The sequence below is a fragment of the Stenotrophomonas sp. TWI1151 genome, assembly GCF_039673135.1.
In the GTDB taxonomy this organism is placed as follows: Bacteria; Pseudomonadota; Gammaproteobacteria; order Xanthomonadales; family Xanthomonadaceae; genus Stenotrophomonas.
In genome coordinates, this window is record NZ_JBDJLA010000005.1 from 115,344 (window position 1) to 173,014 (window position 57,671).

48 protein-coding genes and 1 tRNA gene (2 of these 49 cut by a window edge) are annotated in these 57,671 nt (G+C 66.5%); 21 read left to right on the forward strand and 28 right to left on the reverse strand.

Features of this window, described 5'->3' with window-relative positions:
* A protein-coding gene (gene ybaL / locus ABE422_RS08585) for a YbaL family putative K(+) efflux transporter (protein WP_346482807.1) crosses the window boundary here: on the forward strand, positions 1-157 show its 3' end. 1,547 nt of this gene lie to the left of the window's left edge; 157 of the gene's 1,704 nt are visible here — the last part of the coding sequence; its start codon lies off the left edge, out of view; its stop codon occupies positions 155-157.
* 6 nt (positions 158-163) lie between these two features.
* Here ybaL and ABE422_RS08590 read toward each other — a convergent pair whose 3' ends face one another.
* The 4 genes from ABE422_RS08590 to ABE422_RS08605 form a co-directional block, all read right to left on the reverse strand.
* Positions 164-1,045, reverse strand: a complete 882-nt coding sequence (locus ABE422_RS08590) for an AraC family transcriptional regulator (protein WP_346482808.1) — start codon at positions 1,043-1,045, stop codon at positions 164-166.
* Positions 1,046-1,298: 253 nt separating this feature from the next.
* Positions 1,299-2,600, reverse strand: coding sequence for an aminotransferase class I/II-fold pyridoxal phosphate-dependent enzyme (locus ABE422_RS08595; RefSeq protein ID WP_346466637.1), 1,302 nt, complete (start codon positions 2,598-2,600; stop codon positions 1,299-1,301).
* Positions 2,601-2,724: 124 nt separating this feature from the next.
* Positions 2,725-5,310, reverse strand: a complete 2,586-nt coding sequence (gene clpB / locus ABE422_RS08600) for an ATP-dependent chaperone ClpB (protein WP_346482809.1) — start codon at positions 5,308-5,310, stop codon at positions 2,725-2,727.
* A 105-nt stretch (positions 5,311-5,415) separates the two neighbouring features.
* Positions 5,416-6,732 (reverse strand): retropepsin-like aspartic protease, encoded by a 1,317-nt coding sequence (locus ABE422_RS08605; RefSeq protein ID WP_346482810.1) that lies wholly within the window; start codon positions 6,730-6,732, stop codon positions 5,416-5,418.
* Positions 6,733-6,846: 114 nt separating this feature from the next.
* Here ABE422_RS08605 and ABE422_RS08610 point away from each other — a divergent pair, with 114 nt between their 5' ends.
* Entirely contained in the window at positions 6,847-7,557 is a 711-nt protein-coding gene (locus tag ABE422_RS08610) for a glutathione S-transferase (protein WP_313212524.1), read from the forward strand.
* Positions 7,558-7,764: 207 nt separating this feature from the next.
* Here the strand turns inward: ABE422_RS08610 and ABE422_RS08615 are convergent, their stop codons facing one another.
* The 4 genes from ABE422_RS08615 to ABE422_RS08630 form a co-directional block, all read right to left on the reverse strand.
* Positions 7,765-9,363 (reverse strand): hypothetical protein, encoded by a 1,599-nt coding sequence (locus tag ABE422_RS08615; RefSeq protein ID WP_346482811.1) that lies wholly within the window; start codon positions 9,361-9,363, stop codon positions 7,765-7,767.
* A 203-nt stretch (positions 9,364-9,566) separates the two neighbouring features.
* On the reverse strand, positions 9,567-11,288 hold the full coding sequence (locus tag ABE422_RS08620; protein ID WP_313212526.1) for a thiamine pyrophosphate-dependent enzyme: 1,722 nt from the start codon (positions 11,286-11,288) through the stop codon (positions 9,567-9,569).
* 84 nt (positions 11,289-11,372) lie between these two features.
* Complete coding sequence (locus ABE422_RS08625) at positions 11,373-12,233, reverse strand: SH3 domain-containing protein (protein ID WP_346482812.1); 861 nt, start codon at positions 12,231-12,233, stop codon at positions 11,373-11,375.
* 35 nt (positions 12,234-12,268) lie between these two features.
* Positions 12,269-12,751, reverse strand: a complete 483-nt coding sequence (locus tag ABE422_RS08630) for a DUF3574 domain-containing protein (protein ID WP_313212528.1) — start codon at positions 12,749-12,751, stop codon at positions 12,269-12,271.
* A gap of 243 nt (positions 12,752-12,994) precedes the next feature.
* Here ABE422_RS08630 and ABE422_RS08635 point away from each other — a divergent pair, with 243 nt between their 5' ends.
* The 4 genes from ABE422_RS08635 to otsA all read left to right on the forward strand — a co-directional run bounded on the left by ABE422_RS08635 (position 12,995) and on the right by otsA (position 19,570).
* Positions 12,995-15,445 carry a TonB-dependent receptor gene (locus tag ABE422_RS08635; RefSeq protein WP_346482813.1) on the forward strand — a complete coding sequence of 817 codons (2,451 nt, stop codon included), beginning with the start codon at positions 12,995-12,997 and terminating at the stop codon, positions 15,443-15,445.
* Between the two features lie 137 nt (positions 15,446-15,582).
* Positions 15,583-16,341: a trehalose-phosphatase gene (otsB, locus tag ABE422_RS08640; protein WP_088433909.1), complete on the forward strand. Its 759-nt coding sequence runs from the start codon at positions 15,583-15,585 to the stop codon at positions 16,339-16,341.
* 86 nt (positions 16,342-16,427) lie between these two features.
* Positions 16,428-18,209 (forward strand): glycoside hydrolase family 15 protein, encoded by a 1,782-nt coding sequence (locus ABE422_RS08645; protein WP_313213013.1) that lies wholly within the window; start codon positions 16,428-16,430, stop codon positions 18,207-18,209.
* On the forward strand, positions 18,206-19,570 hold the full coding sequence (gene otsA / locus ABE422_RS08650) for an alpha,alpha-trehalose-phosphate synthase (UDP-forming) (protein ID WP_313213011.1): 1,365 nt from the start codon (positions 18,206-18,208) through the stop codon (positions 19,568-19,570). Before ABE422_RS08645 ends, otsA begins: the two co-directional genes overlap by 4 nt.
* 82 nt (positions 19,571-19,652) lie before the next feature.
* On the opposite strand, the gene ABE422_RS08655 is transcribed toward otsA, so the two are convergent.
* From ABE422_RS08655 to rluD, 3 genes are read right to left on the reverse strand one after another with little or no spacing between them, the layout of a single operon-like run.
* Positions 19,653-20,078 (reverse strand): thiol-disulfide oxidoreductase DCC family protein, encoded by a 426-nt coding sequence (locus ABE422_RS08655; protein ID WP_346464017.1) that lies wholly within the window; start codon positions 20,076-20,078, stop codon positions 19,653-19,655.
* Positions 20,075-20,854 (reverse strand): peptidoglycan editing factor PgeF, encoded by a 780-nt coding sequence (gene pgeF, locus ABE422_RS08660; RefSeq protein ID WP_346464010.1) that lies wholly within the window; start codon positions 20,852-20,854, stop codon positions 20,075-20,077. The genes ABE422_RS08655 and pgeF overlap by 4 nt, the downstream gene beginning before the upstream one ends.
* Positions 20,854-21,849 (reverse strand): 23S rRNA pseudouridine(1911/1915/1917) synthase RluD, encoded by a 996-nt coding sequence (gene rluD, locus ABE422_RS08665; protein WP_123730367.1) that lies wholly within the window; start codon positions 21,847-21,849, stop codon positions 20,854-20,856. Before rluD ends, pgeF begins: the two co-directional genes overlap by 1 nt.
* A 116-nt stretch (positions 21,850-21,965) precedes the next feature.
* Here rluD and ABE422_RS08670 point away from each other — a divergent pair, with 116 nt between their 5' ends.
* Positions 21,966-22,850, forward strand: coding sequence for an outer membrane protein assembly factor BamD (locus ABE422_RS08670; protein WP_088433876.1), 885 nt, complete (start codon positions 21,966-21,968; stop codon positions 22,848-22,850).
* Positions 22,851-23,007: 157 nt separating this feature from the next.
* Here the strand turns inward: ABE422_RS08670 and ABE422_RS08675 are convergent, their stop codons facing one another.
* The 3 genes from ABE422_RS08675 to sucC form a co-directional block, all read right to left on the reverse strand.
* Positions 23,008-24,642 (reverse strand): NAD+ synthase, encoded by a 1,635-nt coding sequence (locus tag ABE422_RS08675; RefSeq protein ID WP_313213006.1) that lies wholly within the window; start codon positions 24,640-24,642, stop codon positions 23,008-23,010.
* Positions 24,643-24,953: 311 nt separating this feature from the next.
* Complete coding sequence (gene sucD / locus ABE422_RS08680; RefSeq protein ID WP_137190155.1) at positions 24,954-25,829, reverse strand: succinate--CoA ligase subunit alpha; 876 nt, start codon at positions 25,827-25,829, stop codon at positions 24,954-24,956.
* A 21-nt stretch (positions 25,830-25,850) separates the two neighbouring features.
* A complete protein-coding gene (gene sucC, locus ABE422_RS08685) occupies positions 25,851-27,020 on the reverse strand; it encodes an ADP-forming succinate--CoA ligase subunit beta (protein ID WP_166923844.1) in 1,170 nt (389 codons plus the stop codon).
* 333 nt (positions 27,021-27,353) lie between these two features.
* Between sucC and ABE422_RS08690 the strand changes: the two genes are divergently transcribed.
* Together ABE422_RS08690 and ABE422_RS08695 are read left to right on the forward strand one after the other, a co-directional pair.
* Positions 27,354-28,967, forward strand: coding sequence for an ATP-binding protein (locus ABE422_RS08690; protein ID WP_346482814.1), 1,614 nt, complete (start codon positions 27,354-27,356; stop codon positions 28,965-28,967).
* Between the two features lie 70 nt (positions 28,968-29,037).
* A complete protein-coding gene (locus ABE422_RS08695; RefSeq protein WP_121039246.1) occupies positions 29,038-30,423 on the forward strand; it encodes a sigma-54 dependent transcriptional regulator in 1,386 nt (461 codons plus the stop codon).
* 89 nt (positions 30,424-30,512) lie between these two features.
* On the opposite strand, the gene pilB is transcribed toward ABE422_RS08695, so the two are convergent.
* The 3 genes from pilB to ABE422_RS08710 all read right to left on the reverse strand — a co-directional run bounded on the left by pilB (position 30,513) and on the right by ABE422_RS08710 (position 33,301).
* Positions 30,513-32,237 carry a type IV-A pilus assembly ATPase PilB gene (pilB, locus tag ABE422_RS08700; RefSeq protein WP_346482815.1) on the reverse strand — a complete coding sequence of 575 codons (1,725 nt, stop codon included), beginning with the start codon at positions 32,235-32,237 and terminating at the stop codon, positions 30,513-30,515.
* Between the two features lie 87 nt (positions 32,238-32,324).
* Positions 32,325-32,744, reverse strand: coding sequence for a pilin (locus ABE422_RS08705; RefSeq protein ID WP_346482851.1), 420 nt, complete (start codon positions 32,742-32,744; stop codon positions 32,325-32,327).
* A gap of 107 nt (positions 32,745-32,851) precedes the next feature.
* Positions 32,852-33,301: a pilin gene (locus ABE422_RS08710; protein WP_346482816.1), complete on the reverse strand. Its 450-nt coding sequence runs from the start codon at positions 33,299-33,301 to the stop codon at positions 32,852-32,854.
* 360 nt (positions 33,302-33,661) lie between these two features.
* On the opposite strand from ABE422_RS08710, the gene ABE422_RS08715 reads away from it, so the two are divergent.
* From ABE422_RS08715 to coaE, 3 genes are read left to right on the forward strand one after another with little or no spacing between them, the layout of a single operon-like run.
* Positions 33,662-34,921, forward strand: coding sequence for a type II secretion system F family protein (locus ABE422_RS08715; RefSeq protein WP_346482817.1), 1,260 nt, complete (start codon positions 33,662-33,664; stop codon positions 34,919-34,921).
* A 7-nt stretch (positions 34,922-34,928) separates the two neighbouring features.
* Positions 34,929-35,792, forward strand: coding sequence for an A24 family peptidase (locus tag ABE422_RS08720; protein ID WP_346482818.1), 864 nt, complete (start codon positions 34,929-34,931; stop codon positions 35,790-35,792).
* A 10-nt stretch (positions 35,793-35,802) separates the two neighbouring features.
* The gene (gene coaE, locus ABE422_RS08725; protein ID WP_346482819.1) at positions 35,803-36,414 is read left to right on the forward strand and encodes a dephospho-CoA kinase; all 612 of its coding nucleotides are present in this window, start codon (positions 35,803-35,805) and stop codon (positions 36,412-36,414) included.
* A 102-nt stretch (positions 36,415-36,516) separates the two neighbouring features.
* Here coaE and ABE422_RS08730 read toward each other — a convergent pair whose 3' ends face one another.
* From ABE422_RS08730 to rimK, 4 genes are all read right to left on the reverse strand, one after another.
* On the reverse strand, positions 36,517-37,839 hold the full coding sequence (locus ABE422_RS08730) for a HAMP domain-containing sensor histidine kinase (protein WP_313210069.1): 1,323 nt from the start codon (positions 37,837-37,839) through the stop codon (positions 36,517-36,519).
* Between the two features lie 4 nt (positions 37,840-37,843).
* Complete coding sequence (locus ABE422_RS08735; RefSeq protein ID WP_019183933.1) at positions 37,844-38,521, reverse strand: response regulator transcription factor; 678 nt, start codon at positions 38,519-38,521, stop codon at positions 37,844-37,846.
* A 156-nt stretch (positions 38,522-38,677) separates the two neighbouring features.
* Entirely contained in the window at positions 38,678-39,166 is a 489-nt protein-coding gene (locus ABE422_RS08740) for a hypothetical protein (RefSeq protein ID WP_313210067.1), read from the reverse strand.
* A 250-nt stretch (positions 39,167-39,416) separates the two neighbouring features.
* Entirely contained in the window at positions 39,417-40,310 is an 894-nt protein-coding gene (gene rimK / locus ABE422_RS08745; RefSeq protein ID WP_346482820.1) for a 30S ribosomal protein S6--L-glutamate ligase, read from the reverse strand.
* Positions 40,311-40,452: 142 nt separating this feature from the next.
* Here rimK and ABE422_RS08750 point away from each other — a divergent pair, with 142 nt between their 5' ends.
* A complete protein-coding gene (locus tag ABE422_RS08750) occupies positions 40,453-41,199 on the forward strand; it encodes a hypothetical protein (protein WP_346482821.1) in 747 nt (248 codons plus the stop codon).
* A gap of 24 nt (positions 41,200-41,223) precedes the next feature.
* Here ABE422_RS08750 and ABE422_RS08755 read toward each other — a convergent pair.
* A tRNA-Gly gene (locus ABE422_RS08755) sits at positions 41,224-41,297 on the reverse strand.
* Positions 41,298-41,422: 125 nt separating this feature from the next.
* On the reverse strand, positions 41,423-43,243 hold the full coding sequence (locus tag ABE422_RS08760) for an autotransporter domain-containing protein (protein ID WP_346482822.1): 1,821 nt from the start codon (positions 43,241-43,243) through the stop codon (positions 41,423-41,425).
* 204 nt (positions 43,244-43,447) lie between these two features.
* On the opposite strand from ABE422_RS08760, the gene thiS reads away from it, so the two are divergent.
* The 4 genes from thiS to ABE422_RS08780 are packed head-to-tail and all read left to right on the forward strand — an operon-like array spanning position 43,448 to position 47,087.
* The gene (gene thiS / locus ABE422_RS08765; RefSeq protein ID WP_121039303.1) at positions 43,448-43,648 is read left to right on the forward strand and encodes a sulfur carrier protein ThiS; all 201 of its coding nucleotides are present in this window, start codon (positions 43,448-43,450) and stop codon (positions 43,646-43,648) included.
* Positions 43,649-43,686: 38 nt separating this feature from the next.
* Complete coding sequence (locus ABE422_RS08770) at positions 43,687-44,481, forward strand: thiazole synthase (protein WP_313210058.1); 795 nt, start codon at positions 43,687-43,689, stop codon at positions 44,479-44,481.
* Positions 44,481-45,215, forward strand: coding sequence for a tRNA (guanosine(46)-N7)-methyltransferase TrmB (gene trmB / locus ABE422_RS08775; protein ID WP_313210056.1), 735 nt, complete (start codon positions 44,481-44,483; stop codon positions 45,213-45,215). Before ABE422_RS08770 ends, trmB begins: the two co-directional genes overlap by 1 nt.
* Before the next feature lie 24 nt (positions 45,216-45,239).
* Complete coding sequence (locus ABE422_RS08780; RefSeq protein ID WP_121039313.1) at positions 45,240-47,087, forward strand: SLC13 family permease; 1,848 nt, start codon at positions 45,240-45,242, stop codon at positions 47,085-47,087.
* Between the two features lie 258 nt (positions 47,088-47,345).
* Here the strand turns inward: ABE422_RS08780 and ABE422_RS08785 are convergent, their stop codons facing one another.
* Positions 47,346-47,693: a Rieske (2Fe-2S) protein gene (locus tag ABE422_RS08785; protein WP_346482823.1), complete on the reverse strand. Its 348-nt coding sequence runs from the start codon at positions 47,691-47,693 to the stop codon at positions 47,346-47,348.
* Between the two features lie 177 nt (positions 47,694-47,870).
* Between ABE422_RS08785 and ABE422_RS08790 the strand changes: the two genes are divergently transcribed.
* From ABE422_RS08790 to ABE422_RS08805, 4 genes are all read left to right on the forward strand, one after another.
* Positions 47,871-48,146, forward strand: coding sequence for a hypothetical protein (locus tag ABE422_RS08790; RefSeq protein WP_346482824.1), 276 nt, complete (start codon positions 47,871-47,873; stop codon positions 48,144-48,146).
* 108 nt (positions 48,147-48,254) lie between these two features.
* The gene (locus tag ABE422_RS08795) at positions 48,255-48,962 is read left to right on the forward strand and encodes a fumarylacetoacetate hydrolase family protein (protein ID WP_019183922.1); all 708 of its coding nucleotides are present in this window, start codon (positions 48,255-48,257) and stop codon (positions 48,960-48,962) included.
* Positions 48,963-49,020: 58 nt separating this feature from the next.
* Positions 49,021-49,434, forward strand: a complete 414-nt coding sequence (mscL, locus tag ABE422_RS08800) for a large-conductance mechanosensitive channel protein MscL (protein WP_121039325.1) — start codon at positions 49,021-49,023, stop codon at positions 49,432-49,434.
* Between the two features lie 217 nt (positions 49,435-49,651).
* Complete coding sequence (locus ABE422_RS08805; protein ID WP_102788178.1) at positions 49,652-51,073, forward strand: M28 family peptidase; 1,422 nt, start codon at positions 49,652-49,654, stop codon at positions 51,071-51,073.
* Between the two features lie 323 nt (positions 51,074-51,396).
* On the opposite strand, the gene ABE422_RS08810 is transcribed toward ABE422_RS08805, so the two are convergent.
* The 4 genes from ABE422_RS08810 to ABE422_RS08825 all read right to left on the reverse strand — a co-directional run.
* Complete coding sequence (locus tag ABE422_RS08810) at positions 51,397-52,236, reverse strand: TrmH family RNA methyltransferase (protein ID WP_346482825.1); 840 nt, start codon at positions 52,234-52,236, stop codon at positions 51,397-51,399.
* Positions 52,229-53,746, reverse strand: a complete 1,518-nt coding sequence (locus tag ABE422_RS08815) for an alanine/glycine:cation symporter family protein (RefSeq protein WP_102788179.1) — start codon at positions 53,744-53,746, stop codon at positions 52,229-52,231. The genes ABE422_RS08810 and ABE422_RS08815 overlap by 8 nt, the downstream gene beginning before the upstream one ends.
* Before the next feature lie 129 nt (positions 53,747-53,875).
* Positions 53,876-57,001 (reverse strand): efflux RND transporter permease subunit, encoded by a 3,126-nt coding sequence (locus ABE422_RS08820; RefSeq protein ID WP_313210047.1) that lies wholly within the window; start codon positions 56,999-57,001, stop codon positions 53,876-53,878.
* Positions 56,998-57,671, reverse strand: the 3' portion of a protein-coding gene (locus tag ABE422_RS08825) for an efflux RND transporter periplasmic adaptor subunit (protein ID WP_313219693.1). Its footprint extends 415 nt past the window's final position; 674 of the gene's 1,089 nt are visible here — the last part of the coding sequence; its start codon lies beyond the right edge, outside the window; the stop codon is at positions 56,998-57,000. Before ABE422_RS08825 ends, ABE422_RS08820 begins: the two co-directional genes overlap by 4 nt.

Sequence of the window (57,671 nt, forward strand, 5' to 3'; positions counted from 1 at the left end):
TGCACACAGCGATGCCGAGGTGAAGCACCTGCTCGCCCACGGTGCCGATGGCACGGTGATGGCCGAGCGCGAACTGGCCTACTCGCTGGCCGAGATGGTGATGTCCACCCCGCCGTACCGCACGATGGGCCAGCAGCACAGCATCCCGGTGGTCTGAGGGCCGCTACGCGACCGGCACGCAGATATCCGCGCGGAGGATGGCCTCGGGCACTTCTTCCGGATCATCCAGGTAGTGGTAGTACAGCTCCGCCTCGCGCAGGGCGTGGCCACTCTCGGGCAGCCAGTCGCGTAGCAGGGCGTCAGTGGCCGCTTCCAGGCCCGCGTAGCTGCCCACATGGCGCAGCACGGCATACGTGCCGCCACCCAGCGTCAGCGCACGCAGCGGGGCCGGTAGCGCCTGCGGCGTGCGCCCGAAGCCCATGGCGCAATCGAACACGCATTCCTGCGCCGGCGCGTCGCGGTGGTCCGTCCGTGCGATGCCGATCAACTGCTGCAGCTGTTCGGCCCAGCCCTGCTCCGCGGCCCAGGTGAAGATCGCGCCGAAGGCCTGATCCAGATCATCGAAGGCCCCTTCCCTGCGCAGCGCCACCACATCGAAGGGTTCCAGCGTGGTCACCGTGACCTGCAACGGCACCGTCCCGTCCGCGTGATCGCCCGCCGGCAGCGACAGCCGCTGCTGCCAGTGGCTGCGCAGCCCGGCATCCTCACGCAACGTGCTCGGCGTGGCATGCAGCGCCTGGCGACAGGCACGGGCCAGCGCCTGCGGGCTTTCATAGCCGACGTTCAAGGCGACCTCGGTCACCCGGCTCTCGGCCTGGCCGAGCAGCGTCAGCGCCTGCAGCAAGCGCAGGCGCGCCACGGTACGTCCGGGCGTTTCACCGGTCAGCGCACGGTACAGGCGATGGAAGTGGAACGGCGACTGGTGCGCGATCGCGGACAGTGCCTCCAGATCGGGCAAGGGATCGCCAGCGCGCAGGCACGCCTGCAGATGGGCGATGACACGATCGATACCGTGGCGCTGGCGGACCTGGGCAATGCGGTGCATGGCGGGCTCCCTCTCGAGGTGACGCTCAGCGTGCGCCGTGCGGCGCCCCTGCGCGTGGCCGATCTTGCGCAGTTGGGGGATCGTCAGCCGATCCTAACCCTGCCGGTAGAGCCACGCCATGCGTGGCTGCGTCTTCTTCCGGCGCCGCGCAGCCACGCTTTGCGTGGCTCTACCCCCATGGCGGAGAATTCCATGGCGCCATGGCAAGACCCCCACGGCGGCCGGCCCGCACCGGCCGCCGTGGGGCCTGCCACTACGCCTTGGCCAACGCCTGCTCCAGATCCGCCAGCAGGTCGTCGATGTGCTCGATGCCCACCGACAAACGCACGGTGTCTTCGCTGACCCCCGCCTTCTCCAGTTCGGCCGCATCCAGCTGCCGGTGCGTGGTCGAGGCGGGATGCGTGGCCAGGGATTTGGCATCCCCGAGGTTCACCAGGCGGGTGAACAGCTGCAGTGCATCCAGGAAGCGCGCGCCGGCAGCGCGCCCACCGGGCAGGCCAAAGGTCAGCACGCCGGAGCCGTGGCCGCGCAGGTACTTCTGCACCAGCGCATGCTCGGGGTGGTCGGGCAGCGCGGCGTAGTTGACCCACGCCACCTTGGCATGGCCCTGCAGGTGCCTGGCAACCGCCAGGGTGTTGGCGTTGATACGGTCCAGCCGCAGTGCCAGCGTCTCGATGCCCTGCAGGATCAGGAAGGAATTGAACGGTGAGATCGCCGCGCCGGTATTGCGCAGCGGAACCACCCGCGCGCGGCCGATGTAGGCGGCCGGCCCGAGTGCGTCGGTGTAGACCACGCCGTGGTAGCTCACGTCCGGCTCGTTCAAGCGGCGGAAGCGCTGCTTGTGCTCCGCCCAGGGGAAGCGCCCGGAATCCACGATCGCCCCGCCCAGGCTGGTGCCATGGCCCCCGAGGTACTTGGTCAGCGAATGCACGACGATGTCCGCGCCAAAATCGAACGAGCGCTGCAGGTACGGTGTCGCCACCGTGTTGTCCACGATCAGCGGCACGCCATGTGCATGCGCGATCTTCGCCACCGCTTCGATGTCGGTGATGTTGCCACGCGGGTTGCCGATGGATTCGACGAACACGGCCTTGGTGCGGTCATCGATCAGCGCGCCGAACGCCTGCGGATCGCGGTAGTCGGCAAAGCGCGTGTCGATCCCGAACTGCGGCAGCGTGTGCGCGAACAGGTTGTAGGTGCCGCCGTACAGGGCACTGGCCGAGACGATGTTGTCGCCGGCCTCGGCGATGGTCTGGATCGCGTAGGTGATCGCGGCCTGGCCCGAGGCCAGTGCGAGCGCACCGATGCCACCTTCGAGCGCCGCGATGCGCTGCTCCAGCACATCGGTGGTCGGGTTCATGATGCGGGTGTAGATGTTGCCCGGCACCTTCAGATCGAACAGGTCCGCGCCATGCTGGGTGTCATCGAAGGCGTAGGCCACGGTCTGGTAGATCGGCACCGCCACCGCGCGGGTGGTGGGGTCAGGCTGGTAACCGCCGTGCACCGCGATGGTCTCCGCGCGCCACTGTGATTCGGGACTGCCGTGTTCGGACATAGCGCATCGTCTCCAGGTGAATGCCGACGATACCGAACAAAAAACCCCCGCCGAAGCGGGGGTTCATGCCAAACATGCATGGCGTGAGGCCCAACGGTTATCAGGCCGCCGGTGCGCGCGGGGCTCAGCCCTTCACGAACACCAGCTTGCCTTCGCCCGCATCGACCCGGATCACATCGCCGTTGAGGAACTCGCCGGAGAGGATCTTCTGCGCCAGCGGGTTCTCCAGCTGCGACTGGATCGCACGCTTGAGCGGGCGGGCGCCGTAGACCGGGTCGAAACCGACGTTGCCCAGCAGCTGGAAGGCCTCGTCACTGACCTCGATACGCAGGCCACGCTCGGCCAGGCGCTTTTCCAGGCCCTGCATCTGGATGCGGGCGATCTGCTTGATCTGCACCTTGTCCAGCGGATGGAACACGACGATGTCGTCCAGGCGGTTGATGAATTCCGGGCGGAAGTGCGCCTGCACCACCCCCATCACCGCCGCCTTCATCTGCGTGTAGGCCTCCGGGCTGTCATCGCTGCTCATGTCCTGGATCTGGTGCGAGCCCAGGTTGGAGGTCATCACGATGACGGTGTTGCGGAAGTCCACCGTGCGGCCCTGGCCATCGGTCAGGCGACCGTCGTCGAGCACCTGCAGCAGGATGTTGAACACATCCGGATGCGCCTTCTCCACTTCGTCCAGCAGGATCAGCGAGTACGGGCGACGGCGCACCGCCTCGGTGAGGTAGCCGCCTTCTTCGTAGCCCACATACCCCGGGGGCGCACCGATCAGGCGCGCGACGCTGTGCTTCTCCATGAACTCGCTCATATCGATGCGGATCATCGCGTCGCTGCTGTCGAACAGGAATTCGGCCAGCGCCTTGCACAGTTCAGTCTTGCCCACGCCGGTCGGCCCCAGGAACAGGAACGAGCCGCTCGGGCGATCCGGATCGGACAGGCCCGCACGCGAGCGCCGCACCGCATCGGAGACCACCTTGATCGCCTCTTCCTGGCCAACCACGCGGTTGTGCAGCATGTCTTCCATGCGCAGCAGCTTGTCGCGCTCGCCTTCCAGCATGCGATTGACCGGGATGCCGGTCCAACGCGAGACCACTTCGGCGATTTCTTCGGCGGTGACCCGATCCTGCACCAGCTTGAACTCGCTGGTTTCCACTTCCTGCGCGGCCGCGAGCTGCTTCTCCAGCTGCGGCAGCTGCCCGTACTGGATCTCGCTCATGCGGCCGAAATCCTGGCGGCGCTGCGCCGATTCCAGCTCCAGCTTGGCCTGTTCGATCTGTTCCTTGATCCGCGTCGCGCCCTGCAGCGTTGCCTTCTCCGACTTCCAGATTTCGTTGAGGTCGGAGAACTCGCGCTCCAGCGTATCGATGTCGTTTTCAAGATCGACCAGGCGCTGCCGGGAGGCATCGTCCTTTTCCTTCTTGAGCATTTCACGCTGGATCTTGAGCTGGATCAGGCGCCGTTCCAGGCGGTCCAGCTCTTCCGGCTTGGAGTCGATCTCCATGCGGATGCGCGAGGCGGCCTCGTCCATCAGGTCGATGGCCTTGTCGGGCAGCTGGCGGTCGGCGATGTAACGGTGCGAGAGCGTGGCCGCCGCGACGATCGCCGGGTCGGTGATTTCCACGCCATGGTGCACGGCGTACTTTTCCTTCAGCCCGCGCAGGATCGCGATGGTGTCTTCCACGCTCGGCTCGCCGACCAGCACCTTCTGGAAGCGGCGCTCCAGCGCAGCATCCTTTTCGATGTACTTGCGGTATTCGTCCAGGGTGGTCGCACCGACGCAGTGCAGTTCACCACGCGCGAGCGCCGGCTTGAGCATGTTGCCGGCGTCCATCGCGCCATCGGCCTTGCCCGCACCGACCATGGTGTGCAGCTCGTCGATGAACAGGATCACCTGCCCTTCGCTCTTGGCCAGGTCGTTGAGCACGCCCTTGAGGCGCTCTTCGAACTCACCGCGGAACTTGGCGCCGGCGATCAGCGCGCCCATGTCCAGCGAGAGCACGCGCTTGCCACGCAGGCCTTCGGGCACTTCGTCGTTGATGATGCGCTGGGCCAGGCCTTCCACGATGGCGGTCTTGCCCACGCCGGGTTCGCCGATCAGCACCGGGTTGTTCTTGGTGCGGCGCTGCAGGACCTGGATGGTGCGACGGATTTCCTCATCGCGGCCGATCACCGGATCCAGCTTGCCGCTCTCGGCCCGCGCGGTCAGGTCGATGGTGTACTTCTCCAGCGCCTGGCGCTGGTCTTCGGCGTTTTCCGACTGCACGGTCTCGCCGCCGCGGACCTTGTCGATCGCGGTCTCGATCTTCTTCTTGTCGGCACCGGCGGCGCGCAGCGCCATGCCCAGGGTGCCGCCATCGTCCACCGCAGCCAGCACGAACCACTCGCTGGCGATGAAGGCATCGCCGTGCTGCTGGGCCAGCTTGTCGGTGTTGTTGAGCAGCCGGTTCAGATCGTTGCCGATCGACAGGTTGCCTTCCTGCCCGGAGACCTTGGGCAGGGCCTCCAGGGTTTCATTCAAGCGTTCGCGCAATACCGGCACGTTGACGCCGGCCTGGGCCAGCAGCGGGCGCGTGCTGCCGCCCTGCTGGTCCAGCAGCGCGCTGAACACGTGCACCGGTTCGATGATGTTGTGGTCGCGGCCCACGGCCAACGACTGCGCGTCGGCCAGCGCCTGCTGGAAACGCGAGGTGAGCTTGTCCATCCGCATGTTCTTGTCCTCGATGTAAACGGGGCTGGCCGTGCCAGCACTGTCCCTGAAATGCGGTTACGGGGGCGTGTTTCAAGGGTGGATGAGATGCCGATTCAGGGTTCGTCAGGCCGTCGGTGGACGGGCCAGAAGCGATGGTTCGGCCGGCTGCGGGACCAGGCAGCCGAGCGCGGCGGGCAGGTCCAGTGCCACGGTGTAGCCCCCGGTGACGCCGTAGCCGATCCGCCACGACGACGGGAACAGATCCGGTGGCTGGAACGCGATATCCACGGCAATGTCGCTCAACGTATCGGTGACCTGCAGTGGCGTGCTGGCGGGCGCGTACTCGATGTCCTCCGCACCGCGCGTGGTGATCACGTTCCTGCGCTGGATCGCGGCGGCCGGCACCGACGAGCGCGGCGCACCACGCATCTGGAAGGCCCCATGGAAGCCCGTATCGACCAGCATCAGGTTGTTCTCGCGGCCCCGGATCGGAAAGCGGACCTGCTGGAAGGGCCCCCACAGCGAGGAGGTGAAGACCGTCCGCCGCGTGCACGCTGCCGGTGTCCGTGCGCCCAGCAGCGTCAGCGTTTCACGCGAGAGGGTGATCCGTCCCAGCGCGCGCAGCACGTCCAGGCCGATCAGGTTGAGCTCGCGCGCCGCCTCGCTGTTGAACGACACATCACGCACCCGCTGCCCCCCCACCTCGATATCGATCGGTGCCACCAGGCCAGCCTGCTGGATATCGCCCTCGACGATGCGCGACACCACGAAGCCCTCGGTGACCGCCAGGCCGAGCGACTCGGCCAGCGCGCGGCTGATGTGCGAGCGCGGGGCCCCGGTATCGACGATGAAAGCGGCCTCGTGGGCGACCGGCCTGCCCTCGCGCGTGCCGTGCAGCGTGAGGGTGACCGAGGGCAGCTCATTGCTGAACTGGATCGGCACCGCCACGTCCTGCGCCCGCTCGGCTGCGGGCAGCGCGCTGCGCGGCCATGTGGTGAAGGACGCAAACACCGGCCGGGTGACATCGGGTACTTCATCGCCGGCCCGGAGCATCGGCACGATGGTGCGCTGGTAGTCCTCGCGCACGCGCAGCATCAGGCGCGCCCATCCAGCGATATCACCCTCGATCAGCGCATTGCCCGCGAGGGTGGATTCGCACAGGAACGCCAGCCCCTGCAGCGCGGGCGGTGCATCGCGGGTTTCATCCAGGCACTGGCGTGCGGCACGGTTGGAAGCGGCCAGCTCGCCACGGACACGATGGTAGCCCGCTGCACCGAGGTGCCGGCGTGGACCGGATGCGCCGCTCATCTCACGCAACGTGGTCAGTTCCGCACGCAGCACCGCATCGCTGTAGCCGAACCCATCGTGCAGTGCCACCGGATCGGCCGTCACCGTGGCGGGCAACACTGCCACGCACATGCCCAGGACCCACTTCCGCATCGCGTACTCCCATCAACATCTCCGCTCGACCCTAGCACGGGAACCACGCTGCGCTCACGCCTGCTTTCGGCAGCACGGGCCATGCTGGAGGCCGGTTCCATACGGAGTGGCGGCATGCATTACGAACTGTATTACTGGACCGGCATCCAGGGCCGCGGCGAGTTCGTGCGGCTGGCACTGGAGGATGCCGGCGCGGGCTACACCGATATGGCGCGCGTCCATGGCGATGCGGTAATGCAGCCGTACCTGCAGGGCAAGGTTGAAGGCCTGCAGCCATTCGCTCCCCCGTTTCTGCGTACCGGCCGGCAGGTGATCGCCCAGGTCGGCGCGATCCTGGACCACCTGGGCCCGGAACTCGGCCTCGTCCCGGATGCCAGCTCACGGCGGCAGCAGGCACTCCAGCTGCAATTGACCATCGCCGATCTGGTCGCCGAGGTCCACGACACCCACCATCCGATCGCGATGTCGGCGTACTACGAGGATCAGAAGCACGAAGCCAACGCGCGCGCCGCGTCGATGCGCGGCGAGCGCATGCCCAAGTTCCTGGGCTATTTCGAGAACGTGCTCAAGCACAACGGTGGGCGGCACCCGCTGCGGGAGCATTCCTACGTGGATCTCGCCCTGTTCCAGCTGCTGAGCGGGCTGGAGTACATGTTCCCGCGCCGCATGCAGGCGCTGTGGCCGACGCTGCCACACCTGCGTGCATTGAAGGACCGGGTGGAAACCCGGCCCAACATCGCCGCCTATCTCGCCTCCGAACGGCGCCTGGCGTTCAACACCAACGGCATCTTCCGGCACTACCCCGAGCTGGATGGCGAAGCGTGATCCCTCGCCGGCCCGCCTCCACCGGTAGCTCACGACCGTTGCCACCCGGTAGCTCACGACCGTTGGTCGTGAGCGCAGGTTTGGTCGTGAGCAGGTAGTGCCGGCCGCTGGCCGGCTCCGCAGCGGACCGGCCCATTCGGTAGCTCACGACCGTGGGTCGTGAGCGCAAGGAAAAGCAGCCGGCCAGCGGCCGGCCCTACCGGGGCGTTACGTCCGCTCCGCAGGCTGCTTCTGCAGCGACAACAGCGCCAGCAACCCGGCCAGCGCCACATAGGCGCCGGTGAACTGCCAGCTGATGATCTTCGGCAGTCCTTCCAACTGCCACGGCAGGTAGACGCCACCGCGCGGGTCCACCGAGTGGATCAGGCCGAACAGCGTCAGCGCCGCAGCCACCAGCAGAAATCCGGAGGCGCGCAGCAGCTTCCCGTCGATCATCGCCACCACCGCCGCGATCCACAGCATCGAGGTGATGATGAAGCCATTGCCCAGGGTGAAGATCACCGCCAGCTCCGGCAGGCCATGCCCGTCCAGGGTGGAGGTCATCGCCGCCAGCTGTTCCGGTGCGATCCAGCCCGGGGCCTTGATCGCCAGCAGGTACGCCACCGAGGGCAGGAAGCCCAGCACCATCGCGCCGGCGTGCTCGCGCGGCGTGGCCTGGAAGGCCTGGGTGGTGATGTCGATCGCCACGTACACGATGATCGGGGCCAGCACGGCCAGCGGCAGCCACTGCACCAGCCCGGAGATCACGCCCAGCATGCCGCCGATGCCGACGAACAGGCCCGTCAGCAGCGTGTAGCCGCTGCGGGCGCCCATGTGCTTGTAGGCCGGCTGGCCGATGTACGGCGTGGTCTGCGCCACACCGCCGCAGAAGCCGGCCACCAGCGTGGCGATGGCTTCCACCAGCAGGATGTCGCGGGTGCGGTAATCGTCACCGGCCGCGCGCGCACTCTCCGAGACGTTGATGCCGCCCACCACCATCAGCAGGCCGAACGGCAGCAGCAGCGGCAGGTAGATGATCGCGGTCGGCAGGCCGTCGATGAAGCCCAGCGTCGGCCACGGCAGCACCACCTGCGGCGGCACCCACTCGGGCACCTTGAAGCCCGGTGCGCCCAGCCCGGCAAGCCCGAGGCCGTAATACAGGATCGTGCCGAACACGAACGCGACCAGCACGCCGGGGGCGCGGATCGGCAGCGTGCGCTTGGCGATCAGCACGTACAGCAGCAGGCCCAGCGTGACGAAGCCGACGATCGGCGAGCGCAGCGTTTCCAGCAGCGGCAGAAAGCCCATCAGCACGATCGCGATACCGGCGATGGAGCCGAGCAGCGAGGCACGCGGCAGCGCGCGGGTGACCGCTTCGCCGAAGAACGACAGGATCACCTTCAGCACGCCCATGATCACCAGCGAGGCCATGCCCAGCTGCCAGGTGGCGATGGCGGCATCGTGCGGTGCCAAGCCCTGCCCTTTGAAGGCGAGGAAGGCCGGGCCGAGCACCAGCAGCGCCATGCCGATGCTGGTCGGCGCATCCAGGCCGAGCGGCATCGCGGTGACATCGTCACGGCCGGTGCGCGCCGCCAGGCGCCGGGCCATCCAGGTGTAGAGCACGTTGCCGACCAGCACGCCGAAGGCGGTGCCCGGGAACATGCGGCCGAACACCACATCGGCCGGGAACTGGAAGATGCCGACCAGCGCCATCGCGATGAAGCCGAGGATCGACAGATTGTCGACCACCAGGCCGAAGAAGCCGTTGAGATCGCCGGCAACGAACCAGCGGGGGCGTCCGGTGGGGACGGGAGCAGTGGCGGACATGCGCAGGGCGGCCGTGGGGAGGGGGTAGCCGATGGTAGGGCCTCCCCGCCCCCAGTAACAGGCGCATGAATGGAACGCCGGGAAACGTCCGCCGATGGAACGCGTCACCGTGCGGTAGTGCCGGCCGCTGGCCGGCTCCCTCGGGATGCTCCATGCAATGGCGGGAGCCGGCCAGCGGCCGGCACTACCCGATGGCGTGAGGATCAGGGCTTGTTGAGGAAGTTGTTGGCCAGCAGGTCCCGCACATCCCCGACCCGCCCGCTCAGCAGCGCCTTGGCGGCGTACAGGGCAGTACCGGCCACCTGCTTGGCTTCCACCTGCGGCGGCATCACCAGTTCGGTCGGGCTGGTGTGCACGTCCAGCAGCGCCGGGCCGGGATGGGCCAGGATGTCCTGCACGGCCTGCTCCAGGTCTTCCGAGCGCGTGACCGTGCGCCCGTAGAAGCCGATCACCTCGGCCAGCCGGCCGAAATCGGGGTTCTTCAGGTCGGTGTAGTTGTCCAGCAGGCCTTCGACCTTCTGCTCCAGCTCCACGAAGTTCAGCGAGCTGTTGTTGTAGACCACCACCTTGATCGGCAGGTTTTCCTGCACAGCGGTGAGCAGGTCGCCGAGCAGCATCGCCAGGCCACCATCACCGGACAGCGAGATCACCTGCCGGCCCGGGTAGGCCTTCTGCAGGCCCAGCGCCTGCGGCATCGCGTTGGCCATCGTGCCGTGCAGCAGGCTGGTCAGCGTGCGGCGGCGACCATTGACGCGGATATGGCGCAGGATCCAGACCATCGGCGAGCCGCCGTCAGCGGTGAACAAGGCATCGTCGGCGGCATGCCGGTCGATCAGTGCCGTCAGGTGCTGCGGGTGGATCAGCTCACCCTCGCCCGGCTGCTCTTCCTTGGCCCGCGTGGCCAGCGCCTTTTCGCGGTGCTCCTGGCATTCGTCCAGGAAGCTGCGGTCCTCGCGCTCGGGCAGCAACGGCAGCAGCGCCTCCAGGGTCGGGCCGATATCGCCCACCACGCCCAGGTTCACCGGGTGACGGCGGCCAAGATGGCTGCCATCGCGATCCACCTGGATCAGCGTGGCCTTGTCCGGGTAGTACTGGCCCCACGCGAAGTCCGCACCGAGCAGCAGCAGCGTGTCGCAGGCCATCAGCGTGTGATACCCGGATTCGATGCCGAAGATGCCGGTCATGCCCATGTTGTACGGGTTGTCGTACTCCACGAAATCCTTCGCGCGCGAGGTATGCGCGATCGGCGCCTTGAGCCGGGCGCCGAGGGCGACCAGCGCATCGTGCGCATGCTCGCAGCCAGCGCCGGCGTAGATGCCGATCCGCTTGCCCTCGCCGATCAGCGCGGCGATGCGCTGCAGTTCGTCGTCCGAGGGGCGCAACACCGGCTGGGTGTAGTGCACCGAGAACGGCACATCGTGCTTGACCTCGGCTTCGCTGATGTCGGCGGGCAGAATCACCACCGCCACCCCGCGGCGGCTGATGGCCGCCTGGCAGGCAAGGGTCACTACGCGGCGCGCCTGCTCGGCGCTCTGTACCTGTTCGCAGAACACACTGCAGCTGCCATACACCGCCTTGAAATCGACTTCCTGCGGGAACTCCATACCCAGTTCGGCGGTGACCACCTGGCTGGCGATCAACACCATCGGTGCGCGGTTGCGGTTGGTCTCGAACACGCCGTTGATGAAATGCAGGCCACCGGGGCCGCACGAACCGGCGCAGGCGGTGAGCTGCCCGCTGATCAACGACTCGGCACCGGCGGCAAATGCGGCCACTTCCTCATGCCGCATGTGCACCCACTCGATCTCGCTGTGGTGGATGGCATCGGTGACGTAGTTGAGGGTATCGCCGACGATGCCGTAACAGTGACGGACACCAGCGGCCTGCAGGGTTTCAACCACGATCTCGGCAACGCGCTTGCTCATGACATGCTTCCACGACGAGGGGGAAGGGTCAGCCTAGTCCCGGGCAAGTGACACTCATGTAGGTTTACCCGTGGCAGCGCCCGATCACGGCTGCGTGTTCACCCAGCCCAGCACCGCGCCCCGCGTGGGATTGTCATAACGCACCTGCACCCAGCCATCGCGCTCATCAAGCAGTTCCACGCGGTCATCGCGTACCAGATACCGCTGGGTCGTGGCATCACCGGGCTGGCTGTACAGGGGCAGCCGCGCCACCATCACATGACCGGAAATGCGCCGCAGCGGCGACCCGGCACGCGGCGTCTCCAGACCATCGCCGATGGCGGTCTCCAGCACGTTGCCGTCAGGATCAAAGGTGCTCCAGACCGCCAGCGGACCGCTGTCGGCGGTCTGCTTGATGAACACGTAAGGCTCGAGCACATCGTCGAGCATCAGCAGGCGCTCGGCGCGGTACAGATACAGGCGCGCACCGTCGTAGCGGTACTGGTCCACGTACCACATCGGGCCACCGCGGCAGCTGCTGCTCAGGGTGCGCGTCGTTGCATCCACGGTCAGGCCCATCAGGCCACCGCATTGCGCGCCTTCTGTGGAGATCGGCTCCAATGCGACCAGCTGCTGTCGCGCCGGATCAAAGCGATACACCGCCACCGCTTCGTTGACCATGCCGACCGAGGCACGCGCCACCAGCTCCGGGTGGCCATCGAAATCGACGTCCTCCGCCGACAGGCGCACGTTGCCATCCGCATCGGCCACGCCCGGCAGCACCTGACGCTTGCCCGACGGTGCCAGCACGACAGCGATGCCGCCGCCGTCCTGCAGCGTCGCCTGCGCCTGCACGCCGGCGGCCATCTCCAGCTGAAGCCGGGCTTGGTCGGCATCCTGCGCGTGCGCGCACGTTGCCGCCAGGCCCATCACCACCGCGGCCAGCATCGCATCCCTGTGTTTCATCATCGCTCCGTGCAGCGCCACCGCGGCGCCCTGGCTCAGAACGATACTTCAACCGCCTGCTGTGCCCACAGCACCGATTGGTGCCCGGTCGCCTGCTTCCACGCCAGCCGGATCGCTTCGATATCGGCGCGGCGCTGCGGGGTGTTCTCGTGCAGGACCACCAGCACCTTGGTGCGCAGGCGATTCGGCTCGGGCGCACCGCGGAACAGCCACTGGCCGTAGGCGTCGAACACGGTCAGGCCGTCCGGGAAGCGCGGCGTGACGTCCTTGTCGAGGAAGGCGCGCCACTGCGCGTCACTGATGCCCTCGGTCTGCGGGCGGTCGGCCACGCCGGTTTCTTCGCCCACGCCGAAGTACAGCTCGCTGCGGACCCAGCCGGCGGCGGCATCCGGGCGCGCGGCGTCGCCCTGCAGGGTGGCCGTGGCGGTGGCGGGCGGGGTCGGCTTGGCGGCAGGGGCGGCAGTGGCACAGCCGCTGGTGGCCAGGACCAGGGCAAACAGAATGGCGCGGAACGACATGGACAACTCTCCGGAAACACAGGGACAGGCAGGGGAAGGAGCGTGCCGGACATCCGGGTCCGGCGCAGATCGCCAACGGCTATCTGCTGATAACCACCCCGATGGGACTTGCATCACACAGGGACATCACGCGAAGATAATATATCGCTTCATCCGGATGGATTGGTAGTGCCGGCCATGGGTCGCAACGCCAGCCCCCCCCCCTCCCCCGTTCCTCCCCCTCGTCGTTCTGCTGGAGTCCGCATGTCCCGTCCGTCCGCGTCGCGCCTTGGCCTTGCCATCGCGCTCGTCCTCTCCTCCCCCCTGCTGGCCCAGGACGTACTTGCGCAGGACGCGCCGAACACCGCCAAAACGCTGGACACCGTGATCGTCACCGGCACCCGCGCCGTGGACCGGACCGTGCTGGAATCCACCTCGCCGGTGGACGTGCTCACCGCCGAGGACATCCGCAAGGCCGGTGTGGTCAATGGCGAACTGGGCAGCGCGCTGCAGGCGCTGCTGCCCTCGTTCAACTTCCCGCGCCAGTCCAACTCGGGCGGTGCCGACCACATCCGCGCCGCCCAGCTGCGCGGGCTCTCGCCCGACCAGGTGCTGGTGCTGGTCAACGGCAAGCGCCGCCACAGCAGCGCGCTGGTCAACACCGACAGCAAGATCGGCAAGGGCACCACCCCGGTCGACTTCAACGCGATCCCGGTCAGCGCGATCAAGCGCATCGAGGTGCTGCGCGATGGCGCCGGCGCGCTGTATGGCTCGGATGCGGTGGCCGGCGTGATCAACGTGATCCTGGATGACGCTCCGGAAGGTGGCGCGTTCGAAGCCAGCTTCGGCGCCAACCACACCGATCTCAAGCCGATCGACCGCACCCTCACCGATGGCCAGACCAGCTACGCCAGCGCCAAGGTCGGCACCGCGCTGGGTGACAACGGCGGCTTCCTGCGGGTCGGCCTGGAGCTGAAGAATCACGAGGGCACCAACCGCGCCGGCTTCGACCAGATTCCGCCGTGGGACCAGACCCCGACCAACCTGGCCCTGCAGGGCAAGCGCAACTACGTGCTCGGCGATGGCAAGACCAAGGATCTGAACGCCTGGTACAACGCGCAGCTGCCGTTCGGTGAGACCTCCACCTTCTACAGCTTCGCCACCTTCAACCAGCGCGACAGCGAAGGCGCGAACTACTTCCGCTACCCGGACAGCGACGCCAACTGGGCGCAGATCTACCCCAACGGCTACCGCCCGATCTCCGAAGGCGAGAACCGCGACGTGCAGGTCGTGGCCGGCGCGAAGGGCCAGTGGGGCGAGTGGAACTACGACGCGAGCCTGGATTACGGCGTCAACACGTTCACCTACCGCCTGCGCAACTCGCTCAACGCCTCGCTGGGCCCGACCAGCCCGACCCGCTTCAAGACCGGTGATTACCGCAACGAGCTGACGGTGGCGAACTTCGACCTCGGCCGCGTGTTCTCGCAGGGCGACAGCATCACCCACAGCCTGGGCCTGGGCCTGGAAGCGCGCCGCGACCATTACCAAACCCGCCCCGGTGACCCGAGCAGCTATGCTGCCGGCCCGTTCACGGATCGCCCGACCGGCTCACAGGCCGGTGGCGGCCTGACCCCGCAGGATGCGACCTCGCTGTCGCGCGATGTCGCCAGCGCCTACGCCAGCCTCTCCAGCCAGTTCGGCGAGCATTTCTCCAGCGATCTGGCGGCGCGCTACGAGCACAGCGATGACTTCGGCGGTGAGCTCACCGGCAAGCTCGGTCTGCGCTATGAATTCACCCCGGCCTTCGCGCTGCGCGGTGCGATCTCCAACAACTTCCGTGCCCCGTCGCTGGCGCAGATCGGCTACGAATCCACCTCCACCGGCTACAACGCCGCCGGCCAGCTGGTGCAGGGCCGCGTGCTGTCGGTCAACAATCCGATCGCGCGTGGCCTGGGTGCCACCGATCTGAAGCCGGAGAAGTCGCTCAACACCAGCCTGGGCTTCACCAGCCGCATCGGCGACCACTTCGATGTCTCGCTGGACTTCTTCCAGATCGACATCGATGACCGCATCGCGCTGTCGGAGAGCATCACCGGTGATGCGTTGACCGACTACGTGCAGCAGCAGTTCGGCGTGGCCGGCCTGCAGAGCGCCAGCTTCTTCGTCAACGCCGCCGATACCCGCACCCGCGGTGCGGAACTGGTGAGCAACTGGCGGCAGTCGCTGGGTGGCGGCGAACTGGTGCTGACCGGCACCTATGCCTATACCAAGACCACGCTGAAGAACGTGCTCGCCACGCCGCCGGGCCTGCTCGCGCTGGATCCGGACTACGTGCTGTTCGGCGTGGAAGAAACCAATACGCTGACCGATGCCACCCCGCGCACCCGCGCTGCCCTGGCCGCCAGCTGGGCCGACGATCATTGGTCGTTGACCAGCCGTCTGAGCCGCTATGGCAGCGTGACCCGTGTGTTCAACTTCGGCGATGGCTACATCCCGCGCCAGACCTACGGCGCCGAGTGGCAGCTGGATGCCGAAGTGGAGTACAAGATCACCCCGCAGTGGAGCGTGGCGGTGGGTGGGCAGAACCTGACCGACAACTACTCGGATCTGTCCAACGACGACATCTACTACTTCGGTAACCTGCCGTACGACGTGCTGTCACCGATCGGCAGCAATGGCGCGTATTACTACGGGCGCGTGCGGTATACGTTCTGATGGGGCAGCCGACCAACGGTCGGCTCTACCGGAGGGGTGCAGCCGACCAACGGTCGGCTCTACCGGTGGTGAATGGGGAGGACGTGTGCGTGATGCCATGACCTGGCGATCACATCCACGCTGGCATGTTGGTCAACATGGCCAACGACTTCCCCCAACGTCCGCCGCCGCCGCTGCTGGACGATGCCTGTGCGCTGTTCCTGGACGTGGATGGCACCCTTATCGAATTCGCGGACGACCCCGAGTCGGTCGCGCTGCTGCCCGATGTGCGTGAAGCGATCGGGCGCATCAGCGACCGGCTGGATGGCGCGGTCGCGCTGATCAGCGGGCGCCCGCTGGCGCAACTGGACAAACTTTTCGCCCCTTTGAGCCTGCCTGCGGCCGGCCTGCACGGCCACGAGCTGCGCAACCATGAGCAGCGCGCGCAGAGCAGCGATCCTTCTGCCGATACCAGCGAGTGGCTGCATGCCCTGCACCAGCAGGCGATGCGTTTCGCGCATGGCTATCCCGGCGTACTGGTGGAGGACAAAGGCCGCAGCCTGGCCCTGCACTGGCGCGGTGCCCCGCACGCCGCCAACGACGTGCGCGCCTTCGCCGAACGGCATATCCGTGGCCATGGCGGCTACCGGCTGCAGCCCGGTGACCATGTCATCGAGTTTCTCCCCGAAGGCAGCGACAAGGGCCGTGCGATGCGGCAGCTGATGCTGCAGCCGCCGTTCCGCGATCGCATGCCGGTGTTCGTCGGCGATGACCTCACCGACGAATTCGGCTTCGGCGCGGCCAACGACCTGCATGGCTGGAGCGTGCTGGTCGGTGCGCGCGAGCCCAGCGATGCGGTGTTCGCGCTGCCGACGATACGCAGCGTGCACGCCTGGCTTCGCGAGAATGCCTACTGATGCCTTGACCCCAAGGCCCCCTGACGCCGCGCGCAGGTCTCCCCCACCGGTGTGCCGCCGCGGCATGACACGAGACTTCCTGCATCATGAGCGAACCCGATCTGAATCTGGGCGTGGTCGGCAATGGCAGCTTCGGCGCGCTGATCGACAAGCACGCGCGCGTCGTCTGGAGCTGCCTGCCGACCTTCGACGGCGACCCGACCTTCTGCGCCCTGCTCGGCCCCAATCAACAGGACGGCGGTGACTTCGGCATCGAGCTGGAGGACATGGTCGACAGCGAACAGAGCTACCTGACCAACACCGCCATCCTGCGCACCGTGCTGCGCGACAAGCACGGTGGTGCGTTGGAAATCATCGATTTCGCGCCGCGCTGGCGTCAGAACGACCGCTTCTACCGACCGGTCAGCCTGATCCGCCAGGTGCGGCCGCTGTCCGGCAACCCGCGCATCATCGTGCGCGCGCGTCCACTGGCCGACTGGGGCGCCCGCGTCCCGGATGCCACGTGGGGCAGCAACCACATCCGCTGGGTGCTTCCCGACCACGTGCTGCGCCTGACCACCGATGTGCCGCTGCGTTTCGTCCGCGATGGCCTGCCGTTCGTGCTGAACCACCCGGTGCATCTGGTGCTCGGGGTGGACGAATCGCTCAACCGTTCGCTCAGTGGCTACGTGCAGGAATCCTTCCAGCGCACGCGTGACTATTGGCGCGAATGGGTGCGCTATCTGTCGATCCCGCTGGAGTGGCAGGATGCGGTGATCCGCAGCGCGATCACGCTGAAGCTGTGCCAGTACGAGGACAGCGGCGCCATCATCGCCGCGATGACCACCTCCATTCCGGAAGCACCCGGCAGCATCCGCAACTGGGATTACCGCTACTGCTGGTTGCGCGATGCCGCCTTCGTGGTGCGTACGCTCAACCGTCTCGGTGCGACCCGCACGATGGAGCAGTTCCTGGGCTACATCTTCAACCTGGCCACGGCCGATGGCAGCCTGCAACCGCTGTATGGCATCAGCTTCGAGGCCAAGCTGGAGGAAACCGAAGTCGCGTCGCTCTCCGGCTATCGCGGCATGGGCCCGGTGCGGCGGGGCAACCTGGCCTGGGTGCAGCGCCAGCACGATGTCTACGGCAGCGTGGTGCTCGCCTCCACCCAGCTGTTCTTCGATCGCCGCCTGCAGGACCCGGGCGATGCGCACACCTTCGCGCGGCTGGAGCCGCTCGGCGAGCAGGCCTTCACCCTGCACGACGTGCCCGATGCCGGGCTGTGGGAATTCCGCGGCCGCACCGAAGTGCACACCTACACCAGTGCGATGTGCTGGGCCGCGTGTGACCGCCTGTGCAAGATCGCCGTGCGCTTGAAACTGGATGACCGCGCCACCTATTGGCGCGAGCGCGCCGACATCATCCATGCCCGCATCATGCGCGACTCGTGGAGCGAAGCACTCGGCCACTTCACCGATACCTTCGGCGGCCATCGCCTGGATGCCTCGTTGCTGCTGCTGGCCGATATCGGCTTCATCGACGCCACCGATGCGCGCTTCGTCGCCACGGTCGAGGCGATCGGCCGCGATCTCAAGCACGGCAACGCGCTGTATCGCTACGTCGCGCCGGATGATTTCGGCGAGCCGGAAACCAGCTTCACCATCTGCACGTTCTGGTACATCGATGCGCTCGCCGCGATCGGTCGTCTGGACGAAGCACGCGAGATGTTCGAGATGCTGCTGGAACGCCGCAATCACCTGGGCCTGCTGTCCGAGGATCTTGCGTTCGACAGCGGCGAGGCCTGGGGCAATTTCCCGCAGACCTATTCGCACGTGGGCCTGATCACTGCCGCCATGCGCCTGTCGCGCAGCTGGCAGGAGGCATCATGAGCCGCCTGGTCGTCGTGTCCAACCGGGTCGCCGTTCCCGGTGAATCCCGCGCCGGCGGCCTGGCAGTCGGCCTGCTGGCCGCGCTCAAGGAGCGTGGCGGCCTGTGGTTCGGCTGGAGCGGGAAATCCACCCGCGACAACAGCGGCACGCTGCACGAGCAGGTGGACGGTGACATCCGCTACGTCACCATGGACCTCAACAAGCGCGACGTGGATGGCTACTACAACGGCTTCGCCAACCGCACGCTGTGGCCGCTGCTGCACTTCCGGCTGGACCTGGTCGACTACGATCGCGCCACGCGCGAAACGTATCGCCGGGTCAACGCGCTGTTCGCCGAGAAGCTTGCGCCGCTGCTGCGCGAGGACGACATCGTCTGGATCCACGACTATCACCTGATCCCGCTGGCCTCGCTGCTGCGCGAGCGCGGCATCGGCTGCCGGATCGGCTTCTTCCTGCACGTGCCGATGCCCTCGGCCGATCTGCTGCAGGCGCTGCCGGATCACCTGCGTTTGTTCTCCAGCCTGTACGCCTACGATCTGGTCGGCTTCCAGACCCAGCGCGATGCGGACCGCTTCCAGTCCTACGTGCGCCTGTTCGGTGGTGGCCGCGTGCTGCCTGACGGTGAGCTGGAAGCACCCGGCGGCCGGCGTTTCCGCGCTGCGGCCTTCCCGATCGGTATCGATACCGAATTCATCGCCCGCCAGGCCAAAGCGGGGGCGAACAAACCCGCCGTCAAGGACCTGCGCGGCAGCCTGCGCAATCGTCAGCTGGCGATCGGCGTGGACCGGCTGGACTACTCCAAGGGCCTGCCCGAACGTTTCCAGGGGTTCGAGCGGTATCTGGAGCGTCATCCGGACCAGCACGGCTCGTTGACCTACCTGCAGATCGCCCCGGTCTCGCGCGGGGATGTCACCGAGTACCGCCAGCTGCGCAGCCAGCTCGAACAGATCGCCGGGCACATCAACGGCGGGCATGCCGCACCGGACTGGACCCCGCTGCGCTACGTCAACCAGAACTTCACCCATGCCACGCTGACCGGCTTCTACCGGGCAGCCGCGGTGGGCCTGGTCACGCCGCTGCGCGACGGCATGAACCTGGTCGCCAAGGAGTACGTCGCCTCGCAGGACCCCGAGAACCCGGGCGTGCTGGTGCTGTCACTGCTGGCCGGTGCCGCCGATGAATTGAAGCAGGCGCTGCTGGTCAATCCGCATGACCTGGATGGCGTCGCCGATGCGATCGCCACGGCGGCGACGATGCCGCTGAAAAAGCGCGTGGAGCGCTGGCAGGCGATGATGGAGCACCTGCGCACCTACGACATCAACCATTGGCGGCGGACGTATCTGCAGGCACTGGAAGGGTGATACCCGCCAGCGGCCGGCACGACGGGGGATGGCGCGAACGTTTACGGTAGTGCCGGCCGCTGGCCGGCAACGCGCCCACCCGTCAGTCCAGGAACCGCGCCGCCTGCTCCGGTGTCGGCAGGAAACACGTGTCGTAACGACCGAACCACCGATACCGGTTGCGCGCCAGCGCGCGATAGGCGCGGTCGCGCAGCCTGCGGGGTAGCCAGCGCAGCACCTGCATCAGACGCCATGCACCGCCCAGGCCGGTCAGCACGCGGAGGATCGCATCGGTGTCCGTCCATGCGCGCCCCTGTTCAAGCAGCAGGAACGACGACGGATCCTCCGGATCCAGCCCGTGCGCCTGCAGCAGGGCGCGTCCGTGCACGCCCTGCATCGCAGCGAAGCGATAGCGGCCACGCGTATCAAAGCGCAGCAGGAACCGCACCCAGCGGTTGCACAGGGCGCAGACGCCGTCGAAGACGATGACCGCGTCGGCCGCGCCACTCACTGTCTGTCCAACGGTCAGGGTGCGATCCACGCCAGGGTCGCCATGCGGCCGGTGCGGCGGTCGCGCCGATGCGAATAGAACCGCTGCGGATCGGCCAGGGTGCAGTACTGCCCGCCGCTGATGTGTACCGGGTCCAACCCTGCCGATTGCAGCCGCCGGCGGGCCAACGCATACAGGTCCACCTTCCAGTGCCCCGGCCGGGTTGCCACGAAGGCCGTGGCAGCGCCTTCATCACGTTCCACGAACGCCTCGAACACGTCCTCGCCGATCTCATACAGCGCGGGCCCGGCCGCGGGGCCCAGCCAGGCCTGCAGCTGGGCGGCCGGGGTCTGCATGGCGGCTACGGTGGCCTCCAGCATGCCGTCGGCCAGCCCACGCCACCCCGCATGGGCGGCCCCGATCTCACCGCCCTCGCGTGCGGCGAAGACCACCGGGAGGCAGTCGGCGGTGAGGATCGCCAATACCACGCCCGCAACCGACGTCACGGCGGCATCGGCGGTGGGTTCAGCCTCCACGCCGATGGCCGTCGGCGGCGCGGTGAAGCGCCGCACGCCGGTGCCATGCACCTGGCGCAGCCAATGCGGCGCCGAGGGCAGGCCCAACCCGGGCACGAGCAGGTCGCGGTTGCGCTGCACCTGCGCCGGGTCATCGCCCTCGGCGGCGTAGCGGTTGCCCATGTTGAACTGGTCGAACGGCGCCACCGAGCCGCCCGCGCCGTAGCGCAGGGTGGTCAGCGCATGGACCCCGTTCGGGGCCTGCCAGTCGGCGCGCAGCACGGGCACGGTGGCCTCCATCAGCGACGGTTGCGTTCCTGCTCGGCGAAGCGCTTGCTGTCTTCGCGCAGGGCGTGCAGCAGCGCCTGCATGTCGGCCGGCGGCGGCGCACTGTTGGTGATCTTCTCGCCGGTGATCGGGTGCACGAACTCCAGCGTTTCGGCGTGCAGCGCCTGGCGCTTGAAGCCGCGCAGTTCGGCGACCAGCTCCTCGCTGGCGCCCTTGGGCAGTTTCAGCGCGCCGCCATACAGCTGATCGCCGATGATCGGGTGGCGCAGGTGCGCCATGTGCACGCGGATCTGGTGGGTACGGCCGGTTTCCAGGCGGCACTCCAGCGCGGTGTGCGCACGGAAACGCTCGCGCAGGCGGTAATGGGTGATCGCTTCCTTGCCGTCTTCGCGCACGGCCATGCGGATGCGATCGCGCGGGTGGCGGTCGATACCGGCGGTGGCGGTGCCACCGGAGACCAGCGCACCCACCACCACGGCCAGGTACTGGCGATGCACTTCACGCGCGGAGAGCTGCTCGACCAGCGCGGTCTGCGCCTGGATCGTGCGGGCGATGACCATCACACCGCTGGTGTCCTTGTCCAGGCGGTGCACGATGCCCGCACGCGGCAGCACCGACAGCGACGGATCGCGGAACAGCAGCGCATTGACCAGGGTGCCGGTCGGGTTGCCCGCGCCGGGGTGGACCACCAGGCCGACCGGCTTGTTGATCACGAAGACATGCTCGTCCTCGTACAGGACCTCCAGCGGGATGTCCTCCGGCTCGGCATGGGTCTGGGTGTCGAGAACGACATGCAGGCTGGCCACCTCGCCGCCGCGCACCGGGTCGCGCCCGCGCACGGTGTCGCCGTCCAGCAGGACGTCGCCGGACTTGATCCACTCGGTCAGCTTGGACCGGGAGAATTCGGGGAACAGCTCGGCCAGGACGGCGTCGAAACGCCGGCCGGCAGCGGTATCGGGCACGATGGCCTGGCGGGGGGAATCGGAATCAGCAGGGGTATCGGACATGGGGGTACACCGCAATAGGGACAATTTTGGGGTCCGGGCGACCAGTTTCAGTCGCGGGACAGGCCACTAGGCTATCATCGACCCTTCGTATTCCAGCCGCGTCCCGCCCTGACCCCATGATCCGACGCTCCGTTATGCTGTCCGCGCCCGTCCGCCTCGCCGCCCTGATGCTGGTGCTGCTCTTCGTCGCCACCGGCTGTCACCGCGGTACCAAGGGCAAGAATCCGGATGAAGGCCTGCCGGTCGAAACGCTCTATGAGAAGAGCCACAAGCTCATGGAAGGGGGGAACTGGAGCGGTGCCGAAGCCAGCTTCCGCCGCCTGGTGGCCCAGTACCCGTATGGCCCGTATACCGAACAGGCCATGATCGAAAGCGCCTACGCGCAGTACAAGGCCGGCAAGCACGATGACGCGGTGTCCAGCGTGGACCGCTTCATCCGTACCTACCCGACCCACCGCAACATCGCCTACATGTACTACCTGCGCGGCCTGGCCAACGGCAACCGCGACACGGTCTTCCTGCGCCGCGTCTGGTCGCTGGACCCGAGCCGCCGTGACCTGTCGAGCCCGCGCCAGGCCTATGCCGATTTCACCATCGTCACCGAGCGCTACCCGAACAGCCGCTACGCCGCCGATGCGCGCCAGCGGATGATCGCCCTGCGCGACGTGTTTGCCCAGTACGAGCTGGACAACGCCCTGTACTACCTGCGCCGCGAGGCGTACGTCTCGGCCGCTGGCCGCGCCAACTTCCTGCTGGAGAACTACCCGCAGAGCGCGTTCCAGTACGACGCCGTGGCCGCCCTGGGCGAGGCCTACACCCACCTGGGCAACAAGACCCTGGCCGACGATGCCCGCCGCGTGCTCGAGCTGAACCAGCCCGACCACCCCTGGCTGCAGGGCAAGTGGCCCAAGTACCCGTGGATGGTCCGCAAGCTGAACCCGTTTGCCGGCGAGAAGTCCGCCAGTACCGGCGAACGCAACGCCACGATGAACCGCAAATAATAGAAAAGGCCCCGAAAGGGGCCTTTTTTATTCCCCGGCGGCGACGCCGGTAGAGCCGACCGTTGGTCGGCTGCTCTCCGCGGTCACCCCGGTCACCCGGCCGCCCTTCGCCCCCAACCCTGCGCCGACCACCGGTCGGCGCCTACCGGCTGGCGTCTCAGCCCTTGTACCCATTGCTGATCGGGTACCGCCGCTCACGCCCGAACGCCCGGCGCGAGACCTTCGGCCCCGGAGCGGCCTGGTGGCGCTTCCACTCGCTGGTGCGCACCAGGCGCAGCACACGGTCCACCACCTCGGCGGCATAGCCGGCGGCCACGATCTCCTCGCGCGACTGCTCCTGGTCCACATAGCGGTACAGGATGCCATCGAGCACATCGTAGGCCGGCAGCGAGTCCTGGTCGGTCTGGTTGGCGCGCAGCTCGGCCGAGGGGGGGCGGGAAATCACCGCCGGCGGGATCACCGGAGCGCCGCCCACGGTATTGCGCCACTTGGAGAGCCCGAACACCTCCGTCTTGTACAGGTCCTTGAGCGGGGCGTAGCCACCGCACATGTCCCCGTAGATGGTCGCGTAGCCCACTGCGTACTCGCTCTTGTTGCCGGTGGTCAGCAGCAGCCCGCCGAACTTGTTGGAGAGCGCCATCAGGATCACACCACGGCTGCGCGACTGCAGGTTCTCTTCCGTCACATCCGCCGCCTGCCCCTCGAACATCGGGCCGAGCGCGGCCATCAACCCCTCGAACACCGGCTCGATCGAGACCGCTTCCAGTTTCACGCCCAGCGCGCGGCACTGCTCGGCCGCCAGGTCGTTGGACATATCCGCCGTGTAACGCGACGGCAGCCTCACCGCGGTGACATTGGCCGCGCCCAGCGCGTCCACCGCCATCGCCAGCACCAGGGCCGAATCGATGCCGCCGGACAGGCCCAGCCAGACCTTCTTGAAGCCGTTCTTGCGGCAGTAATCCTGGATCCCGCGGGTCACCGCGCGCCAGGCCAGTGCATCCATGCTCTCGTCGCCGTCGTCGATCCACTCGCGCGGCAGGAAGCGGCGGGTGCCGGCGTCGTAATCCACCACCAGCCACTGGTCGGTGAAGGCCGCAGCCGCCGGATGCACCGTGCCGTCGCCGTCAGCGACGACCGAGGCGCCATCGAACACCAGCGCGTCCTGCCCACCCACCACGTTGAGGTAGGCGATCGCCGCCCCGCTCTCGCGGGTACGCTCGGCCAGCAGCGCATCGCGCTGGGCATGCTTGCCACGCTCGTAGGGAGAAGCATTGGGCACCACCACCAGCTGCGCGCCCGCACGGACGGTATCGGCCAGCGGTTCGGCGAACCACAGGTCTTCGCAGACCAGCACGCCCACCGGCACGCCCTTCAGCTCGAACACGCAGCTGCCGCCGTCCGGATCGACATCGAAATAACGGCGCTCATCGAACACCGCGTAATTGGGCAGCTCGCGCTTGCGGTAGGTGTGTTCGACCTGGCCATCGCGCAGCACGCTGGCCGCGTTGTAGACCACCGCACCGGCGGCCTGGGGCCAACCGACCACGGCCGCGATGCCGGTGGTGGCTGCGGCGATGCGCTCCAGCGCCTGCTGGCAGTCGTACAGGAAGCCCGGCCGCAGCAGCAGATCCTCCGGCGGATAGCCGCTGATCGCCAGCTCGGGGAACACCACCAGCTCGGCACCGTACTCATCGCGCGCCTCGGCGATCATGGCGATGATGGTGTCGGTGTTCTGCGCCACTGCGCCAACCGGAAAATCGAACTGCGCCAGGGCAATGCGGAGCGACGTCATGGGGGTCCAGCCTGTAGGTGTACTGCGCTCATTGTAGTGCCGGCCGCTGGCCGGCAACCACGCATTCGGCGGCAGCACGATGAGGAGCCGGCCAGCGGCCGGCACTACGTGGCGTGCGTACCGGTCAGCGGCTGGTACCCACCAAGGTGGGGATCGCCTGAAACGCAGAAAGGCCGCCCGGAGGCGGCCTTTCTGTTTGATGCAGCCGACCAACGGTCGGCTCTATCGGCAGCCGACCAACGGTCGGCTCTACGGACAGCTGACCAACGGTCAGCTCTACCCGCGCGTCGGCCGCGGGTGCGGCCGGCGGCTTATTTGACCAGCTTGGCGATGGCAGCGCCCAGGTCGCCCGGCGAGCGGACGGTGACAACACCGGCTGCTTCCATGGCGGCGAACTTGCCTTCGGCAGTGCCCTTGCCGCCCGATGCGATCGCACCGGCGTGGCCCATGCGCTTGCCGGCCGGAGCCGAGGCGCCCGCGATGAAACCGACGACCGGCTTCTTCACGTGGTTCTTGATGTACTCGGCACCGGCTTCTTCAGCGTCGCCGCCGATTTCGCCAACCATGATGATGCCCAGGGTCTGCGGATCTTCGTTGAACAGCTTGAGGCAGTCGACGAAGTTCAGGCCGTTGATCGGGTCACCACCGATGCCGATGCAGGTGGACTGGCCCAGGCCGACTTCGGTGGTCTGCTTGACCGCTTCGTAGGTCAGGGTGCCCGAGCGCGACACGATGCCGATCTTGCCCGGCATGTGGATGTGGCCCGGCATGATGCCGATCTTGCACTCGCCCGGGGTGATCACGCCGGGGCAGTTCGGGCCGACCAGCACGGTGTCCGGATGGGCACGGGTCAGCACGTTCTTGACGCGCAGCATGTCCAGCACCGGAATGCCTTCGGTGATGCACACGATGACCTGGATGCCGGCAGCGGCCGCTTCCAGGATCGCGTCAGCCGCGTACGGCGGCGGCACGTAGATGACCGAGGCGTTGGCGCCGGTGCTCTGCACGGCGTCGGCAACGGTGTTGAAGACCGGCAGATCGATGTGGGTGGTGCCGCCCTTGCCGGGGGTCACGCCGCCAACAACCTGGGTGCCGTACTCGATCATCTGAGTGGCGTGGAAGGTGCCCTGCTGGCCGGTGAAGCCCTGCACGATCACCTTGGTGTTCTTGTTAATCAAAACAGACATTGGATTTCCTTCGGTGTCGGATCAGGCAGCGTTCTTGACAGCTTCGACGACCTTCTTGGCACCGTCGTTGATGTTGTCGGCCGGGATGATGGCCATGCCGCTGTCACGCAGCAGCTGCTTGCCTTCTTCCACGTTGGTGCCTTCCAGGCGCACCACGACCGGAACCTTGACGCCCACTTCCTTGACCGCGGCGATGATGCCTTCGGCAATCATGTCGCAGCGGACGATGCCGCCGAAGATGTTGACGAAGATGCCTTCGACCTTGTCCGAGGACAGGATCAGCTTGAACGCTTCGATGACGCGCTGCTTGTTCGCACCGCCGCCCACGTCCAGGAAGTTCGCCGGCTCGCCGCCGTTGAGCTTGATGACGTCCATGGTGGCCATGGCCAGGCCGGCGCCGTTGACCATGCAGCCGATGTTGCCGTCCATGGTGACGTAGTTGATGTCCAGCTCCGAAGCGGTCACTTCGGTTTCGTCTTCCTGGGTCTTGTCGCGCATGGCAACCAGAGCCTTCTGACGGAACGCGGCGTTGTCGTCGCTGTCGAACTTGCCGTCCAGCGCGTACAGGTTGCCGTCGTCCAGGATGGCCAACGGGTTGATTTCAACCAGGGCCAGGTCCTTTTCGTTGAACAGGCGGTACAGGTTCACCATGATGCTGGCGAACTGGCCGGCCTGCTTGGCGGTCAGGCCCAGCTTGAAGCCGAAATCACGGCCGTGGTAACCCTGCACGCCTTCAACGAAATCAACGTTGAGCGAGTGGATCAGCTCGGGGGTTTCAGCGGCGACCTGCTCGATCTCCACGCCGCCTTCCGAAGAGGCGATGTAGGTGATGGTCTTGGTGCCACGGTCAACCAGCACCGACAGGTACAGTTCCTTGACGATCTCACCGGCGGTGGTCACCAGCACCAGGTTGACCGGCAGCTCAACGCCTGCGGTCTGGTAGGTGGCCATCTTGGTGCCGAGCATCTTGGCCGCAGCGGCCTTCACGTCGTCGGTGGTCTTGCAGAACTTGACGCCGCCAGCCTTGCCGCGGCCGCCAGCGTGGATCTGCGCCTTGACCATCCAGGGGCCCTGGCCCAGGGCGTTGGCAGCGTCAACCGCTTCGTCCGGGGTAGCCGCGACCTTGCCGGCCGGAACGGGAATGCCGTACTCGGCAAGCAGCTGTTTTGACTGGTATTCGTGGAAATTCATGCGTCACCGTGGGAATAGGAACGACCGCACGCATCTCCAAGGCTCCCTCACGGGGGCGCCGGTAAGGACCGCGGCGGGCCCACTATTGTGGACGACCCGGCGCGCGGGCGCAAAGAAGTCAGTCCCAAGACACGCGCAGGGAGGCGTTTCCGGCGCAATTTCAGACAGTTGCGGCAGCGGCCGGAAACGGCCACCCGGGCACCCTGTGGCACGGCCGCGCAGCTGGCCGGCGCCCGCGCACCGCCCGGCCTTCACACGCCCCGCCCCCGCCGCCTGCCCCCAAACCCGGCCGGACCCCCTACACTGCCCCCATGCCAGAAGGGGAGTTCCGGCGTGTCACCCAGTGCTTCATTGATCGACCGCATCGAATCGATACCGCGGCGCGAGCTGTATTTCTTCGCGCTGTACCGCCTGCTGATGGCCACCGTCATCGGCGCGCTGCTGTTCAGCCCGCTGAGCGGCCTGGTCGGCACCGCTGACCACCCGACGCTGGCGACCATCGTGGCCAGCGGCTACCTGGCGGTGGCCGTGCTGGTGCTGCTGTTCGGGCGCAACGAGCGCTGGCTGCGCACCATCGTGGTGTGGAGCGTGGCCGCCGACATCATCGCCGCCACCCTGCTCGCCCACGCCCTGCCGGGCGCCAGCGCGGGCATCTCGATGTCGCTGCTGTTCAACATCGCCGCCGCCGCGACCCTGCTGCCGCTGGGCATGGGGCTGGGCCTGGCCGCTGCCGCCAGCACCGCCACCGCCGGCGAGTACCTCTGGAAGCAGCTCGAAGGCGGCGACCCGACCCGCACCCTGGCCGAGCTGGCCATGTTCGTCACCAGCTATCTGGCCATCGCCTTCATCAGCTACCAGGTCGGCAACCGCGCCCGCATGAACCAGCAGCTGGCCAACCAGCGCGGCGATGAAGTGGCCAACCTGTTCCAGATCAACGAGCTGATCATCCGCCGCATGCGCACCGGCGTGATCGTGGTGGACGGCGCCAACCGCATCACCCTGGCCAACGAAGCCGCCTCCACCCTGCTCGGCGATGCCGACGGCAACAGTGGCAGCGGCAAGCTGGAACTGGGCAGTGCCTCGCCCGAGCTGAGCCGCCGGCTGCTGCGCTGGCGCAACGGCTGGACCAACGAAGAGATGCCCCTGCAGCTCTCGCCGGACCAGCCCGAAGTGCAGCCACGCTTTGCCCGCCTGCTGGCCGGCAGCGATCTCACCCTGGTGTTCCTGGATGACTCCACCGTGGTCTCGCGGCGTGCCGAGTCCTTGACGCTCTCGGCGATGGGGCGCTTCTCGGCCAGCCTGGCCCATGAGATCCGCAACCCGCTGGCGGCAATCAACTACGCCGCCCAGCTGCTGGAAGAATCCACCGATATCGGCGACACCGACCGCCGCCTGCTGCAGATCATCAACCAGCAGTGCCAGCGCACCAACGGCATCGTCGAAAGCGTGCTCGGGCTGGCCCGGCGCGAGCGTGCCAACCCGGAGAACGTGGATCTGGCCTCGTTCGTGCGTCGCTTCGTGCTGGAGTACAAACAGGTCCTGTCGCTGGAAACCGACAGCGTGGAGCCGATCATCAGCGAGACCTCGGTGCACGCCCTGGTCGATCCGCGCCACCTGCATCAGATCCTCACCGTGCTGGTGCACAACGCGCTCAAGTACGGCCGCGTGGCCGAAGAGCCGGCGCGCGTGCGGCTGCGCGTGGCGCGCCAGGACCGCACCGCCATCATCGATGTGATGGACCGCGGCCCGGGCATTCCCGAGACGGTTGCCAGCCAGTTGTTCCGCCCGTTCTTCACCACCTCCGAGCACGGCACCGGGCTGGGCCTGTATATCGCCCGCGAACTGTGCCGCGCCAACCAGGCACGGCTGGAGTACGTCTCAGTGCCTGCCGGCGGTGCGTGTTTCCGGCTGGTGCTGGCCGGTCCCCACACGATGATGGCCGGATGAGCCGCGCACACCCGGACGCCACCGTCAAACATTTGTCGCCAACGACCGCCCTCGGCTATCTTCCTTCCTTATGAATGACACCCGCAGCGCCCTCGTCGTCGATGACGAGCGTGACATCCGCGAACTGCTGGTACTGACCCTGGGCCGCATGGGCCTGCGCATCAGCACCGCAGCCAACCTCGCCGAAGCCCGTGAACTGCTGGCCAGCAATCCGTACGACCTGTGCATCACCGACATGCGGCTGCCCGATGGCAACGGCATCGAGCTGGTCACCGAGATCGCACAGCACTACCCGCGCACACCGGTGGCGATGATCACCGCGTTCGGCAGCATGGACCTGGCGGTGGAAGCGCTGAAGGCCGGCGCCTTCGATTTCGTCAGCAAGCCGGTCGACATCTCGGTGCTGCGCGGCCTGGTCAAGCACGCACTGGAACTCAACAACACCGAGCGCGCCGCGCCCGCGCCGCTCGCCCCGGAACAGGCCGCACGCCTGCTCGGCGATTCGCCCTCGATGGATGTGCTGCGCGCCACCATCGGCAAGGTCGCGCGCAGCCAGGCGCCGGTCTACATCCTTGGCGAATCCGGCGTCGGCAAGGAACTGGTCGCCCGCACCATCCACGCGCAAAGCGCGCGCGCCCCCGGCGCCTTCGTGCCGGTCAACTGCGGCGCGATTCCGTCCGAACTGATGGAAAGCGAGTTCTTCGGCCACAAGAAGGGCAGCTTCAGCGGCGCGCACGCGGACAAGCCCGGCCTGTTCCAGGCCGCGCACGGCGGCACCCTGTTCCTGGATGAAGTGGCCGAGCTGCCCCTGCAGATGCAGGTCAAACTGCTGCGCGCGATCCAGGAAAAATCGATCCGTCCGGTGGGCGCCGCCACCGAAGTGCCGGTGGACGTGCGCATCCTTTCGGCCACGCACAAGGACCTGGGCGAACTGGTCGAAGACGGCCGCTTCCGCCACGATCTGTACTACCGCATCAACGTGATCGAACTGCGCGTGCCACCGCTGCGCGAACGCCGCAGCGACCTGCCCGCGCTGGCCGCCTCGATCCTGGCCCGGCTGGCCCGCACCCACGGCCGCCCGACCCCGCTGCTGGCGCCCTCGGCGCTGGAAGCCCTGGCCCAGTACCACTTCCCCGGCAACGTGCGCGAACTGGAGAACATCCTCGAGCGAGCCCTCGCCCTGGCCGAAGAAGACCGCATCGGGGCCAGCGACCTGCGCCTGCCCCAGCACGCGCCACGCTTCGGTGCCGGCAATGCGCCGCCCACCCAGGAAGAAGCGGTGGTCGACCTGCCGGCCGGCAATGGCGCCCTGCCCTCCTACATCGAGCAGATGGAGCGCACCGCGATCCAGAAGGCGCTGGAAGAAAACCGCTGGAACAAGACGCGTACTGCGGCGCAGCTGGGCATCACCTTCCGCGCACTGCGGTACAAGCTGAAAAAGCTAGGCATGGAGTAGCGCCACCCCATGGGTGGCTGCTTTGGATCCACCGCCCCAGAAACCAAAAGGCCCGCTTGCGCGGGCCTTTTCTCATCTGTAGACGCGGCTCAATCCTTGGTCACACGATTGATCTCCGCCAGACCGGTCACCCCCGCCGCGGCCTTGATCAGCGCCGACTGGCGCAGATCATTCACTCCCGCCAGCTGCGCGGCCTCGGCGATCTGCAGCGCATTGCCACCGGCCAGCACGATCGTCGAGATCTCATCGGTCATCGGCATCACCTGGTACAGACCGGTACGGCCCTTGTAACCCTCGGTGCACTCATCGCAGCCGACCGGCTCGAACAGCTTGATCCCCGCATCCAGCTGAGCCTGGGTGAAACCCTCGGCCAGCAGCGCATTGGCGGGCAGTTCCACCGGGCGTTTGCAGTTGTTGCACAGCCGGCGCGCCAGGCGCTGGGCGATCACCAACGTCACCGAGCTGGTGATGTTGTACGGGGCGATGCCCATGTTCATCAGGCGCGCGATGGTCTGCGGCGCATCGTTGGTATGCAGCGTGGAGAGCACCATGTGGCCCGTCTGCGCCGCCTTGATCGCGATCTCCGCCGTTTCCAGATCGCGGATTTCGCCGACCATGATGATGTCTGGATCCTGGCGCAGGAACGAGCGCAGCGCCGCGGCGAAGGTCATGCCGCGCTTCACGTTCTGCTGCACCTGGTTGACGCCGGGCAGACGGATTTCCACCGGGTCTTCGGCGGTGGAGATGTTGCGCGTTTCATCGTTGAGGATGCCCAGCGCGGTATACAGCGAGACCGTCTTACCCGAGCCGGTCGGCCCGGTGACCAGCACCATGCCATACGGCTTGTGGATCGCATCCAGGAACAGCTTCTGCTGGGCCGGCTCGTAACCGAGCTTGTCGATGCCCAGCTTGGCGGCGCTGCCATCGAGGATACGCAGCACCACCTTCTCGCCAAACAGGGTCGGCAGCGTGCTGACGCGGAAGTCGATCTGGCGGGTCTTGGAGAGGTTGAGCTTGATGCGCCCATCCTGCGGCACGCGCTTCTCGGCGATATCCAGCTGCGCCATCACCTTCAGGCGCGCGGCGATGCGCTGGTTGAGCTTGACCGGGGCCTTGGCCACGTTCTTGAGCAGACCATCGATGCGCAGGCGCACGCGGTAGTCGTCTTCGTAGGGTTCGAAGTGGATGTCCGAGGCGCCTTTGCGGATGGCGTCGACGAGGACTTTGTTGACGAACTTCACGACGGGGGTGTCGTCGCCTTTGGCGTCGACGCCGGAGTCGATGGAGCCACCCTCTTCGTCTCCTGCGGAGACGTCCAGGTCCCCCATTTCGTCGTCGGTGCCAAGCGCCGAGCCCAGCGTGTCCTGCTTGGACTGCCACTGTTCCAGCGTACGACGGATCTGGTCTTCATCGACCAGGATCGGCTCCACCACCAGGTTGGTGTGGAACTTGATTTCGTCCAGCGAATGGGTGGGATTGCTGGTGCCGATGAAGAGTTTGCCGCCGCGCTTGAACAGCGGCAGGACGTGGTGCTTGCGCAGCAGTTCTTCGCTGACCAGGCCCATGGCGTTCTGGTTGTTGTCGAACACCGACACATCCAGTAAGGGCATGCCGAACTCCAGCGCGTTGGCCGCAGCCAACTGGGCACTGGTGACCAACCTCTTCTGGGCAAACCACTGCGGAAGCGGCATCTTTGCGGCAGCCGCCTGGGACATGGCCTCTCGCGCGACGACCTCCTCCAGCGCACCATCCTGGACCAGCCGACGCGCCAGACCGGTGATGCCAACCAGATTGGGGCCAAGTGCTACGTTCATAAATTGCTCCTACTCTGCTCAGCAGCCTATCCCAAGCCTCATCCTTGGAGAACCACTTCTTCCTTGAGACAGCACCTTTCCACAGGCTCAGCCGTGGGGGCAGGATTTGGGTGCAACTTCCTCGGGCGCGCTGGTTTTGCAGTCCCAGATCCCGGTAGCCGCAGCGTACGTAATTGTTACGGTCGCGGAAGCCGCTTTGGCATTGACACCTTCTGCATTCATAGTGGCAGTGATCACGCAAGGGGTGGCAGGCGTTGCAGATACCTCCGAAACGTACTTCCCACTGGTTATTGCACTAACAGGTAATGCACAGGAGGTGGCAGACACATCATTGGCGAATTGTTCTGCGACTGGAACCTTCAACCCTCCAAGCAGAGTCACTGCCTCTGAGAGCTGAGAGCGCGCAGTGAAGTCGTTGTACTGCGGAATAGCTATCGCTGCCAAAATTGCGATGATGGCGACGACGATCATCAACTCGATCAAAGTGAAGCCGTTTTGCTTTTTCATAGCAGCAATCCCCATTGCGCTTGCTTCTGTACGCAGCATCGCCAAAGTCAGTGGCGTTGCAAAAAAAAGCCCCGGCAAGCCGGGGCTCCTTAAACATCGTTAAGACATCAATCGTCGGTAGGAGCTGCGGCGGCCGAGCATGCCTTGGGAATCACTTCCGAAGGAGCGTCGCTAGTGCAGGTCCAAGCGCCAGTGGTTTTATTGAAAGCCAACTGAACGTACTTGCCTTCAACCTTCTTGTTCACACCACTGGCAGCCATCGTCGCCTTAATTGCGCAACCGCCCGAAGCAGCGGCCGCGGTGACACCGTTTGCAGCAACGTACTTGCCGGTAATCACCGAACCAGTCGGCACCACGCAAGACGCGTCGTCAGCATCATCCTGAGCATAAGCTTCAGCGATCGGCGTCTTGAGGCCGCTGGCAAGGGTGAAGGCCTCGGTGAGCTGAGCGCGCGCGGTGTAATCGTTGTACTGCGGGATCGCGATGGCGGCCAGGATGGCGATGATCGCCACAACGATCATCAGTTCGATCAGGGTAAAGCCCTGCTGCTTCTTCATGAGTACATCCCCTAGAGGTAGAAATTTAGATAGGGCACTGGGCCGTTGCCTGCCCGGCGGACCGGGTAAGCTAGGCGGGCGCCCGTGCGGGTGGATCGAAGCAGGTTGCGTGCCAACAGTGCCAGCAATGCTCCCCAGCATTCCCCGGCGCAATGATGGCACCAATCTTCAGGATTGGAACCCCCCGCACAATAATTTGCGATGCGTCCGGCAATGTGACCTGCTGCGTCACCTTTTGACACCCCTGGTCCGCCGTTAGCGACGCGGCACGGCCCCGGGCAGGACTGCCAACGTCCCTCGGAACCAGCTACCATGCGGCTAGATAGCCCGCCTGGGGATGGTGTGGCTGGGGAGCCCTGTATGTCTGTCAGCCGTAGCGCGATCAAGAAACAGCCCGTGGCGCGTAGCACCATGGAGTTGCAACCGTTTGTCTGGGAGGGGACCGACAAACGCGGCGTCAAGATGAAGGGCGAGCAGCCTGCCAAGAATGCCAACCTGCTTCGAGCGGAGCTACGTCGGCAGGGGATCATGCCAAGCGTGGTCAAAGCTAAGCCCAAGCCTCTCTTTGGTTCAGCAGGATCCTCGATAGGCGCGAAGGATATTGCTTTCTTCAGTCGCCAGATGGCGATCATGATGAAGTCCGGCGTGCCCATCGTGAGCTCGCTTGAGATCATCGCAAGCGGCCATAAGAACCCGCGTATGAGGAAGCTGGTCGACACAATCCGCTTCGACATTGAAGGCGGCTCCTCACTTTACGAAGCGATCAGTCGTCACCCCGTCCAGTTTGATGAGCTCTACAGGAACCTTGTTCGAGCCGGCGAAGGCGCGGGTGTGCTCGAAACGGTGTTGGACACGATCGCGACCTACAAAGAGAACATTGAGGCTCTCAAGGGCAAGATTAGGAAAGCGCTGTTCTACCCAGTGATGGTTATCGTCGTGGCGATGTTAGTCAGTGCAATCATGCTTATCTTCGTTGTCCCTCAGTTTGAAGAGGTTTTCAGGGGGTTCGGCGCCGAGTTGCCTGCGTTTACCCAGATGATCGTCGGACTCTCGCGATTTATGGTGTCATGGTGGTGGATCATGCTCCTGTCCGGCATTGGCGCTGCGGCCGGCTTTATCTATGTATTCAAACGATCTCCCAAGATGCAACACACCATGGATCGGCTCGTCCTGAAAATTCCGGTCATCGGCCAGATCATGAACAACAGCGCGATCGCCCGCTTTGCCCGCACCACCGCCGTGACCTTCAAGGCCGGTGTGCCGCTGGTGGAAGCGCTCGGCATCGTCGCCGGTGCCACCGGCAACAAGGTCTACGAGGAGAAGGTCCTGCGCATGCGCGACGACGTGTCGGTCGGTTACCCGGTCAACATGGCCATGAAGCAGGTCAACCTTTTCCCGCACATGGTGGTGCAGATGACCGCCATCGGTGAAGAGGCCGGCGCGCTGGACACCATGCTGTTCAAGGTGGCCGAGTACTATGAGCAGGAGGTCAACAATGCCGTGGACGCCCTGAGCAGCCTGCTGGAACCGATGATCATGGTGTTCATTGGTACCATCGTCGGCGGCATGGTGATCGGCATGTACCTGCCCATCTTCAAACTCGGCGCGGTAGTTGGATAACTAATCAATGGCATTTCTCGACCAGCATCCCGGTCTCGGCTACCCCGCCGCGGTCGGACTGGGACTGCTGATCGGCAGTTTCCTCAACGTGGTGATCCTGCGCCTGCCCAAGCGGCTGGAGTGGGAGTGGAAGCGCGATGCGCGCGAGGTGCTGGAAGAGCCGGACATCTACGAGCCGCCACCACCGGGCATCGTGGTGGAGCCCTCGCACTGCCCGCACTGCAAGCACAAGCTGTCCTGGTACGAGAACATCCCGCTGTTCAGCTGGCTGGTCCTGCGCGGCAAGTGCCGGCATTGCCATGCCCCGATCTCGATCCAGTACCCGCTGGTGGAGCTGCTGACCGCCGTGCTGGTGGCCGCCAGCGTCTGGCAGTTCGGGTTCGGCTGGCAGGGCTTCGGTGCGATCGTGCTGAGCTGCTTCCTGGTGGCGCTGTCCGGGATCGACCTGCGCACCCAGCTGCTGCCCGACCAGCTCACCCTGCCCTTGATGTGGCTGGGCCTGATCGCGGCCAGCGACAATCTCTATATGCCGGCCAAGCCTGCCCTGCTGGGTGCGCTGGCGGGCTATCTGTCGCTGTGGTCGGTGTGGTGGCTGTTCAAGCAGATCACCGGCAAGGAAGGCATGGGCCACGGCGATTTCAAGCTGCTGGCGGCCTTGGGCGCCTGGTGCGGGCTCAAGGGCATCCTGCCGATCATCCTGCTCTCGTCCGTGGTGGGCGCGATCATCGGCTCGATCTGGCTGTACTCGCGCGGCCGTGACCGGGCCACGCCGATCCCGTTCGGGCCGTACCTGGCCATTGCCGGCTGGATCGTCTTCATGTGGGGCGAGCCGTTGATCGACGGCTACCTGAGCTACGCCGGCCTGCGTTGAGGGCCGCGCGATGAGCCGCTTCGTGATCGGGCTGACCGGCGGCATTGCCGCCGGCAAGAGCGAGGTCAGCCGCCGCTTCGAGGCGCTGGGCATCACCGTCGCCGATGCCGACCTGGCCGCACGCGCGGTGGTGGCACCGGGCAGCGAGGGGCTGGCGCGGATCGCCGCCCACTTCGGCAAGGACATCCTGCTGGCCGATGGCCAGTTGGACCGTGCCGCACTGCGGGCCCGCATCTTCGAATCGGCGCAGGAGCGTCAGGCACTGGAGGCGATCACCCATCCAGCCATTCGTCAGCTGCTGCGCGAGACCTGCGAGCAGGCCGAGGGGCCGTATGCGATCGCGGCGATTCCGCTGCTCACCGAGGCCGGTGGCCGCCAGCAGTACCCGTGGCTGGACCGGATCCTGGTGGTGGACGTGCCGGTGGCCGTGCAGCACGCGCGTCTGATGCAGCGCGATGGCATCGATAGCGCCCTGGCGGACCGCATGATCGCCGCCCAGGCCAGCCGCGAGGCGCGCCTGGCATTGGCCGATGATGTGGTGGTCAATGATGGCCACCCGGACCACCTGCAGGCGCATGTGGAGCGGCTGGATCGGGCGTATCGGGAGTTGGCGGCGCGGTAGATCTGGAGGCGCCGACCCACGGTTGTGGAGGAGCCGACCCACGGTCGTGGAGGAGCCGACCAACGGTCGTGGAGGAGCCGACCAACGGTCGGCTCTACCGTGTCAGGCGGGGGAGAACGTCAGCGTGGCGATGACGCCGCGCCCGGCGCCTGGCCGCACGTTGACCTGCCAGCCGTAGAGATCACACAGGCGGCTGACGATGGACAGGCCGATACCGCCGCCCTGCGAATGCCCCGCATGCGTTCCGCGATAGCCGCGCTGGAACAGCTTGGCGGCATCTTCTTCGCTCAGGCCGGGGCCGCTGTCGATCACTTCGACCGCGTTGTTGCCCACGCGCACGCGCACCGCGCCTTCCTTCGAGTACTTCACGGCATTGCCGATCAGGTTGCCCAACGCGACCGAGAGGGCCGATTCCGGCGCATCGATCACCAGGTCGTGGTTGCCTTCCAGGATCAGTTCGAGCGGCTTGCCGCCGAGCTGGGCACGGTGCGAATCCAGCAGCTGCTCGGAGACGCGGGCGACATTGCTGCTGCCCTGCCCGCGCTCGTTGCGCGAGAGCAGCAGCAGCGCGCCGATCAGATCGGTGCATTGCTGCTCGGCCCGCTGGATGCGCTGCAGGCGCTGCAGCACCTTCGGATCGAGATCCGGGCGGGTCAGCAGCAGCTCGGTGGCGCCACGGATCACGGCCAGCGGCGTGCGCAGCTCGTGACTGACGTCCGCATTGAACTCGCGGTCGCGCTGCACCACTTCGGTCAGCCGCGCGGAATAGTCATCCAGCGCCTGGGCCAGCTGGCCGACCTCATCATCCGGGAAGCGCGGTGCCAGCGGTTCGGGCTCGCTGGTGCCACCGCGGTAGGCGCGCAGGCGGGCGGCCAGATCGGACACCGGCTTCATCACCTTGGAGGCGGACCACCAGCCCAGCACCAGGGACAGGGCGCTGAACACCAGCACCGAAATCCACAGCGCGCGCTTGAGCTGGGCCTCCCCGCGCGTGGCCTCGGTCATGTCGTACGCCAGGAAGAACCAGGCATCGTCAGCTTTGCGGACCGCCAATTTGTAGGCGTAAGGCCTGCCCTCTTCGTCCAGGCCGCTCACGTTGTGGTTGCCGTTTGGCAACGCCGCCCATTCCGCCCGCTCTACCCGTACACGGTCCAGCATTTCGCGCGGATACGCGAAGGCCCGCATCTGCTGCACGGGAAGATCCGGATTACGGGTACGGTCGGAATAGAAGCGCTTGGCGAACTCGTCGATGTTGCGGTTCATCACGTCTTCGACGAGCTGGTTCTCCACACGGGCACGCGCCCAGTTGGTGGCGAACGCAAACAGCGTGGTCAGGCAGAAGCCCAACAGCACGAACGAGACGATGATGCGGCTGCGCAGCCGGCGCCGGTATGGCGCGCGGCGACGCCCCCCCCTGCCCGTCACCGGATCAGGCTTCCGGCGCGGCGATGCGGTATCCGATGCCATGACGGGTCTGGATCATCGGAACCTCGAAGGGCTTGTCGACCACGGCGCGCAGGCCATGGATATGCACGCGCAGGGAATCCGAATCGGGCAGCTCCTCACCCCAGACGCGGGTTTCCAGTTCCTGGCGGGTGACGACGGCCGGGGAGGCCTCCATCAGCGCCTGCAGGATCTTCAGCGCGGTCGGGTTGAGCTGCAGCAGCTTGCCCTGGCGGCGCACTTCCAGCGTGTCCAGGTTGTATTCCAGATCGCCGGTTTCCAGCACGCGGGTCTGCACGCCCTTGCCGCGACGCGACAGGGCGTTCAGACGCACCTCGACTTCCTGCAGCGCGAACGGCTTGATCAGGTAATCATCGGCGCCGGAATCGAAGCCGGCCAGTTTGTTATCCAGGGAATCGCGCGCCGTGAGCATCAGCACCGGCGTCTGCTTGCGCGCCTCGTTGCGGAGCTTGCGACAGACCTCGATCCCATCCATGCCGGGCAGGTTGAGGTCCAGCACGATCGCGTCGAACTCATGGACGACCGCCAGGTGCAGGCCGGTGACGCCATCGGCTGCGAAGTCCACGGTGTGACCGCGGTCTTCGAGGTAATCGCCCAGGTTGGCGGCAATGTCGCTGTTGTCTTCGATGACGAGAATTCGCACTGGGACCTCTGATTCGTGGGGTTCAACGGAAAGAACGGAGCCGCAGGGCAGCAATGGGAACAGGACTGCGCGACCTCAAGCTGACCATACAGCTTCGATTCTTAACATTAGACACCGTCGAATGCTGGCGCAGCGTCAAAACTCAGCGGCCTTCGGTCACTTTGCGTCCCTCACTTCGGAAATCCGAAGATCACGCTTCATCTGCCTGGCGTCGTCCGTCGCCTGGCGGCGCTGAGCCACCGTCATGCAGGTGCGCTGAGGGCGGTTGCTGCCGATCGGACGTTCGCTGCGGCAGACCATGCGGCTGTCTTCCTTGGCGTTGGTCATCAAGGTATTGACCACTTCCTGGTCATTGAAGACCTCTACTTTCTGCGGCGGGGTGAGCTGATCGAAGCGCTCGCGATCGCCCATCTTGGTGCGGATGCGGTCCAAGGCGGCCTGAACGCGGCTCTTGTCGGCCACGCTCAGCTCGCTGTAGTCCTCACTGTGCAGCGCGCGCTCGACCTTGGCCAGCTGTTCGGCAACAGGCGCATCGTCGGCAAGCGCCATCGCGGCCTCATCGGCTTTCGCAGTCGGCTTGGCGTGGGCACCCAGCGAGAGACAGCCGAGCAGCGCGACAGCGATGATTCGATGCATCTTTGACATCTGCGACTTCCTTATCCACATGAATGAACGCCAACTCTACGAGGATGGAACCGGGCCGACAAGTTACCGATGGCAGGGGCTTGGCAGCGCTGCCGGCCGGAAAAAGGCCCGACCAACTGACGCTGGCCGGGCCTGAAGGTGTTTCCCGATTACCGATCCTGCTGAGGAGGGCAGAGCTGCGGTTCGACAGAGCCTACGCCGGGGCCGATTAAACCGATGTTAAGGCCCTGCCCCACCTTGGAAAACCGCATCAACCCTTTGTATTTGCAGGCTTTTTCAAGGAAGCGACATGATCGATGATGCGCCCGGCAAGATCGGCCTGGCAGATCCCCTCGATGCCTTCCAGCCCGGGGGTGGAGTTGACCTCCAACACCAGCGGGCCGCGGCTGGAGCGGATCAGGTCCACACCGGCCACGCCCAGGCCCAGCGCCTTGGCCGAGCGCACCGCCACCAGCTGCTCGGCCCGGCTGGCCTTGGCGGCGCGGGCACTGCCCCCGGCATGCAGATTGGACCGGAAATCCCCCTCCGGCGCCTGCCGTTGCATCGCTCCGACCACCTGGTCGCCGACCACCAGGCAGCGCAGGTCCGCGCCCTGCGCCTCACCGATGAACTCCTGCATCAGGAAGTTGGCGTAGAGCCCGCGCAGTGCCTCCACGATGCCGCGCGAGGCGCTGGCCTTCTCGGTCAGGATGACGCCGCGGCCCTGGGTGCCCTCGTTGAGCTTCACCACATGCGGCGGCGGGCCCAGCATCGAGAGCAGATCGACGGTGTCGTCCGGGTTGTCACCGAACACCGTGACCGGCATGTCGATGCCCTTGGAAGCCAGGATCTGGTGGGCGCGCAGCTTGTCGCGGGCACGCAGGATGGCGTCTGAGGGGTTGGGCGTGCGCGCGCCCATCATCTCGAACTGGCGCAGCACGGCCGTCCCGTAGCGGGTGACCGAGGCACCGATGCGCGGGATCACCGCGTCCACCCCGGTGATCGGCCGCCCCTTGTAATGCATGGTGAAGCCATCCGCGGCGATGCGCATGTAACAGCGCAACGGATCGAGGATGCGCACGGTATGGCCCCGCGCACGCGCGGCCTCCACCAGGCGACGCGTGGAGTACAACTTGCTGTTGCGGGACAGGATGGCGAGTTTCATCGCGGCGCAGGGGACGGGAAAGCGCGAAGCATAGCGTGCGGTGCGTAGGCCGCGATGACGGACCGCCCCGACGATGCTGCGGCCCGCATCCAGCGGTTGTTCCACAATAATGGGCGCCCACAGAGATGCCCCGGCGACACGGATGACCACGCCTCCCACCCGTCATTGTTTCGCGGCCCTGCTCGCGGTTCTGCTCTCAGCGGGCACGCAGGCCGCGCCGGCCCATTTCACCAGCTACAACGACTTCTACAGGTCGTTGGGCGATCCCCTGTTCGAGGGAAAGGGGACCGCACTCGACAAGCCCTGCACGGACGCACCGCGCGCGTGCCTGTGGACCACCTCGATGACGCAGGCCCTGCGGCGCTACGAGGCGACCGACTGGATCGTTCCGGGCACCTTGCAGATGATCCCGGCCGATGGCGCACCCGACGTTGCCTTTGACGGCCAGACGCTCATGGTCGGTGCGCGGCGATGGCCATTGCGCAGCGCTGTCGCTCTCGCACCACCGGACTGGCCCAGCCGCACCCCCATCGACCCGGAGAATCTGGCGAACGTCACCGCCTGGCAGCAGGGCACGTCGGTGTGCCTGGACATGCACTATGTGAGCAGTGGCAAAGGCGGTCGCTACACGCTGGTGATGCTGTTGCACGGTGAGCATCTGTACACCCTGCCCCCGCTCTTTGGCAGTTGCGTGGCCATACAGAAGGCGGCGGGCGATGGATTCAGTTATCCGAGCACGACCTATCTGGGCCCGGGGATGGAAACGAATCCAAGCGGCCTGCAGGTGGACTATCTGCTATCGGATGGCACGACACGCGTTGCGCGTTATCTGCTGCGTTTTCCGGATCAGAGCGACCCCTTCACCTTCGAGGCATCGCGCGTGCGGTGACGGGCGGTATGGGAAGGTGAAGTGTGGAGCGGGTGAAGGGAATCGAACCCTCGTCAGTAGCTTGGGAAGCTACAGCTCTACCATTGAGCTACACCCGCAAGGCGCGGCGTAAGTCTATTCGGGCGGGGCCCTCAAACGCAACGGGCGGCACTGGGCCGCCCGTTGTTTCACGCTTTTCCACCGCCGTACACGGCGCCCGCGGGCGGGCGCTGCGCACGTGGGATCAGAAGCTGCCGCCGAAGCTGGCGAACAGCGACACGTCACGTGCACGCTTCTGCATCGTGGTGGCGCTCATGCCGATGTTGCTGCTCAGGCCCCAGAGGTTCAGGCGCGCACCCAGCACGGCGGTGGCGTAGTTCTTGTCGAACTCCAGGCCCGGCACCTTGTACATGCCCACGTCCGGCATGGTCTGCAGCCAGGCGCTGGCCTGCTTGCTGTCCTCGAACTCGTGGTCATAGGTGACCTGCACGTACGGCTTGACGTTGCCGCCATCGAAGCGGGCCTGCCAGCCGACGCGGCCGACGGTCGAATCCGTATCCTGGTCGCCATAGCCCAGCGCCGAGGCGCTCAGGTTGGACTCGGTGTAGCCATCCAGCTTCACCTTCTGCCAGATCACCGCGGCGACCGGACCGTGACGGAAGCCGCCTTCGGTGCCGAACTCGTAACCGGCGTTCAACGCGGCGGTCAGGTTGCTGCCTTCCGGCGAGCCCTTGTGGATGCGCGTTGCCGGGCCGAGCTGCAGCTTGCGGGTCACGTCGTAGTCCAGCCAGCTGTAGCTGAGCTGGCCGTTGACCCAGGCGCGCTCGCCGTACCAGCCGGCGAACAGGCCCAGGGTGGTATCGGACTGGGTGAAGTCGCCCTTGTTGTTGCCGAAATCGGCGTCCATGCGGCCATAGCCGGCGAAGCCGCCGACCACCATGCCATCACGCGCCCAATCCACACCGAACAGGCCGGCCGGGGCCATGCCGTCGTACAGATCGGCGTGGGCGTAACGCTGCATGTCGCCGCGCAGGTTGCCCCACCAGCTCAGGCCGTCGGCCGGACGGCCATCCACGTGCCAGCTGACCTGGTCAGCGCGCGAGCGGCCGATGGTCTGTGCCGAATGGGTCAGGATCTGCTGGTTGCGCGGCGCTTCCAGGATCGACAGGGTGTACTGGCCCAGCATTTCATGCGTGGCCGAGGACGGGTGCACGCCGTCGGCGAAGACATAGGTGCGCCATGCGTCCGGGGTGACCAGGCTGGTCGGGTTGCAGGTCAGCGACGAAGGCACCGTGCAGGCGGTGCCACTGACGTTGCTGAAGCCGTAGGTCGACGGGTTGGCGACGATTTCCTGCAGGATGTGGAAGGTGTCGACCGGGATTACCTGCAGGCCGGCGGCCTTCAGGCCACCGAACAGGGCGTCGTTGTAGGCCTTGGCCAGCGCGGTGCCGGCGGCCATGCCAGCCGGGCCGCCGGCGCGGGCGCCCGGGGTCAGGCCGATGTCCGGGATGGTCGGCACCACGATGTATTCAGCGCCCGCTGCCTTCAGCGTGCCGACGATGCCGACCTGGTCGGTGACGGCACCGGTCAGGGTCGGGACCAGCGGCGCACCGGTCTGGATCGCGAACAGATCATTGGCACCGCCCCACACGGTGTACAGCGCGTTCGGGTCGGCCTTGCCACCGTTGGCCGCCAGATAGTTGGCCGTCTGGGTCTTCAGCGAAGGAATCGGCACACCGCCCAGCGCGGGCTGGGTCAGGTCCACGCCCACGCGGGCCCCGCCAACGGCGTAGTTGTCGCCGTTCTGGCCGTTACCGTTCGGGCTGGCATCGGTGCCGTAGTAGTTCGCCACGTGCTGCGCCCATTGCCAACCCGGGTTGGTGGTGGCCTGGCCGGTCACCGGGCGGACAGCGGCCGGAAGCAGCGGGCGGTAGTAGCCGGAATCGGTCAGGCTGTCGCCGATGAAGACGGTCTTGGTGTACGGCGACTGGGCCATGGCCGGCATCGCCGCCAGGGCGATGGCCACGGCCATGAGGGAACGGATCGGGCGTTTGCTGAGCAACATGGAAACTCCTTGAGGGTGGGGAAGACGGCGGACGTACGCCGGCGCACGGTGCCATGGTTCCACTGCACCTGGCCGGCATCACGCTGCGCTGCGGCATGAACGCCGCAGCCCGCCGCCCGGCCATCGTTGGCCTGGCGCTCGCGGCACCTCTGCCGCGGGGCGCACAGGGTACGCACTGGGATGTGATTACGGGACAATACCGTCATGAACATCCAGCTCAACGGCGAGAACCGCCAGCTTCCGCACACCGCCACTGTCCACGACCTGCTGCGCAGCGAGGACCTGCTCGAGCGCCGCGTCGCGGTCGAAGTCAATGGCGAGATCGTCACCCGCAGCCAGCACGCCAGCCACCCCCTGCGCGAGGGCGACGTGGTCGAGATCGTGCATGCACTGGGCGGCGGCTGAGGCAGCATCGTGACGCGCGATAGGCGATAATTCGGGCCATGAATGCACCTGCCCCCACTGATTCGCTGGTGATCGCCGGCAAGACCTATGCTTCCCGCCTGCTCACCGGCACCGGCAAGTTCAAGGATCTGGAAGAAACCCGCCTGGCCACCGAGGCCGCTGGCGCCCGGATCGTCACCGTGGCGATCCGCCGCACCAACATCGGGCAGAACCCGGGCGAGCCGAACCTGCTCGACGTGCTGCCGCCGGACCGTTACACCATCCTGCCCAACACCGCCGGCTGCTACACCGCCGAAGACGCCGTGCGCACCTGCCGGCTGGCCCGCGAGCTGCTGGACGGCCACAACCTGACCAAGCTGGAAGTGCTGGGCGACCAGAAGAGCCTGTACCCGGATGTGGTGCAGACCCTCAAAGCGGCCGAGCAGCTGGTCAAGGATGGCTTCGAGGTGATGGTCTATACCTCCGATGACCCGATCCTGGCCAAGCGCCTGGAAGACATCGGCTGCGCTGCGGTGATGCCGCTGGCCGCACCGATCGGCTCGGGCCTGGGCATCCAGAACAAGTACAACCTGCTGCAGATCATCGAAGACGCCAAGGTACCGATCATCGTCGATGCCGGCGTGGGCACGGCCTCCGATGCAGCCATTGCGATGGAGCTGGGCTGCGACGGCGTGCTGATGAACACCGCCATCGCCGGCGCGCGCAACCCGATCCTCATGGCCAGCGCGATGCGCAAGGCCGTGGAGGCGGGCCGCGAGGCCTTCCTGGCCGGGCGCATTCCGCGCAAGCGCTACGCCAGTGCGTCCTCGCCGATCGACGGGTTGATCGGCTGATGACCAATCCTTTCGACAGCGCCGGTGCCAAGGCACCGCCCAAGCCCTTCACCATCACCGAAGGCCGCCGCGAGGTCCGCAGTTTCGTGCTGCGCCAGGGGCGTTTCACCCCCGCCCAGCAACGTGCGTTCGATGACCGCTGGCCGCGCTTCGGGCTGGATTTCACCGGCGAGCCGCGCGATCTGGATGCCACCTTCGGGCGCGATGCGCACAAGGTGCTGGAGATCGGCTTCGGCAATGGCGCCGCGCTGCGCTTCGCCGCACAGCAGGACCCGAGCCGCGATTACATCGGCCTGGAAGTGCACGCGCCCGGCGTGGGACGCCTGCTCAATGCACTGGCCGACGACAACGCCGACCACGTGCGCCTGTACCACCACGATGCCGTGGAGGTGCTGGAGAAGGAAATCGCCGATGGCGCGCTGGATGAAGTGCGCATCTACTTCCCGGACCCGTGGCACAAGAAGCGCCATAACAAGCGTCGCCTGATCCAGCCTGGCTTTGCCGAGCTGCTGGTGCGCAAGCTGCGCGTCGGTGGCCGCCTGCACTGCGCCACGGACTGGGAGGACTATGCCGAGCAGATGTGGGACGTGCTCGACGCCACCGCCGGGCTGAGCAACCGCGCCGGTCCGCGTGGGCAGGTCGAGCGGCCGGAATGGCGCCCGCAGACCCACTTCGAAACCCGTGGCCAGAAGCTTGGCCATGGGGTGTGGGACCTGTTGTACGACCGCACCTGATCCCACAAGGAACCGCGCCACCCCATGGATACCGCGCTGACGCTGACTACCGACATGAAGCTCGTTCTCGGGCTGGTCGGCTTCACGATGGCGATGTTCCTGTTCGAGCGCATCCGCGCCGACGTGGTGGCCTTGGTGGTGCTGGTGGTGCTCGGCGTTACCGGCCTGATCGCGCCGGAGGAAATCTTCGGCGGCTTTTCCGGTAACGCGGTGATGAGCATCATCGCCACCACCATCCTCGGCGCGGGCCTGGACCGCACCGGGGCATTGAACCGGTTGGCGGCGTGGCTGCTGCGGCGCGGGCATGGCGTGGAGACACGCCTGTTGATGATGACCACCGCGATCGCCGGCTTGAACTCCTCGTTCATGCAGAACCCTTCGGTGATGGCGCTGTACCTGCCGGTCGCCTCGCGGCTGGCCGCGCGCACCGGGCTGACCCTGCAGCGCCTGCTGCTGCCGATCGCCGCGGCCATCGTCATGGGCGGCGCGCTGACCATGGTCGGCAATTCGCCGTTGATCCTGCTCAACGATCTGCTGGCCTCGGCCAACAACAACCTGCCCTCGGGCCTGGCCACGATCGAGCCGCTGCGCATGTTCGCACCGCTGCCGATCGGCGTGGCGCTGCTGATCGCCTCGCTGCTGTATTTCCGCTACTTCGGTGATCGCAAGCTGGTGGAGGAAGAGACGCTGGCCAACGATGGCGTCACCCCGTCGCGCACCGAAAGCTACTTCGCCAAGACCTACGGCATCGAAGGCGATGTGTTCGAACTGGTGGTCACCGCCGAAAGCCCGCTGGTCGGCATGACCCTGGGCGAGGCCGAGAACGTGCACGATGCGCCGCTGCTGCTGGCGCTCAAGACCGGCAATGACACCCGTCTGGCCCCACCGGCCGAGATGCGGATCTGGGTGGGCAGCGTGCTGGGCGTGATGGGCGCGCGCCAGCAGGTCAGCGATTTCGCACAGAACCAGTTCCTGCGGATGTCCTCGCGGCTGAAGCACCTGGGCGACCTGTTCAACCCCAGCCGCGCCGGCATTTCCGAAGCAGTGGTGCCGCCCACCTCCGATGTGATCGGCAAGAGCGCCTCGGACCTGCGCCTGCGCAAGCAGCGTGGGATCAGCCTGCTGGCGATTAACCGCGACAAGCAGGTGATCCGCGAAGACGTGCGCAACGTGGCCCTGCGTGCCGGTGACATGCTGGTCTTCCACAGCATCTGGACCGACCTGGCGCAGGCGGCCAAGAGCCGCGACTTCGTGGTGGTGACCGATTACCCCAAGGGCGAGCAGCGGCCGCACAAGTTCAAGATCGCAATGAGCATCTTCGCCATCACCATCCTGATCGCGCTGACCTCCAAGCTGCCGGTGGCGCTGACCCTGATGACCGGCGTGGCCGGCATGCTGCTGACCGGCGTGCTGCGCATGGACGAGGCCTACGCCTCGATCAACTGGAAAACCGTGTTCATGATGGCCGGGCTGATTCCGCTCGGCTGGGCGATGGACAGCAGCGGCGCGGCGGCGTGGATCGCCGGGCACACCATCGACCGCCTGCCGACCGGCATCCCGGTGTGGGTGCTGGAAATCGCGCTGGCGTTGTTGACCACGATGTTCTCGCTGGTGATCAGCCACGTGGGCGCAACCATCGTGATGGTGCCCATCGCGGTGAACCTGGCGCTGGCCGCCGGGGGCAGCCCGACCGCGTTCGCGCTGATCGTGGCGTTGTCGGCCTCGAACAATCTGATGACAGCCTCCAACCCGGTGATTTCGATGATCACCGGCCCGGCCAATTACACCCCGCGCGAGCTGTGGCGCGTCGGCGCCCCGCTGTCGTTGATCTATACGGCGGTGGTGGTGCTGATGATCAACCTGATGTTCTAGGGAGTGCCGGCCGCTGGCCGGTTCGCCCGATGCCCCAGGTAGTGCCGGCCGCTGGCCGGCTCGCCCAATACCCCAGGTAGTGCCGGCCGCTGGCCGGCATTGAAGACGTAGTAGTGCCGGCCGCTGGCCGGCTCCACGTACGGTTGGCCATCAAGAGCAGCCGGCCAGCGGCCGGCACTACCGGTCGCTGGGCGGCATTGAAGGCGTAGCGACCAACGGTCGCTACCTACCCGTGGGTTGGAGACCCACCGGTCGTTGTCACGCCAGCCAGACCTGGCCGTCGCGCACCTGCACCGGCACCGCGCGCAGGCGATCACCGCGGCACGGCCCGGCCACGCAGTCGCCGTTGTCCAGCGAGAATGAGGCGCCGTGCGCCGCGCACACCAGGTGGCCGTCCTTGCTTTTCAGGAACTGCCCCGGGGCCCAGTCCAACCGGCGGCCGGCGTGCGGGCAGATGTTCAGCCACGCGCGCACCTGGTCGCCCTCGCGGTACAACACCACCGATTCGCTGTCGCCCTCAATGCTGGCATCGGTTTCGGCGAACCCCCCGTCGGCCATGGCATCCAGGGCGATGAGGGCGGTGGCGGTGGTCTCTGGAACGGACATGGCATCTACAACAGGCAGTGGAGGCACAGTGTCTCACGCGCTCATGTCACTGGCTCCCGGATGAATACAAGTCATTGATTTGCAATGCGCGCGCGGTGCGTTTAACGCTTTTTTCACTCAGTCACAAAGGCCAGCACGGATACTCGTCCACTGCTGACCTCAGCCAAAAAGAGTGCCATGTACAGCCGCATCTTCCAGTTCTACCAGTTCCGTGCCCTGTTCGCGCCGCGCAAGCCGCGCCACCCGTTGGTGCGCGTTGCGGTCGGTCTGTTGGGCCTGGCGATCCTGGCCGCGCTGGTGTTCGTGGGTGTGTTCGTGGGCGCGGCGATGATCATCGCCGGTCTGGCATGGAAGCTGCTCGCCCAGCGCAAGAGTGCGCGCACCGTTCCGTCGCAGGTCGTGGACGGCGAATACCGGGTGGTCCGCAAGCAGGCCTTGCCGATGTCGCGTTGATCGACGCGCATTCCTCCTGATGACGGCCGCGCCCTGCGCGGCCGTTTCTGTTTGTGGCGGCGGGAAAACGCTCTAGACTGCGGCGAAACCTCTCCACAGGACGCGCGCATGACCGATGTAATTCCCACGCCCGAGCAGCCCCGAATTCCGGTCGCCGGCGGCGGTACCTTCCCGGTGCGTCGCATCTACTGTGTCGGCCGCAACTTCGCTGATCACGCGCGCGAAATGGGTGCGGCCGTGCCGGCCGCCGATGATCGCGGCCGCCCGATGTTCTTCAGCAAGCCGGCCGATGCGATCGTGGTCGGGCATGACGATGTGATCCCCTACCCGCTCGCCACCCAGGACCTGCACCATGAAGTGGAACTGGTGGTGGCGATCGGCAAGGACGCCCCTGCCGGCGAGCTGCCCGTCGATCAGGCCGAGGCGCTGGTGTTCGGCTATGGCGTCGGCCTGGATCTGACCCGCCGCGATCTGCAGGCGCAGGCCAAGGCCAAGGGCCACCCGTGGGATCCGGCCAAGGGCTTTGATCAGTCCGCGCCGGTGAGCGAGCTGGTGCCGGCCGGTGAAGTCGGCGATCTGGCCGCCCTCAATCTGTCGCTGGAGATCAATGGCGAGGTGCGCCAGCAATCACTGCTGGACCAGATGATCTGGAACGTGCCGGAGATCCTGCACGAGCTCTCCAAGCTGTGGGCGTTGCGCGCAGGCGACCTGGTCTTCATGGGTACGCCCTCGGGCGTGGCCGCATTGAAGCCGGGCGACCGTTTCAGTGCACGCCTGGAGAACGTGGCCGAGCGCCACGGCATCATCGCCGGATGACAATCGCTGCGTTACGCTGCGGCGTCATTTGATTCCCCCACTACGACAGGAGAGCCCGATGGGTGTACTGACTGAGTTCAAAGAATTCGCCATGCGTGGCAACGTCATCGACCTGGCGGTTGGTGTGGTCATCGGTGCGGCGTTCGGCAAGATCGTCACCGCGCTGGTGGACAAGATCATCATGCCGCCGCTGGGCTGGATGATCGGCCGCGTGGACTTCTCCGAGCTGGCCTGGACCCTGGCCCCGGCGCGGATTGCCGCCGATGGCAAAGAGATTCCGGCGGTGGTGATCGGCTACGGTGATTTCCTCAACACCGTGGTGCAGTTCGTGATTGTGGCCTTTGCGATTTTCATGGTCGTGAAGTTCATCAACCGCCTGGCGCGCAAGAAGCAGGCCGAGCCGGCCGCCCCGGCGGCGCCGAGTGAAGAAGTGCTGCTGCTGCGCGAGATCCGCGACAACCTCAAGCACTGAGGCAGCAACACCGGTAGTGCCGGCCGCTCGTCGGCAGCACGGATATCCTGCCTCGTGCGGAGCCGGCCAGCGGCCGGCACTACCGATCGAAAGCCCCGCTTTGGCGGGGTTTTCGCTTTTGGAAAACAGTATCCCCGGGACATGACCTACCGCCCATGTGCGTGCCGGCGAGGCTGGTAAGCTCGGACGCTTCCGCCCCGTTTCCCGGAGTTCGTCCATGCGTCGCCGCGTCCTTGCCATCGCATCTTCCCTCGCCCTGCTGGCCGCGCCCGCATTCGCGGCGACCGGTATCACCACGCTGCCGCCGACGTCGCTGGCCACCGCCGCCGAGCTGCGCGAGCAGGCCCTCAAGGACGACACCGGCTGGAAGGTGGTCGAATCGCTCACCACCGAGATCGGCCCGCGCATCGCCGGCAGTGAAGCCGACGCACGCGCCGTGGCCTGGGCGGTGGCCAAGTTCAAGTCGCTGGGCTTCGACAAGGTCTGGACCGAGCCGGTCACCTTCCCCAAGTGGGAGCGCCGCAGTGAGCACGCCGAAGTGATCGGCAAGCATGCCCAGCCGCTGACGGTCACCGCCCTTGGCGGCAGCCCGGGCGGCACGGTGGAGGCCGACGTCGTGCGCTTCGCCGATCTGGCCGCGCTGCAGGCCGCGCCGGAGGGTTCGCTGAAGGGCAAGATCGCCTTCGTCGATTACCAGATGACCGCCTACCGCGATGGCCGCGACTACGGCAACGGTGGCGCCGTGCGCAGCAAGGGCCCGTCCGAGGCGATCCGCAAGGGTGCGATCGGCTTCGTGATGCGCTCGGCAGGCACCGATTCGCACCGCGTGCCGCACACCGGCATCACCCGCTTCGATGACGGCCTGACCCCGGTGCCGGCCGCCGCGCTGTCGGTGCCCGATGCCAACCAGCTGGCACGCCTGGTCGCGCTCGGCAGCACCACGCTGAAGCTGAGCCTGGATTGCGGTTGGGATGGTACGGCCACGTCGCACAACGTGATCGGCGAGATCACCGGGCGCAGCCTGCCCAAGGAAGTGGTGGTGATCGGCGGTCACCTCGACTCCTGGGACCTGGGCACCGGCGCGGTGGATGATGGGGCCGGCGTGGGCATCACCATGGCCGCTGGCCATCTGATCGGCCAGCTCAAGCAGGCGCCCAAGCGCACGATCCGCGTGGTCGCGTTCGCCAATGAGGAGCAGGGCCTGTACGGCGGCAAGGCCTACGCCGAGGCACATGCCAAGGACGTGGTGCGGCACCAGCTCGCCGCCGAAAGCGATTTCGGTGCCGGCCGCATCTATGCCTTCAACACCGGCTCGCCGAACCCGGCCAATTCGCGCGAGGCCACCCGCCAGATCGCCGAGGTGCTCAAGCCGCTGGGCATCGAGTACGCCGCCGACAAGGGCGGCCCGGGCCCGGACGTGGGTCCACTGGCGGCCAAGGGCGGCGCGTGGGCATGGCTGGCGCAGGACGGCAGCGACTACTTCCACCTGCACCACACCGCCGACGACACGCTGGACAAGATCGACCCGGCGGCGCTGGCGCAGAACGTCGCCGCATACACGGTGTTCGCGTATCTGGCCGCCGAGGCCGACGGCAGTTTCGGCAGCGAAGCCAAGCCGACCACGCCGCCGAACGAGTAATCCCGACACGCAGGCGGCAGGTACCGCCCGTGGGTCGGTACAAAAAAAAACCCGGTCGCAATGCGACCGGGCTACCGGGATTCGTCACACCCCACGCGGTGAGCGCCGTACTACTTTCACGGTCCGGAGAAACGGACCGTCGCACTGCGTGGATGTCTCTCCTCATCTACGCAGCACAACGTCCACCCCGCACTGTGCTCAGTTCTCACGTCGAGCGCCATGCGGAAAATCCGAATCGGATGTAGTCACGACGCGTTCGGTGAAACCGATCACACCGCGGGTCCAGCGCAACGCGCCGTTCCCGACAAACGCACACCTTCCGATCAGCGCGAGCGGCTGCCGTACCAGTGCGCCAACAACACCGCCGTCGCCGAAGCGACGTTGAGGCTTTCCACGGCACCGGACCCGGGAATGGACACCTGCAGATCGCAGTCGTCGGCCAGATCGCGGTCCATGCCCTCGCCCTCGGCACCCATCACATAGACCAGGCGTTGCGGCAGTTCCGTGGCGAACAGGTCCTTGCCTCCCTCCACCAGCGTTGCCGCCAGGCCGATGCCGGCCGCGCGCAGCTGCGCCATCGCCTCGGGCAGTTCCGGCAGACGCACCAGCGGCACCGACTCGGCGCCGCCTTCGGCCACGCGCGCGGCCGCGCCGGACAATGCCAGCGTGGACCCCGGCGGCAGCAGCAGCCCGGCCACACCGAAATGCGCCGCCGAGCGCAGGATCGCGCCGAAGTTGTGCGGGTTGCCTACGCCATCCAGCCACAGCGCCAGCACCGGCGCGCCGGCCGGCAACGTGGCCAGCCATTCGTCCAGCTCCAGCATCGGCGCACGCAGCACGTCAGCCACCAGGCCCTCGTGGTGGGTGGTCGCGGCGAGCTTGTTCAGATCGCCGTCTTCCACCACACGGTAACCGACGCGGTTGGCCACGCACCATTTCAGCACCGGCTGCATGCGCGGGATCAGCGACTCGGTCAGGTACAGCTTGCGCAGCGCCTGCGGGCGATGCTCGAACAGTGCCTGCACGGCATTCCAGCCGTACAGGCGCAGCTCGTCGTTGCCGCGGCTGGGCGGCGGCGGCGTGCCACCTTCGCGCGGCGGCAACGGCGTGGCGCGCGGCGGCCGCGAGGACGGACGGCGCGCATTCTTCCAGGGATCATTCACTACGGGACAGCTCCAGCTTGCGTTGACGCCAGAAATCGGCGTTCTTGATGCCAAGTGCATCGGGGTCGAAGGTCGGATCCAGGCCGAGCTTCTTTTGACGTTCGTAGTCGCGCAGGGCCAGCATCGCCGGCTTCTGCACGATCAGGATCGCGATGATGTTCAACCACGCCATCAGGCCGACGCCGATGTCGCCCAGCGCCCACGCCATGCCGGCATTGTGGAAGGCACCGAAGATCACCATGCCGATGATGCCCAGGCGCAGCAGCAGGACGGTCAGCGGGCGCTTGGCGTTGTTGTTGACGTAGGTCAGGTTGGTCTCGGCCATGTAGTAATAGGCCATGATCGTGGTGAAGGCGAAGAAGAAGATCGCGATCGCCACAAAGGCCGCGCCGAAGCCCGGGATGACGGTTTCCACCGCCGCCTGGGCGTAACCCGCGCCTTCAGCGACACCGGCCAGGCCGGCGAACACGGGCGCGCCGCCCGGGACCGGGGAATACACGTTGTAGGTGCCCGCGGCCAGGATCAGGAACGCGGTGGCGGTGCACACCATCATGGTGTCGAAGTAGATCGCGAAGGCCTGCACGTAACCCTGCTTGGCCGGGTGCGAAACCTCCGAGGCGGCCGCCGCATGCGGGCCGGTACCCTGGCCGGCCTCGTTGGCGTAGATACCGCGCTTGACGCCCCACTCCACCGCCAGGCCCATCATCGCGCCGAACGCGGCATGCGCACCGAAGGCGCTGCTGAACACGGTGTGGAACATGTCCGGCACGCGGTCGTAGTTGATGATCATGATGACGATGGCCATCAGGATGAAGGCGGCGGCCATGAACGGAACGACCACCTCGGCGAAGTTGGCGATGCGCTTGACGCCGCCGAAGATCACCACGGCCAGCAGCAACGAGACCACGATGCCGATGCCCAGCTTGAGCGCCTGCACCGATTCCAGGCCCATGAACTGACCATCCAGTGGCCCGCACAGCGCACCGCCGCGGCAGGCATTGATGATGCTGTCGGCGATGGCATTGGCCTGCACGCCCGGCATCAGGAAGCCGGCGGCGATGATGGTGGCCACGGCGAAGGCCAAGGCGTACCACTTCAGGCCCATGGCCTTTTCGATGTAGTACGCCGGGCCACCGCGGTAGCGGCCTTCGGCATCCTTGGTCTTGTAGATCTGCGCCAGGGTGCATTCCACATACGAGGTGGACGCACCGAGGAAGCCCATCACCCACATCCAGAAGATCGCACCGGGGCCACCGAAGGCGATCGCGGTGGCCACACCGGCGATGTTGCCGATGCCCATGCGCCCGGCCATGGACATGGCCAGCGCCTGGAACGAGGACACGCCCGCCTCGGATTTCTCACCCTGCACGGTGAGCCGGCACATCTCCACGAACCCGCGGATCTGCATGAAACGGGTACGGGCACTGAAGTACAGGCCTGCGGCAAGACACAGGAAGATCAGGGCTTTGCTCCAGATGATCCCGTTGATGAAACTGACTACTTCTTCCACGCGCTCTCTCCAGTCGGCGGAAACAAAAGGAACGTCCCCGTCGGCTGGGACCCGGTCGATTCTCCACGATCCGCGCCGGACTGCGTAGTGGCAATTTCGATGAATGGGCGGCAATGCCGCCCATTCGGGTCAGGCATGGCCGCCGACCGAGGGGGTTTCCGCTTCCTGGCGGGCCAGTTCACGCGCCACGGCTTCCGGCGAGCGGGTGTACGGGGCCAGCAGCGAGTAGAACGCCGGCACCACGAACAGCGACAGGAAGGTGGACACGGTCACGCCGAAGATCACCACCACGCCGATCGTGCCGCGGCTGGCCGAACCCGGGCCACCGGCCACCACCAGCGGGATCGCACCGACCACGGTGGCGATGGAGGTCATCAGGATCGGGCGCAGGCGCACCATCGCCGATTCGACGATGGCCTGGTGCACGTTGCGGCCCTCATCGCGCAGCTGGTTGGCGAACTCCACGATCAGGATGCCGTTCTTGGCCGCCAGGCCCACCAGCATCACGATGCCGATCTGGCTGAACAGGTTGATCGTGCCACCACTGACATACAGCCCCAGCAGCGCGCCGAGCACGCCCAGCGGCACGGTGAGCATGATCACCAGCGGGTGGATGAAGCTCTCGAACTGTGCGGCCAGCACCAGGAACACCACCAGCAGGGCCATCGCGAAGGTCAGCAGCACGGCGCTGCCGGCGTTCTGGTACTCGCGCGATTCGCCCTTCCAGCTGATCTGCGCATGCTGTGGCAGCTCCTCGCTGGCCACCTGCTGGGCCCAGGCGATGGCCTCGCCCAGCGGATAGCCCGGGGCCAGGCCGGCGTTGATGGTGATCGAGCGCAGCCGGTTGAAGCGGTTGAGGCTGCCGGCTTCGGCCACTTCGCTGAGCGTGACCAGGTTGGACAGCGGGACCAGTTCGCCGCCACTGGCGCGCACGCGGATCGCGGCCAGATCCGACGGCGAGGCGCGGCCGTCGCGGCCGGCCTGGACCAGCACGTCGTACTCCTCGCCGTTGTCGACGAAGGTGGTGACGCGGCGCGAGCCCATCATGGTTTCCAGCGCGCTGCCGATCGCGGTGACCGATACGCCCAGATCGGCCGCCCGCTGGCGATCGATGTTCACGCGCATCTGCGGGCGGGTTTCCTTGTAATCCGAGTCCGCACCGACCAGGCCAGGGTTGTCGGCCATGCGCAGCAGCATGCGGTCACGCCACTGCGCGATCTCCGCGTACTCCGGGCCACCCAGCACGATCTGGAACGGCTGGCCCTGGCTGCGGACCAGACCACCCCCGACCTGGGTGCGCACGCGCACACCCCGCAGATCATTGAGGTGGGTCTGCAGCTCGGCCGCCACATCCGGGGTGGAGACATCACGTTGGCGCCAGGGCTGCAGGAACACGCTGATGCGGCCGGTGTGCATTTCCTCGCTGGAGCCCCAGCCGCCGGGCACGCGCGGGTTGGCGCGCACGATCGGCTCATCTTCGCCGACGAAGCCGGAGACGATCTTCTCGACCTGCTGGACCTGGCCGACGGTGTAATCGAAGCCGGCACCTTCCGGGCCATCGATCATGATCTGGAAGGAGCCACGGTCTTCGGCCGGGGCCAGCTCGGACGGCAGCACCTTGAGCAGCAGCGCGCTGGCCAGCAGCGACAGGATCATCACCACGATGTAGACCCAGGTGCGGGTCACGTGCGCTTCCAGGAAGCGCCCGTAGGCGGCCGACAGCCGATCCAGGTTGCGGTTGATCAGCCCGTGCAGGCCCTTCGGTGCCTGGCCGGTATGCGGCTTGAGCAGCTTGGAGGCCATCATCGGGGTCAGCGTGAGCGACACGAACGCCGACAGCGCCACCGCCGCGGCCAGCGCCACGGCCAGCTCGCGGAACAGGCGGCCGGTATTGCCTTCCAGGAAGCCGACCGGCAGGAACACCGCGACCAGCACCGCGGTGGTCGCGATCACCGCGAACGCCACCTGGGTGGTGCCGCGTTTGGATGCAACCAGCGGCGGCTCGCCCAGATCGATACGGCGCTGCACGTTCTCCACCACCACGATGGCGTCATCCACCACCAGGCCGATACACAGCACCAGCGCGAGCAGGGTCAGCAGGTTGATCGAGAACCCGAAGGCATACAGCGCGATGAAGGCCGCGATCAGGCAGACCGGCACCGTTACCGCGGGAATCAACGCCGCGCGGAAACTGCCCAGGAACAGCCAGATCACCGCCAGCACCAGCAGCATCGCCTCGACCAGCGTGGCGTAGACGCGATCGACCGCGGCCTCGATGAACGTGGTGTTGTCGAAGGCCACGAAGATGCGGGTGCCTTCGGGCAGCGTGCTGCTGATCCGGTCCGCTTCGGCGCGCGCTTCACGGGCGACATCCAGCGCGTTGGCGGTGGAGGTCTTGACGATGCCCAGGCCGATGTTCGGCTCACCGTTGCTGCGGTAGTACGCGCGGCGTTCGGACGAGGCCAGTTCGATCTTGGCGACATCGCCCATGCGCACGACGTACCCATCGGCGCCCTTGCCCAGCGGAATGCCGGCGAAGTCTTCCGGTTTGACGTAGTTGCGCTCCACGCGCAGGGTGAAATCGCGGTCGGCCGATTCGATGCGGCCGGCCGGCAGTTCCACGTTCTCGTTGCGCAGCGCACTTTCCACATCGCCCACGGTCAGGCCGCGCGCGGCGAGCTGGTCGCGGTCCAGCCAGATCCGCATCGCGTAGCGCTGGCGGCCACCGATACGCACCTGGGCAACGCCATCGAGGCTGGAGAAGCGGTCGACGATGTAGCGGTCGGCGTAGTCGCTCAGCTCCAGCGTATCCATCGAGGTCGAGCTCATGTTGAGCCAGATGATGGGATCGGCGTCGCTCTCGACCTTGGCGATTTCCGGCGGCCGCGCCTCTTCGGGCATGCGGTCGGCAACGCGGCTGACCGCATCGCGCACGTCGTTGGCGGCCGCTTCGATATCGCGGTTGGAGGTGAATTCGATACTGACCTGCGAGCGCCCGTTGGAGCTGCGCGCGTTGATCGTATCGATGCCTTCGATGCCGGCCAGCGCATCTTCCAGCACCTGGGTGATGCGGCTTTCGATGACCGCTGCCGACGCGCCGGTGTAATCGACCGAGACCGAGACGATGGGCGGATCGATCGCAGGCAGTTCGCGCAGGGTCAAGCGTGTGAATGACATGAAGCCCAGCACGACCAGCAGCAGGCTCATCACCACGGCGAAGACCGGCCGCTGGATGGAAACGTCGGAGAGCTTCATCCGGCAGTGTCCGGTTCGGCCGTCGTAGCGGCGGCCGGCGCGATCGGCGCAGCTTCTTCGGCCTGGATCTTCAGGCCCGGGCGCAGCTTGCCGGTGCCGTCCACCACGATGCGGTCGCCGGCGGCGAGCCCCTCACGGATTTCGACCACGCCGCTGCGGCGCGCGCCGGCGGTGATGTCAACGCGCTCCACGACCTGGTCCGGCGTGACCCGGAACACGTAGGAATCGCGCCCGACCTGCACCACCGCGATTTCAGGGATGACCAGCGCCTGGCGCTCGGGGCGGAACATGCGCACATCCAGCAGCATGCCCGGGCGCAGTGCGTGATCGGCATTGATGAAATCCGCGCGCACGGTGACCGCACGCGTGCCCGGATCCACGCGGGTATCGATGGTAGCGACCTGGCCTTCGAAGTTGCGGCCCGGATACGCCACGCTGGTCGCGTTGACCTTGTCACCGGTGCTCAGCGAAGCCAGCTCGGCTTCGGGCACCTGGAAGTCCACGTGCATGCGCTCGATGTCATCCAGGGTGGTGATCGCGGTGCTGGGGGTGACCAGCGAACCGGCGCTGACCTGACGGATGCCCAGCACGCCGGCGAACGGCGCGCGTACCCGGCGGTCGCCGATGTCGGACTGCATTTCGCGCACGCGGGCGTCAGCGGCATCGCGGA

Coding starts and splice junctions, on each gene's coding strand:
- ABE422_RS08590 (WP_346482808.1), bottom strand. CDS start 1,045: ATGCACCGCATTGCCCAGGTCCGCCAGCGCCACGGTATCGATCGTGTC.
- ABE422_RS08595 (WP_346466637.1), bottom strand. CDS start 2,600: ATGTCCGAACACGGCAGTCCCGAATCACAGTGGCGCGCGGAGACCATC.
- clpB (WP_346482809.1), bottom strand. CDS start 5,310: ATGCGGATGGACAAGCTCACCTCGCGTTTCCAGCAGGCGCTGGCCGAC.
- ABE422_RS08605 (WP_346482810.1), bottom strand. CDS start 6,732: ATGCGGAAGTGGGTCCTGGGCATGTGCGTGGCAGTGTTGCCCGCCACG.
- ABE422_RS08610 (WP_313212524.1), top strand. CDS start 6,847: ATGCATTACGAACTGTATTACTGGACCGGCATCCAGGGCCGCGGCGAG.
- ABE422_RS08615 (WP_346482811.1), bottom strand. CDS start 9,363: ATGTCCGCCACTGCTCCCGTCCCCACCGGACGCCCCCGCTGGTTCGTT.
- ABE422_RS08620 (WP_313212526.1), bottom strand. CDS start 11,288: ATGAGCAAGCGCGTTGCCGAGATCGTGGTTGAAACCCTGCAGGCCGCT.
- ABE422_RS08625 (WP_346482812.1), bottom strand. CDS start 12,233: ATGAAACACAGGGATGCGATGCTGGCCGCGGTGGTGATGGGCCTGGCG.
- ABE422_RS08630 (WP_313212528.1), bottom strand. CDS start 12,751: ATGTCGTTCCGCGCCATTCTGTTTGCCCTGGTCCTGGCCACCAGCGGC.
- ABE422_RS08635 (WP_346482813.1), top strand. CDS start 12,995: ATGTCCCGTCCGTCCGCGTCGCGCCTTGGCCTTGCCATCGCGCTCGTC.
- otsB (WP_088433909.1), top strand. CDS start 15,583: ATGGCCAACGACTTCCCCCAACGTCCGCCGCCGCCGCTGCTGGACGAT.
- ABE422_RS08645 (WP_313213013.1), top strand. CDS start 16,428: ATGAGCGAACCCGATCTGAATCTGGGCGTGGTCGGCAATGGCAGCTTC.
- otsA (WP_313213011.1), top strand. CDS start 18,206: ATGAGCCGCCTGGTCGTCGTGTCCAACCGGGTCGCCGTTCCCGGTGAA.
- pgeF (WP_346464010.1), bottom strand. CDS start 20,854: ATGGAGGCCACCGTGCCCGTGCTGCGCGCCGACTGGCAGGCCCCGAAC.
- rluD (WP_123730367.1), bottom strand. CDS start 21,849: ATGTCCGATACCCCTGCTGATTCCGATTCCCCCCGCCAGGCCATCGTG.
- ABE422_RS08670 (WP_088433876.1), top strand. CDS start 21,966: ATGATCCGACGCTCCGTTATGCTGTCCGCGCCCGTCCGCCTCGCCGCC.
- ABE422_RS08675 (WP_313213006.1), bottom strand. CDS start 24,642: ATGACGTCGCTCCGCATTGCCCTGGCGCAGTTCGATTTTCCGGTTGGC.
- sucD (WP_137190155.1), bottom strand. CDS start 25,829: ATGTCTGTTTTGATTAACAAGAACACCAAGGTGATCGTGCAGGGCTTC.
- sucC (WP_166923844.1), bottom strand. CDS start 27,020: ATGAATTTCCACGAATACCAGTCAAAACAGCTGCTTGCCGAGTACGGC.
- ABE422_RS08695 (WP_121039246.1), top strand. CDS start 29,038: ATGAATGACACCCGCAGCGCCCTCGTCGTCGATGACGAGCGTGACATC.
- pilB (WP_346482815.1), bottom strand. CDS start 32,237: ATGAACGTAGCACTTGGCCCCAATCTGGTTGGCATCACCGGTCTGGCG.
- ABE422_RS08705 (WP_346482851.1), bottom strand. CDS start 32,744: ATGAAAAAGCAAAACGGCTTCACTTTGATCGAGTTGATGATCGTCGTC.
- ABE422_RS08710 (WP_346482816.1), bottom strand. CDS start 33,301: ATGAAGAAGCAGCAGGGCTTTACCCTGATCGAACTGATGATCGTTGTG.
- ABE422_RS08715 (WP_346482817.1), top strand. CDS start 33,662: ATGTCTGTCAGCCGTAGCGCGATCAAGAAACAGCCCGTGGCGCGTAGC.
- ABE422_RS08720 (WP_346482818.1), top strand. CDS start 34,929: ATGGCATTTCTCGACCAGCATCCCGGTCTCGGCTACCCCGCCGCGGTC.
- coaE (WP_346482819.1), top strand. CDS start 35,803: ATGAGCCGCTTCGTGATCGGGCTGACCGGCGGCATTGCCGCCGGCAAG.
- ABE422_RS08740 (WP_313210067.1), bottom strand. CDS start 39,166: ATGTCAAAGATGCATCGAATCATCGCTGTCGCGCTGCTCGGCTGTCTC.
- rimK (WP_346482820.1), bottom strand. CDS start 40,310: ATGAAACTCGCCATCCTGTCCCGCAACAGCAAGTTGTACTCCACGCGT.
- ABE422_RS08750 (WP_346482821.1), top strand. CDS start 40,453: ATGACCACGCCTCCCACCCGTCATTGTTTCGCGGCCCTGCTCGCGGTT.
- ABE422_RS08760 (WP_346482822.1), bottom strand. CDS start 43,243: ATGTTGCTCAGCAAACGCCCGATCCGTTCCCTCATGGCCGTGGCCATC.
- thiS (WP_121039303.1), top strand. CDS start 43,448: ATGAACATCCAGCTCAACGGCGAGAACCGCCAGCTTCCGCACACCGCC.
- ABE422_RS08770 (WP_313210058.1), top strand. CDS start 43,687: ATGAATGCACCTGCCCCCACTGATTCGCTGGTGATCGCCGGCAAGACC.
- trmB (WP_313210056.1), top strand. CDS start 44,481: ATGACCAATCCTTTCGACAGCGCCGGTGCCAAGGCACCGCCCAAGCCC.
- ABE422_RS08780 (WP_121039313.1), top strand. CDS start 45,240: ATGGATACCGCGCTGACGCTGACTACCGACATGAAGCTCGTTCTCGGG.
- ABE422_RS08785 (WP_346482823.1), bottom strand. CDS start 47,693: ATGTCCGTTCCAGAGACCACCGCCACCGCCCTCATCGCCCTGGATGCC.
- ABE422_RS08790 (WP_346482824.1), top strand. CDS start 47,871: ATGTACAGCCGCATCTTCCAGTTCTACCAGTTCCGTGCCCTGTTCGCG.
- ABE422_RS08795 (WP_019183922.1), top strand. CDS start 48,255: ATGACCGATGTAATTCCCACGCCCGAGCAGCCCCGAATTCCGGTCGCC.
- mscL (WP_121039325.1), top strand. CDS start 49,021: ATGGGTGTACTGACTGAGTTCAAAGAATTCGCCATGCGTGGCAACGTC.
- ABE422_RS08805 (WP_102788178.1), top strand. CDS start 49,652: ATGCGTCGCCGCGTCCTTGCCATCGCATCTTCCCTCGCCCTGCTGGCC.
- ABE422_RS08820 (WP_313210047.1), bottom strand. CDS start 57,001: ATGAAGCTCTCCGACGTTTCCATCCAGCGGCCGGTCTTCGCCGTGGTG.